Raw genomic sequence first — 46,306 nt, forward strand, 5'->3', positions numbered from 1 at the left:
GGGCGAACACCGCCGTCACGGGACTGGTCCTGGTCGCACTTAGCTATCTCATGCCCGGCTGGGCCGCATACACGATCGCGTTCGCACTGGGCATCATTTTCTCGACGGTCTTCGCGTCGCGATGGGTGTTCACGCGCGAGGGTTCCTTCCGCGCAAGTATCGCTTACGCCATCTGCTACGGCGTCATCTACCTTGTGGGACTGCTCTGCGTGCAGACCATCCGCTCGTGGGGCTGGCCGGAGTTCCTCAACGTGCTCAGCATCATCGTCACCGCGCCGCTCGGCTTCCTTGCGGGACGCGTGATCTTCCGCCAACGACAGAGAGAAGACAAAACCACATGACTGGCAGCGGCGATTACTTCGTCCACCCACAGGGAATCTGCGAGAGCACGAACATCGGAAGTCGAACGCGAGTTTGGGCGTTCTCTCATGTTCTGCCCGGAGCTGTCCTCGGTGCCGACGTGAACGTCAACGATCATGTCTTCATCGAGAACGACGTCGTCATCGGTGACCGCGTAACGCTCAAGTCCGGCGTTCAGGTGTGGGACGGGATCCAACTCGGAGACGATGTGTTCATCGGCCCCAACGCGACCTTCACCAACGACCCCTTCCCACGCAGCAAGCAGTACCCTGAGTCGTTCGCGCGCACAGTGATCGAAGACGGCGCGTCGGTCGGTGGCGGCGCCGTGATACTCCCCGGGATCCGCATCGGTCGGCGCGCGATGATCGGTGCCGGCGCGGTCGTGACGAAGGATGTGCCCCCCTATGCCATCGTCGTCGGCAACCCTGCTCGCATCGTGGGATACGCCGACACCCCCGAACCCACGTCCACGAACGACGCCGTCCCCTACCGAAACGCAGGGCCTGCAGAAGGCATCACTCAGCTTCGCACCGTCAGCGACATTCGCGGCGCACTGCTGCCAATCGACATCCCCGGAGATCTGCCCTTCACACCTCAGCGTGTGTTCTTCGTGCATGGTGTGCCCTCGAAGGAGGTGCGTGGTGAACACGCTCACCGACGCTGCGAGCAGTTCCTTGTCTGCCTCACCGGGTCAGTCTCGTGCATCGTCGACGATGGCACCAGCCGCCGGGAGTTCGTACTCAGCGACCCCTCCATGGGACTTCACATGCCGCCGATGACGTGGGGCACGCAGTACCGCTACAGCGCAGACGCCGTTCTGTGTGTCTTCGCATCGCAACCGTACGACGATTCCGACTATATCCGGGACTATGAGGAATTCCTCGCGACTGTTCGTTCGGAATGAGTAGGGCCAGGCGCGACGCGCACCTCGGTACCAAGCACCGGCCGCGCGCCTCTATGCTGGCGGCCGGTTCCGTGGTCTTTCTCCTTCAGTTCATCCACGGCACCGCTACGCGGTTCGTCTATGACGCCGCCCAGTACTGGGACGGTGCCCTCCAGCTCGTCTCGGGTGGAGACGTTGCTACAGCTGGCGTCCTCAACATCCGAGGGACGCTGACGCCGCTCGTCTACCTCCCACCCGCGGCAGTCGCAGGCCTCCTCGGTGAGGGCTCGTGGACGTGGCTCGTCCTCATTTGGAACGCGCTGCTCGCCGCCGTTCTCTGTGCCATGATCCTGCCGCAGCTCGCTGAGTTGATCGTCCCTGGACATCTCGTGTCACACGTGTGGACGTGCGCTCTCCTCGGGGGGTTGCTTTTCGCCCTATTCGCCCGCTTCGCATTGTTGGATGTATGGGCCTTCGCCTGCGCCGCGACCGCCATGCTTCTGATCAGCGGGCGCCGCAGCTGGTGGGTGTATGCCGTCGGCGGGCTGTTTGCCGCCATCGCGGTTGACCTGCGTCCGTCCTACTTGCTTCCGTTGATTCTCGGAATGGTGGTAGTACTCATCGCCGCCGCACGGCGCATCCCCCTCGTCGCGGCGGGCGCGCTCATCGGCGCACTGCCACAGTCGATCTACAACGTCTTCCACGGGGGGTCGTGGCTGCCCGTGCCGACCGCAACGAGCGGGCTGATCGGCGTTCAATCCGCACAGGCGGTGTATTCGATCCGATACGACACCGTGCTGGATCCCGGACGCAATCCCCAGCAGTGGTACTGCGACCCATCACTCGCTTCCGCGGTGTCCCCCGAGCCGGCCCCCACAACTCCTCTGTCTGTCGCAGGATCGCTGCTCACACACGTCCCCGAGTCGCTCTGGTTTGGGCTCAAGAAGATCGCCACAGCGCTCCAGTGGTCGTGGAGCACCCCATACGAACCATCGCCCGGAGACGGCACCGGTGCGATTGCGGTGGTGGTCGCACTCACGACGGCGATCGGCGCGTTCGGCCTCCTCCGAGCGATATGGTTCGGAACCTCGACCAGCAATCGACTGATCGCGGGCGGGCTTCTCGCATTCTGGTTGGGAGCGGCGGCCACCCTCGTCCTCACCACACCGGAGACTCGATTCGCACTCCCCCTCGTCTCTGTCGGCGTCGTGGGTGTGACGTGTGGTTTGACGACGCCGATGACACGCTCGCAGAGGTGGACATCAGCACTCTGGCTGCTCGCCGCACTCTCCGTGTGCCTTCTTTTGCTGTGGGCCGGCGCGCGAGGTCTGGGCTACCCCGTATCACCTGGGCCCCTGACCGCGCCCGCCGATTGCGTTCGTCTGGCCCGCTAGCGCGTCACACTCCTGGCGATGTGAGGCCCTGTTGACGACGCACCTGCTGGAGCGAAGGATGTCGACGATCCTTGTCCGAGAGCTCAGCATCCTTCAACGAGATCGGCCACGCGATTGCGAGATCCTCGTCAGCGAGGTTGACGAACGTGTACTCGCTCTGCACCTCAGAACTCCAGTGCGCGTTGACGAGATAGGTATATGCAGTGTTCGGCTCAAGCGTCTGGTAAGAGTTGCCCACACCGCGAGGTACGAAGATCGCCGTGCTCGGATCAAGCTCGGCCGTGAACACGGCGCCGAAGGACTCCCCCGGGCGCAGATCCACCCACGCACCGAAGACACGCCCGAACGCGATCGAGATGAACTTGTCCCAGGGTTCGGCGTGAATGCCGCGTGTCGTGCCCACCGCATCGTTGAAAGAGATGTTGTTCTGCACAGGCCCAAAATCCGGGACCCCGACGGAGATCATCTTCTCGCGCTGCCAATTCTCCTTGAACCAGCCTCGGTTGTCGCCATGCACGGGGAGGTCGATCAGGAGCAGTCCCGGAATAGGCGTGGGGTGAGCGGCAAGCGGCTTCCCGTACGACAGCGATGAACTCACAAGCATCTTCCTTCGGTTCGACGGGAGGTACACAAAACGGTCAATGCGCTCACTGCGACCGAGAAGCCATCACACCGCGGATCCGCGTCGCGTCGCCCCAAACGCCGGGGGAGTCGTAGGGACGCTCTGGGAACACGCCGTACTCGAGCCGGATGGGAAGCCGGTGCTCTGCGATAAACGCTTCAACCTGATCCGCCAAGCTCACCGGCTCGCCACTGCAGCAGTTGATCACCCCGGTGATCCCCGGGCTGAGGGCCACGGCGGTGATCTGGTCGGCGAGGACGTCGACATCGATGAAGTCGTGAAGACTCTTGCCGGTAACGAACGGCATGGTCGTCTGGCCATCGTCGACAGCCTTGAGGATCTTCCCGAAAATTGAGTTGCTTCGACGATCGTCACCATAGATGTAGTAGCAACGCAACCAGGCAAGTTCGGTCGTCGCGGGGATCATAATCGGAAGCGCGCGACGCAAAGCGTCCTTTGCGATGCCGTAGAGCGAGCGCGGATCAGTCGGGGTGTCCGCGTCGATCGCGCCTTCCCAGTACCCGACCTCGTGCATCGTGCCAAGGGCTGCGAGCCGTGGGACACCCGCATCGGCAACAGCCTTGAGCAGGGCGACGTGCGCGGAGAGGTAGGTCATATGAGCCGGAGAATTATGAACGAAGCCGTCCTGCCAGGCGAGATGGATGAAAGCGGCCGTGCTTTCGTCCACCACGGCGGCCACATCAAAATCGGGCGCGAGGATGTCGGCCTCGATGACACGGGCACGGGGATCCAGATCGTCCCCTCGTCCGGATCGAACGACCGCGACGGGCACGAGACCTGCATCGGCGACAGCACGCACGACATGTCTTCCGATGTAGCCAGCCGCGCCGGTGACGACGACGGATCTGCGCGTTGAGGCTTCTCTCATGACAGACCCAAGTATATTCGTAGAGTGACTCCGAGCCGTATCTCCCGAAGCATCGTCGATGTCGGCTGACGCTCGTTTCGAACGCCTCGCCAACGTGCCGCTGAGATCGTTCGAGCCCGAAAAGCGTGGGATCGGGGCACTCTGGCTGCAGGTACGCGACATTGCACGGCATCGCCAGCTCTTGTGGCTGCTGACCCGCCGCGATCTTCAGGTGCGCTACCGCGGAAGCGTTCTCGGCTTCCTTTGGACGCTGATCAAACCTCTGATTCTTCTGGCGACCTACTACGTCATCCTCGGTCAGGTACTGGGTGCCGCGAAAGGCATCACGAACTTCGGCATCTACGTGTTCTCCGGCCTCACGATCTACATGCTGTTCTCGGAGAGTCTCGGCGCAGCGGCGGGGTCGATCGTCGGCAACGGCGGGCTGGTGAAGAAGATCTATGTCCCCCGCGAGATCTTTCCGCTTGCCGCTGTCGGGGGCGCGATCTTCATGTTCGCCATGCAGCTGGTCGTCCTCGTGGGGGCGGTCGTGCTGTTCCAGCAATGGCCGGACCCGGCCGGGCTCCTGTACCTCATTCCCGCCATCGCCCTGATTCTCATCTATGTGATCGGCATCGGTCTGCTTCTCTCAGCGATGAACGTCTACCTGCGCGACGTGCAGTACATCACCGAGATCCTCCTGACACTGATGATGTGGGGCTCGCCGATTGTGTACTCGTGGCAGATGGTAAAGGGTGTGCTGGCGAGATTCAACCTGCCTGATTGGCTGCTTGAGGTTTACACCAACAACCCGCTGACGTTGGCGGTCCTGGGCTTCCACCGAGCACTCTGGTCGGGGGGAACCCCCGCTGACTACCCTCCTGACCTCGCCGGCCGCATGGCTGTCGCCGGAGCGATCGGATTGGTCTTCCTGTGGGCAGCGCATTGGGCGTTCCAGCGGATGCAGGGCAACTTGGCGCAGGAGCTGTGATGGGTACCACGACCGTCGCCCCGGACGTTGTGCGGGTGCAGGGAGTACGAAAAGCGTTCGTCGTCCGGCAGGACAACTCTCTCAAGGACCGCATCGTCAGTTTCGCGCGGCACCGCCAGCATCGACGGGAGTATGTCGCTCTCAGCGACGTGTCGTTGTCGATCAAGGCGGGCTCGACGGTGGGGCTCCTCGGCGTCAACGGCTCCGGCAAGAGCACGTTGCTCAAGCTGATCGGTGGCATTCTCACGCCTGACTCCGGTTCGGTCCAGACACGCGGACGGCTCGCGGCGCTCCTCGAGCTGGGCGCCGGCTTCCACCCCGAGTTGAGCGGGCGGGAGAATGTTTTTCTCAACGCCGCCATCCTCGGGCTCTCGCGTGCCGAGACGGAAGCACGCTACGACGAGATCGTACGGTTCTCCGGCATCGGCGATTTCATAGACAACGAAGTGAAGTTCTACTCGTCCGGCATGTATATGCGACTCGCGTTCGCCGTGGCAGTTCACACCGATCCCGACATCCTGCTCGTCGATGAGGTCCTCGCCGTCGGCGACGAGGCATTCCAACGCAAGTGCATGGACAAGATCCGCAGCTTCCAGCGCGAAGGCCGAACGATCATCCTGGTAAGCCACTCGGCGGGTCAGATCTCCGAGCTGTGCGACACGACGTTCGTACTGCAGGACGGAGTGATCGCCTACGAAGGCGAGGTGCGCGGCGGCCTCAACGCGCTACGGGACATCATGGAGGGGCGGCGCGTAGGGGAATCGCTTGCCGAGGAAGCCGCAAAGGCCGCGGTGGAGGAGGCAGCTGCGGACACCAAGAACCCGCCGATCACCGTCACGGCGGTCGAGATCCTCGACGTGTCGGGGCGGAGCTCCGATACGTTCCTCCCGGGGAGTCCGGCCGTGCTGCGCATACACGTGAACGCGACCGAGGCTGTGGACGAGTGGATGACCGGCTTCAGCATCGACAACTCCTCCGGCCAGATGGTCATCGCTTCGAACACCGACCTTCTGAACGCAACCCTCGAGCCGATACGCGTCGGAGACCATCACATGGACTTCGCGCTGGCGGCTCTTCATCTCGGCCCCGGCGAGTTCTTCGTCAATGCGAACACGTCTCCGAAGACCGAGGCGAACACACACGTCCTCTGGCAGGGGGCGAGGTTCCAGGTGGGCGGGCCCGAGGGGAACCTCGGCGTCGCTCAAGCGGACATCACCGTCATCAGCTCCTGATGATCCTGTGGGCTGGCGACGCCAGCACGTCACTGTCTGCTGAAGGCCACCGCGCCGCTGCTGTCTGAGCGCGCGACACCGTTCTGGAACTGCTGGGTGCAACTGCCAGCGGTGCAGTTCTGTGCCCCGGTCGGCCATCCCAGCCAGGTGTTCTCGGCGCCATAGTAGTACCAGACGTCCAGGATTCTTCCGTAGGGCGTGAAGACCGGGTACGCGTTCGGCTGCTGCGTAAGGACGCCGTTGCCGTAGTGCTGCACCCAGCCGCCTCCGTTCGCCGCAGAGTATCGGATGTCGTTGAGTGCTGCGCCGTAGGCGCTCATCCCGCCACCGCTGGTCCAGGCACGAGCGAGACCGCCGAAGATCGTGTGCAAACCCCAGGTCGTCGACTCCGTGATTGCGCCGTTCTGGAAGGACTGTCCGCATCCCGAGGCGGCACACGCCCGTTCCGAGACTGGCCAGCCCCACGATCCGCTCTGCCCGCCGGCGCTACTCCACAGCGCCTGCGCAGGTCCATAGGGAACGAGGAAGTATCCGACGCCGCTCTGAGCCAGCACTCCGGCAGAGAAGTTCTGCGTCCATCCGGCTCCGTTGGCACCCGCAGATACCGTGTTCATGTCGGTCAAAGCGGGGCCCGCGACGTCGAAGCCGCCGCGACGGTTCCACTCGGCGACGAAGCCACCAGAGATCAGATGCACGCCGTAACTCGACGTTGAGGTGAGAGTCGCGCCGGAGAACGGCTGCACGCAACCCGCCGATGAGCATCGATAGGCGGCTGTGGGCCACCCGAGCCAGCTTTGACCGCCCCCGGCTCGGGACCAGGCGTCCTGCTGGGCGCCGTAAGGAACGAGGAAGGTGCCGTACTGGCTCTGTACGAGAATGCCGCGCTCAAAGTTCTGAACCCAGGCCGGAGACGAGCCTGCTGTGAGGTAAGCATTGTCGTTCAGCGCGGCGCCGAGAGCACCATCTGTACCGCCACTGCTCTTCCAGTACTCATTGAGTCCGCCCCAGATGGTGTGTGCACCGTACGAGGCGGTCGTCGATATCGTCGCGGACAAGAATGACTGCGAACATCGAAGGCCAGATCCGCAGATCTGCTCACCATTGGGCCATCCCATCCCGCTGGCAGGCCCGCCCTGCCGGTTGTACTCCGCGAGTATGACGTTGTTGTAGACGAATGCCGTTCCACCCCAGTTGCTTCCATAGACGACACCGTTTTGGAACGGCTGGTACCAGCCTTGCCCGTTCGCGTCGAGATAGACCGGGTAGCCGGTCGGCGAACCCATGGATCCGCTTGCCCCGCCGTGTGCATTCCAATAACTCACGAAACCCGGATGGACGGTGTATGTTCGGGGATTTCCGAACCAATCCGTGAACAGGCGCCAGAAGTTGCGATTGCCGTAGGAGGAGCAGCCGTCGCCGGACCCGTAGAGGTTGTTCAACGCCGCATCGTTGGGGGTGTAGGGCGTGTAGATATACAGGCCCGCCGTCGCTTGGTTGTAGATGTACACACTGCGTGTGCCGCACGCTGTCGACGGGTTGTAGAGGATGCTGTTCCAGCGTTGCGCGCGGTACCCAAAGCTATCGGGATTGAGGCGGTACACCTGGAACTGGCGAGCGGCGTAATAGACCTGATAGAAGAAGCCGGCCGTCGAAGGATCGCACGGCGCCGTGTCCGGACATCCCTGGCCCATGGCTGCCGAATATTGGCGAGGCGTGGGCCAATCGTCGGTGACGAGACTCTGCTCCTTTTCGAGCATCACGAGAAGCACTCGCTGATTAATCCCGCAGGAACGCGCGACGTTGTCGATGATCTGAGCGGCCGTCTGCCACGCGGATGCCGTGTACCCGGCGCAGTAGCGGTCGGCAGGCCGATTGTCCGTGGACTGCCCATAGTCCTTGAGACACGTGTAGCCGCTGCGACAGGAACTGAGCTTGCTGTTCAAGAAAGACTGGACGTCCGCAGCGGTCATCCCATCAGACGAGTAGAAGATGGAATCGTCGATGATGTAGCCGGGGTCCCAATCAGACGCGGAGGCGGCCGAGGCGGGCGCCACTGCCACCGGAGCGACGGCGACGAAGAACGACAGTACGACGGCCACGATCAGGCCCCCCGCGATGACCAGTCGGCTGCGCAGCGCGGCGACGGGAACAGTCACGAGACGTTGACCGTCTTCTCTGCAGAGACACCAGAGTGGCTCGCGGAGACGTAGCTCAGCACGGCGGTCCACTGCCCGGGGCCCAAGTCGGTCACGGGAATGGTGACCAGCCCGCAATAGGTGGCCTCTCGCGCAGCCGTCGCCTCGACCTCGGCGGTGCGCACGAGCTCACCCCGCTTGAGCGTGAGGGTGCACCGGCCGCCGTCTTCGGACAGGGTCGGAATCATTCCAGATGCCTCGACGCGTCCCGAGACGGCATCCAGCGTGACGACGACGACAGTGACGTCTCCGCCGCTCACCGGCGCCACAGCCTCGGTGTTGGCCGGCGTCGGAGTCGGAGCCGGAGTCTCGGGGGCCGTGGACTCCTGCGGATCAGCGGACGGGGAAGCGGATGCCGTGGGAGACGGCGATACCGCTGCACCAGGGTTTCGCAGGGTGGCGCAAGAAACCAAGCCGACGAGGCTGACGGTGAGAACGACAGCGATAGCCATCGTCCGTACGCTGGTGCGAGCCGGGGGGATCATATCTCCAAGGCTAATATCCCATCCCCTGAGGCGGGGCATTGAGGAGATAGCGCTCGGCGAGTTGCAAGATAACCACATCGGGCTTGTGCTCATCGACCAGTTGGGCGAAGTTCGACGGCTTGATCGTTCCCGTGATGTAAGGCTCGTCGACCTGCCACGTGGGAGAGTATGCCTGCTGCCACATCGGGGACAGTCCGCCGCCCATCGAATCACGGAAGATCAGAGCGGACTTGCCCGTCCACGGCTCTGGTACCGTCGTCGTCGCCGGGAGTACCGACAAGTCGGTGCCGGTCGCGCCAGGGACAACCTCGGTGACACCCGACTTATCCGTCCTCGTCACCGGCATCATCGGATCGACGAAGTTCGGCACTGCCCAATCGGCCCCTGGGCTTGCGATACCGAAGGGCGCCCATTCGTTGAAATCGCCGATCACCGTCGTTCCATCGATGGCGGGAACCTTCAGCGGCTTCGCCACCGGATCCATCGCGTTCGTACACGCGGCGATCTGCTTCCAGGCGACGTAAGCACCGTAGTCGGTCCAATGACTGTTGCTCCAGCTGAACAGGTGCGCAGGTCCGTCCTTCTGCTCGATGAGGTCGTGACGCAGATCCATCACGGGCAGGTCTCCTGAAGCAGCGATGAACTGGTCCATGATCGTCGAGCCTCGAAGCCGCTGCATCCACGTCGGCAACTCCTCCGGATAGATGCTCGACGTCGATGGTGTCACGATCACGTACAGCGGGATGTCCCGCTGCGCGAGTTGGTCGCGGACCTCCGTCAGGTGATTGACCCACTGTTCCACCTGCAAGTCGGTCAGCAGCGTGCGGCCGACGGCCTGTGAGGCATAGTGATCAACGTAGTCGCTCCAGAAGATCCAGCCGTGAGGTCCGACGACCTGCCTCTCGGAAGCGCCAGGGGCGTTTCGGTTCCACTCCGCTTCCGCACTCGAGCGATCATCGATCCACGGCTGCTGACTCGGGGGGGCGACCGCGGGGCGGCACACGCGTGAGACGGCATCGGCCGAAGGCCGGTCCGTGCTCACGGGCGCGACCGCCGCCCCCTGTTGCGACAGGCCGGCCGCGGTCATGCGGCCGGTGATCAGCGCAATGACGCACAGGAGGGCGAGGATAACCAATGGAAGAAAGCGCAACTGGCGCCACCACCGCCGGCGCACCGGCAGCTCCTGGCCTTCGGGAACCTGAATCGTGCCCGACGTCATCGAACGGCCTTCGGAGTGAAGACGGCGACCCGCGAGATACGTTCACGAAGCTGTCCCCTGCGGTCGGACGTACGCTCCAGGAGCCGAGAGAACCACGCCGGTGTCCAGTTCTTCAGCGCCAGCGCGGGTCTTTCGACCAAGTGCCAGCTCAGGAAGGCGTAGATGTGGACGCCCACCACCACGACCGCGTGATAGACGAACCAACCACGATCTTCGAGATGGAAGTAGGTCGCCAGCACCATCAAGGGCCATCCGATGATGTAGATGCCGTAGGAAAGGTCGCCGTAGCGATCCCAACGTGTCAGCGGCACGCGCACGGCGAACCAGATCAGGAAGTAGCAGAAGGCGTACTGACCGAAAACGAGCCACCCGCCCTTCGCATAGGTGTAAGCGGCGATCAACGCGCACGCTGCAGCGAGCCGGTCGTCAATCGGGATCTTGTCCTTGTAGAGGTTGAACAGCACACCCCACGCGAAGGGCGCCAGCAGCAACAGCGCACGGAAATCTCCGAAAAGAGGGAAAAGAGCTGCGAGGTTGCCGAGCGACAACCACTGCATCATCGCCAAAGCGATGATGCACGCGGACACGACCCCGCCCACGAGGCGATTGCTCAGCGCTCCCGCAAGTCCGAGCACCGCGACCAGGATGTAGGCCCCGAACTCGAAGGCCAGCGTCCAGGCGGACCCGTTCCAGTCGAGAATCCCGTGATCGACGTAGAGCGGCAGGTTCGTCCCCATGCCCGCGATATTGATCTGCTTGAGGACCAGAGTGACATTGCTGGAGAAATAGGTGAAGGGGGACTCGCTCGTGGCGTCCCAGAACCCCGCCCACGTGCCCTTCTCGTGGAACCAGGCCAACGGCGCGAAGATATACGCCGTCACCAGAAGCGCGAGGAACCATCCCGGATAGATCCTCAGGAAGCGATGCCAGAAGTAGCGGATGGTCGTCGTCCGGCCCATTTTGCTTCGTGAGATCAAGAATCCACTCAGGAAGAAGAAGCCGCAGACCGCCACTCCCCCCAGCGACTGCTCGTTGCTCCACTGGGTCCCGAGATCCTTGCCTCCGTAGAAGCCGGCAATGGGACCGGCGTGGGAGAAGATGACCAGAAATGCGAGGAACCAACGCAGGAAGCCGATCGCATTGCGCCGCGGATCGAAGGCGGCGCCGAGTGCGGTCACAGAAGTTCCATGTCGTCGACCGTCGGCTCGGCACTCTCCGGCTGTGGACGACGACGACGCCACGCTCGTGGGTTCACCGCCGTGCGCAGGAGCCGGTAGCCGCCACGGACCGGCACATAGAACGAACGCAGCAGGGGAACGGCATCCGGTCGACGCAGGCGCACGTAGGCCTTGAGGTAACCGAACACCCCGCCGCCGAGGAAGTCCCCCGCACCGTCGAGCAGTCCGACCTGATCGATCGGATACCCCTGGATGTTCTTGCTCATGCGGTCGAGCTTGTACTCCAGCGATGTATGACTGATAGCGGCGTACCTCGTCGTCGCCACCGTCTTGGTGTGGTAACCGAGTTCATTCACGGCGTAGGTGAACATGCGCTCCTGGACGTGCGCGATACTCCCGTCGAAGTGCTTCTTCGGCGAGGGATAGTCCTCGTACGTCAAGTCCATGTCACTCAGAAGCCGCAATGCGGCCGGGCGGAACGCGAACATACAACCGTAGGGCGCCAGCGGCGATGGATCGTCGAAAGGTACGCGAATGCGAAGCTCCTCGGCGAGCTTCTTGGCTTCAGGTTTGTTCGCGAACCAGCCGCGGCCAAGCGTCGGGTATCCGATGTGGATGGTCGGCGCGTAGACCATTCCTAGACCGCTCTCCCTCTGGAACAGTGCAACCACGTTGGCGGCGTAACCCGGGGTGTTGAGCAGATTCATGAGCTGATGGCGTCGGAAGAAGTTCCCCGCGTTCAGATTCTCCTGCACCGTCTTCTTCGAGTGGATCTTGAAGATGAGGTCGTAATCGTCGCCACGCAGGATGTCGCGACATCCCACAAAGAACGCCCCCATGTCGCGGCCACGGTTCGACGGGAGCACGCGGATGTCCACGTTGTTGAGGTGCGGGTCGTCCCTCTCCGCGAGAATCTCGCGGATCACGCGAGCCTTCGCATCGTTGTCCGTGGTGACGATGGCGTCGTAGCCGGAAGGGAGATTCGCCGCGTAGTCGAACAGTTCGCGAGTGAGCTCCGTGTAGTAGATATGCATGATCACAGCGATCCGCAGAGGCCGCTGCGGATCGTAGGAGATGTCGGTGTCCGGCATGATCTCGAGCATCGCGGCGTTCGTGTTGAGCACCTTCGGTTGGGAACCGCGGGAGATGTTCTGCCAGATCAGCTCCAGTGGATAGCCGAGCTGCTCCGCCTTCTCGACATAGCGTCGCCCGACGATCGCCTGACGATCGAGCAGGAGCGGGTCGTGGAAGAACGGACGTCGCTTCAGCACAGGGCAACCGTCGTCGAGAAGAGCCTCGGCATCGAAGAAGGCGGGATGCCACGTCGAGTAGTTCCGGTGAGGGAATGCGACCTCGTACTCGTACCCGCGCGAGTGGAAGTGATGAGTGAACTTCGACTCGTGGCTAAGGATCGAGTCCTCGTAGGAGACGATCGGAGGCATCTTGGCCCAGTACTGACGCCAGTCCTCGGAGAGGAAGAGGCTGGGGCGGACGGCGATCCAGTGGGACTGAATGTGAGCGTGCAATACCCCGTCGCCGGTGAACGGATTCGGCTTCAGCTGCGCATGGTCGGTCATGCCCCAGTAGTCCACCTCAAGCGCGTTCATCCGCTCGAAGACCGGCTCGAACGGATTTACCGGACCGAACCACGTGTAGTTCATGAGGATGAGCTCGTCGTAGGCGGCGAGGTCGTCGCCGAGCGTATCCAGCGCGGTCTTGTAGCCCCAGACGTCGAAACCGACGTTCTCCCGCTCCAGAACCGTGTCAGCCAAATCGTCCAGGCGTTCCCGCCCCCGGTCGGAGAGCGCTCCGTTGACCACGACAAAGATGTGATCGGCGAAGGGACGCAGGCGGCGCAGCTTGTAGTCGACGTAGTCGTCGACGTCCCCGCGCGGATCCCACAGGAGGTAGACGATGATGCGCTTGCCGTCCTCAGGGAACGCAGCCCTTCCCACCACTTCAGTCACAGAAACACCTTCTCTTGCGAGGTCCGGATCTCGTGCGTCGCCGAGAGGACGACAGCTCGTAGGCACGATCGAATCCGACGCCGGCGGCGCGACCGTGCAAGTCTACCTGGCGACGTCGTGTCGCTTGCTCGACCGCCGCCGCTCTCTCACGGTGGCGAGGATCTGCTCGGCTCGGGCGTCGAAAGAGTGGTCGCGGCGGATGCGTTCGGATGCGGCGGACAGCGTCGCGAAGTCCGGAAAGAGCTCGTCGGGGTCGCGATGCAGCAGCGCGACAAGCTCCTGCTCCGTGCGGAACGTGACGACCGCGTCCCCGAAGACGCGGTCGATACCGTCGACGTCCTCGCTGATCACCCGCCCTCCGGCGGCCACCGCGTCGAACGGACGCATGGCGATGAATCCCTCCTCTCGCATGGCCGGCCACTGATCGTTGAGCACGATGGAGGCCGTCTCGTATCGCTCGCTGAGCCGATCGTTGGGAATCGTCTCTGCCGCGATGGCCGATGCGGGAATGTAGGTTCGCCAATCCGGCCCGTAGACACGCACGGGAATGCCCGCGGCGAGCGGCACGACGACGCTCGGGCGGGCGATTCCGCGCGCGGTGCCGACGAAGACGATCTCGTCGGTGCGTTGCAAGCCGCGGGGGTAGAACTGATCGGTGTCTGTGCACTCCAGCAGCGGCGAGATGACGGTGTTCCAGCGTTCGGATGCGGTCGCGCTCCACCGATCGGATGCCGCGTAGACGATGTCGAAGTCGTTCACCTCCGCGCGCGTGATCTGATCGGGATGGCTGATGATCCACTCGACGCGGGTCCCGGTCGCGGGAGGCGTGATGCGATAGGGCCCCCGCACCACCAGCGTCACGTCGTCGAGCGATGACGTCCATCGCTCTCGCGCGTCGAAGCTGTCCACCGCGACGAACTGGCCGCGCCTGCGGAGTGCTTTCGCCAGCCCGTGGGCGAAGTGCGTATCACCCCAGACGGCGCCGAGAGGGCCCGGCGGCGCGCAGATCTTGATGGCCCACCTCAGCGCCGTTGGGTCGGGTCGTCGCCACGTAAGGTCGGGCAGCATGGGAGTAGACGGTCTCCGCGGAGGGCACCAGCCCCTCACGTGGAAGCCCGCCGCGCGCAGGATGTCTTCGGCGGCGCGGCGCTCGTCGGCGAAGACCGTCCCGGCGGCGCCATCACCACGGAAGACGGTGGGGCGCGCAAAGGCAGTGCTGTGGACAGCGGGATCGATCTGGCAGACGAATCCCGGGATGCGAGCGCGCAGGGTCGCGCTGAGAGCCGCCACCGCCGGCCCGGGAGGGACACCGTCGAACCCGCCGATGAGCGCCCAGTCCTCACGGGCGACGACGAACGTCGGGCCCGCCAGAAGCGGAACCTCGCGGCGGGCCTCGCCCAGCGCCTCCACATCTTCGCGGGGGTGGCCGTTGAGGATCGGGTACGGCACCCTCGCCCCGGCACCGGCGGCGCCGAATGCCGCTACCGTCCCGTCGGAGGCGATCTCGACCGGAGCCACGGCGCGCCCCGATACGACATCGCGCCTCAGCGACCGAATCTCCACGGCTGAAAGATCAGATCGAGGCCCGATGACAGTCATGGTTCCGGATCGGGAATGCTGGCTCGCGGCAGCCCGATTCACAGCAGCGCGATACGACTCCTCGCGCGGGAGGATCGCTCGCCGCAACGAAGGGAACAGCCGCGCGGCGACATCCAGGCTCACCCACTGACTGGCATCGCAGCCGACAACGGCGACGACTACGTCGTCCGCCTCGACAAGGGGGACCACGGCAAGAACGCGACGAGGGTAATCACGGTCACCCCGCTGGAGCAGCCGGATCACGACATCGTTTCTGGCGGCGCCCGGGCCGGGATCGATGGTCCCCCCACGCCACTGGCGTGCCGCTTCCATCGCCCACGACCGCAGCTGCGCAACGGGCACTGTCTGTGAACGTTCTCCGATGCGAACCGTGACGACCGAACTCCCGCGGCGTTTCCAGACGAGATCGAGCGGCGCGGCATCGTCGTCGTCCCGGGCCGAGGCCGGAGCGTCCCACCATGGGTGCACCGAGACCGTGCGGCGGTCGCTGACAAGATAGGCGTACAGCGCGGGAACCCGGTCCGGCTCGGGTAGCGACCGCCCGGCAACGAGCTCGTCGAAGAGCGGGTTGAGACTCAGCCCCTGTCGGAACCCTCGAGTGACGTAGTCAGCGATCGCGCGGGCGGCGCCGCCGCCGCGCCAGCCGCGCTGCGCGGCGTAGTACTCGGCATCGACGAGCCCACTCCCCCGAATAGCCCGCCACCACACCAGTCGATCGGCTGCTCTGATCACGGCACCGGCCACGGGAACTCCCCGGACACGACGCCAAGCGGCGCGCAGGCGCGCGCGAACGGACGGCATCACGAATCGCTCCGGCGCAGCAGCCGTCGTCGCAGACGACGCAAGCGCGAGGCGACCGGCTGATGGGCGTCGATGTCCTCACGAACCTGCTGCCGGAGGCGGTCCATCGACGCGTCGATACGTCGGGCCAGGCGGTTCTCGATTCCCGCAAGGAACAGGGGAAGACCCGTTCCGTTGACAGCGACCCACGACGCGAGTTCGCGGTCACGAACAAGGGCGTCGTCCTCGACGTGTCGGCTCTCGAGCGCGAACATGCTGTTGGAGGCCATCCCCGTCGCCGAGGGTCGCTGTGTCCACACGGCGAGCGGCTCGCCGGGGATGAACCCGATCGAGTGACGCGACAGAACGCGCAGCAGGAACTCCCAGTCCTCCACTGTTCCGAGGCGCTCATCGTAGCCGCCGACCTCATCGTGCACGCGACGCCGGTAGAGCAGCGAGATCGGGACGACGCGATTCATCTCGAGCATGTCCGTCAGGGACACTCGTGTCATGTCCTCCCAGAACGGCACACGCGAGGTCTCGACCCAGACGCCGTTGATGCGCTGCTCGTACGCGATAGCGGTGGCCACGGCGACACCGACGTCGTCGGGGCGAGAATCGAGCCAGGCGACCGTGCGTTCCAGGAATCGCGGATCCCACAAGTCGTCGTCATCGTGAAGGGCAACGAACTCGCTCCCGTCGGCTGCTGCGACGCCGGTGTTCGCGGCGGCGCACCGCCCACCCGGTGCGGCAGAGTCGATCATTCGAGCATCGATGCCGGAGGCGGACACGATCTGCGCGGCGACGGCACGGTCGCCGCCGTCATTGACGACCACGACGTCGACGTCACGGAACGTCTGCCTCGCGATATCGGCGAGCGCTCTCGTCAAGAACTCGGGCCGGTTCTTCGTCCGCACGATGACGGTGACACGGGAAGGCATGACTTACACCCTAGAACCGCGCGCGCCTGCGCCGCGCCCTCACAGGTCCGCGTGCAGCTGCCACACCCGCTCGGCGGCGCTCAGCCACGAGAACGCGCGACCGCGGTCGCCTGCCAGGACGGCCTGCCGCTCGACGGCTGCCGACGAGCTCAACAGGCCCGCCAGCGCCTCCGTGAACGCGCCATCATCCGACGCCGACGCCAGCACTCCCCCGTCCCAGACGATTTCGCGGTGCGTCTCGGAGTCCGCGGCGATGACGGGAACACCGACAGCCAGCGCCTCCACGACGCGCCACGGAAAGGCGGCAAGCATCGCGGGCGCCAGCAGCGCGACCGCCCCACCCAGCACGGCCGCTCGATCCGCGTCCTCCAGGGCGCCCCGCACATGCACGCGCCCTTCTGCAAGTCCGGATGCCGCCGCCAGCTCAGCAACAGCCGGCTCGTCTCCCTCGGGCGCGCCGATCACCACGACCGGCAGGTCCGCGCCCGCCGCGGCGATGGCCGCGAAAGCGGTGGACAGGCCCGCGGATGCCGCCGACGATCCCGGTACGACCAGACACCCATCCGGGATGCCGAGTGCGCGTCGACGCCCGACCTCGTCGGTCGGGACGGCGAAACCGGCCGGCGCGGCTCCCGCGATCACGCGGATCCGGTCACCGAGGGGCGCGATCTCCGCGAGATGGTGCGCCATCGCATGGGTGGGCACCACAACGGCATCCGCGTGCTTCACGGCGCGCTTGAGCATCGCCCGGTGCCACGTGACAGCCGTCCGCGGCATCTCTCCCGCCCGCTCCCAGGCTGAGAGATCCCACATCGTCACGACGGTCTGGTCGTTGTCGTGGACGCGGTCGTGCTTGACCAGCGGCGCGAGCGAGGTCGGCGAGTGGATCATCCCCCCGCCGATCCCCGGCGCCAGCCCGAGCTGCCACGAGGCGGCGAGCTCGCGCCGCGCGAGCGATGCGCGGGTCACGTCCGCGAGTCCGGGCACCGCACCCTCGAGATCGCCCGCGGCGTCCGGCACGGACGGCACGATCGCCGCGACCTCGCAACCGCCGGGCATCGTCGCGATCAGCGCCCGCGCCAGTTCACGAGACGCGGTCTCGAGGTCGGCGTCCGTCGGCGCCACGACCTGGTCGAGCACCACGCGCAGCGTCGCAACCATCCCTCAGCCTCCACTCGTCGGAGACGGAGACGGCGGATAGAGCGCCTGCTGGATGAGATCACGCACGTGCGCGTACTGCTCGGGCGTGGGGTCATCGGTGAGAATGCCGGCGCCTTCCGGCGTCAGCTCGAGGGTCTGCACCGGCTGCTCCTTGGCCTTCACGCCCAGCTGCACGAGGAAGCCGAGCATCGAGTCCGGGATGTCCGTCTTCACGAGATCCGATCCCGCCGCGGCGACCGCCTGGAAACGGCTCAACACGTTCGCCGGGTTCGCCTGCGCGAGGATCGCCTGCTGCAACTCACGCTGCCGCCGCATCCGGTCCCAGTCGCTCGTCGTATACCGCGACCGGGCGTACCACTGCGCCGTGTCGCCGTCCATGTGCTGCGGCCCCGCCTCGATCCACCCGATCGCCCAGTCCTCGGCGGGCTCCCCCTCGTAGGTGGGTCCGCCCCCCTTCGGCAGCCGCTCCTGCACGGTGATGTCCACGCCGCCGAGCGCGTCGACGATGTCGGCGAAGCCCTTCATGTCGACGAAGACGTAGTACGGGATCTGGATGCCGAGAATGCCCTCCGCGGCATCCTTCGTGGCCTCGACGGCCGGCGTGGAGCTGTTCGCCGCGGCATCCGGGTAGATGTCCTTGCCGTCATCGGGCTGGCAGATCTCGACGGCGTTCATGAGCTGGTTGATTCCCGGACCCCACCCGCAGGTCTCTGAGGGATGCCCCTCGAAGCCGTCCGGATAACGGTCATGCATGGGTCCGTCGGCGAACGGCGCGTACGCCAGGTCGCGCGGGATGCCGGTGATGTGGACGGCGCCGGTCTCGGCGTTCACCGACACCACCGAGATGCTGTCGAACCGCATCGAATCACGCCCCAGGCCGCTGTCGGCGCCGAGGAGCAGGAAGTTGTAGTAGCCGTTGGAGGGGGGAACCGGCGGCGCATTGTTCGTGAAGATCGCGGCGATCGCCTCGCGCGCGGGCGCCAGCAGCTGCTGGGCCGCGTAGACCGCGCCGCCGCTGCCGACGATGAGTCCGACGATCGCCAGGGTCGCCGCAAGCGGACGCGCGCCCGGCCGCAGGTTCACGAGACGGATCAGACGCAGGGTGTCGATCGTCAGCACGACCCACAGCACGGCGTACGCCAGGAGCACCAGCTGCACGGCGAGCAGGGCGGCGGCGTTCGTGCCGAGCGTGAACAGCAGCGTCGGCCACACCAGCGCGGCCACGGCGGCGACGACCACGCCCACCCACATGATCAGCGTCGCCGTCAGCCCCACCCGGCCGAGGCGCCGGCTTCCGGCCAGCACCTGCGCCGACCCGGGAACGAGGAAGTTCAGAGCCAGAAGCCACCACGCGCGGCGGGTCATCACGCGCGGAGAACGCGTATCGGGGCGGCGCATCGGCTGCTCGCCGACGATCACCGGCTCCGCCGCGGGCCGCGGTGAGCGCGGTGGGGCAGCCGTGCTCACAGAGACTCCTTCAAGCGCAGGTTCTTCTCCTCGACCTGCGCCTCCAGCGTGCGCGCGTACTGCTCGACACGGTCGGCGATCCGGGCATCGGACGCACCGAGAATGCGTGCCGCGAGCAGTCCGGCGTTCTTCGCCCCGTTGATCGAGACGGTGGCCACGGGGATCCCGGCCGGCATCTGCACGATGCTCAGCAGCGAGTCGAGACCGTCGAGGGTCGCCAGCTGCACGGGCACACCGATGACCGGCAGCGCGGTGACCGACGCGAGCATGCCCGGAAGGTGGGCCGCGCCTCCGGCGCCGGCGATGATCACCCGCAGACCGCGCTCCCGGGCCTCACGCCCGTAGCGCAGTAGCTTGTCGGGCGTGCGGTGCGCGGAGACGACCTCCACCTCGTGCTCGATCGTGAACTCGCTGAGGATCTGCGAGGCGTCGCTCATGACGCGCCAATCGGAGTCCGATCCCATCACGACGCCGACGAGAGGGGATGCCGAGGAATGCAGAGCGCGAGTCACCCGACCAGGCTAGGACGGCACGCTGGAAGAAGCCCGCAACGCCACGCATCCCGCCCACCGTGCACGGCGTTCCGGCTCATTGCTGCGCGCCTCGGCCCGGTCGTTGAGCGAGCGCAGCGAGTCGAAACGCTGCCACTCGCAGAAACCCCGTTTCGGCTCGGCGCTACGCACCTGGCTCAACGACCGGGAGGAAAAACTCGCCGCAACTGCAAGGTGGCGCGAGCGACTCGCCGCGGCATCCACCACAACACCGGCGTGTCACCCGCCAACCCTTGCAGTTCGGAACGACGGCGGCGGGCCAGGCGGTCAGTCGCCGAAGAACGCCGCGGCGGCGCGGGCCTCGTAGACGACGGCATCCACCTCGTCGCCGAAGGCGTTGACGTGGCCCACCTTCCGTCCGGGGCGCGGCGCCTTGCCGTACGTGTGCACCTTCACCGCGGGGTGTGCGGCCAGCGCCGCCGGAAAGCGGCTCTCCAGCGAATCGGTCGCGGGGCCGCCGAGGATGTTCACCATGACCGCCCACGGCTGGCGCGGCACAGGGTCGCCCAGCGGGAGGTCCAGCACCGCCCGCACGTGCTGCTCGAACTGGCCGGTGACGGCACCGTCCTGACTCCAATGCCCGCTGTTGTGCGGCCGCATGGCGAGCTCGTTGACCAGCAGACGCTCGTCCGTCGTCTCGAACAGCTCCACCGCCAGCATCCCGGTCACGCCTAGCCCTTCTGCGATGCTCGCGCCGATCGACGCCGCGACCTCCGTCAGCCGCGCACCGCCGCGTGGGGCCGGCGCAACCACCTCGGCGCACACGCCGTCACGCTGCACCGTCTCGACGACGGGATACGCCCGCAGCTCACCGGAGGGACGGCGCGCGACCTGCTGGGCCAGTTCGCGTGAGAAGTCGACGAGCTCTTCGGCCAGCAGTGCGCCGCCGTCGAACCAGTCGGCGACCTCGGCGGGGTCGCTGACGACCCGCACCCCCTTGCCGTCGTAGCCGCCTCGCGGCGTCTTGACGACCACGCGGCCGCCGTTGGCGTCGAGGAAGCTCTGCAGCTCGGCGGCATCGGTCACCGCAGCCCATTCCGGCTGAGGCATGCCGAGTTCAGCCAAGCGCGCGCGCATCGCGAGCTTGTCCTGGGCGAACTGGAGCGCATCGGGACCGGGGTGCACGCGGATGCCGTCGGCCACCAGCGCCCGCAGCACGTCCTGCGGAACGTGCTCGTGATCGAACGTGACGACGTCGACGTCGCGGGCGAACGCGCGCACCGTGTCGAGGTCGCGGTAGTCGCCGGTGGCGGTGGCGGCGAGCTGCGCCGACATCCCCTCCTCTTCGGCGAGGACGCGCACCTGGACGCCGAGCTCCACCGCCGGCGCGATCATCATGCGGGCGAGCTGTCCACCGCCCACGATGCCCAGGGTGAGTGCCATGATGCTCCCTTTCGTCGCCACCATCTTCTCAGTTCGCACCGAGCGCCGTCGCACGCAGCCGACCGCCCACGGACGAAGGCCGCCGGGACGCGAGATCAGCGCGGCAAGGGCGGCGGGTCGCCGATGAGCGGCGCCGTCGCCCCGTCCCAGTGTCCGTCGCGATGCGCGAGGATCTGGCTGACTTCCACCTGATCGGACAGGGCTTCGTGCAGCAGGCGCACCGCGGGGACGTTCACCATGCGCAGAGGCTCATCGACACCGTTCGACAGCACCAGCGTGCCGGCCCCCCACAGGCGCTGAACCGGTCCGCGTCGCTCCGCGATGGTGTACCCGCGAGCGTGCAGCACCTCGCGTCGTCGGCGGCCGAAGACGCCCGCCTGTTCGACGACGCGGCGCGTCGTGACGGTGTACGTGTGCGTCCACCACCGGACGTAGGGAACCACGACGAGCATCACGACGACGATCCCCGCAGCCGCCCACAGCATCCAGTCCTGCAGCGGCTCGGGAAGGTTGCCCGTGAAGTACCCCGTCGCCCCGGCCACGGCGATCAGCACCAGTGCCGACCAGAACAGACGTCGCGCGTGTGCCCGCAGACGTGCGACACGACGTTCCGGTGCCGGCGCGCCCGGCGCGGGCGCGGCAGGACGCCCGGGGTAGGCGGTCGGCGAGGTCACGAGATCATTGTGCCCGGCGGCGGCGCGAAACCACGTATTACCGGGCCGTCGTCACGCGATCGCGACGCACCTCAGCCCTCGATCCCGCCGCTCAGCGCACGTGCACGACGTCACCGGCACCCACGATGCTCTCCACACCGTCGCCGGTCGCGACGACGAGCCGGCCGTCGGGGTCGAGCCGCACGGCACCGCCGATCAAGGTTGTGTCATCCGGCAAGCTCACGCTCACCTGGGCGCCGAGCGTGCCACACCGCTCGGCGACCGTCGCCGCGACGGCGTCCCCTCCGCCGACCGCCAGTGCCGCGATCAGATCCCGCAGCCCGCCGACGTAGTCGGAGAGCAGACGATCCTCGTCGACGTCGACCCCCGCCACCGCGAAGGACGTCGCGGTCGGCACCGGCAGGTCCGCCTCCGCCATGGCCGTGTTCACCCCGGCGCCCAGGATGACGGTGTGCGGGTCGGCGGGGAGGACCTCGGCGAGGATGCCGCAGATCTTCCGACCATCGACGAGCACGTCGTTCGGCCACTTCAGCGCCACCGCATGCCCGGGCAGCTGCGCGGCCACGGCGTCGACCATCGCCGCACCGGCGACGAGCGGAATCCAGCCGCGATCGTGCACGGCGACAGCGCCGACGCGCAGCACCGTCGAGACCGCGACGGCGGAGCCCGGCGGTGTCACCCACGTGCGATCGAGGCGTCCGCGACCGGCGCGCTGATCGCGCGTCACCAGCAGCGACAGGTGCGGGTGGGCGTCAGGGTCGCCTTCCACGTCATGGAGGAGTTTCGCGTTCGTCGAGTCGACGCTCTCGATGACGTGCACCCGCGGTGAGACGGCGGCGGTCAGGGCGTAGCCCTCGGTGGGAATCGACATAGCGCCACCCTACGCGCGGGCCGCGCGCGGCGGCAGTGAGCGATGGCGCGGCATCCCACAACCGAATCGCCGTCCCGTTGTGAGCGTCCCCCAACAGAGTCACCGACCCGGTCGCTAGGGTGGAAGGCGTGCCTCAGCAGTCAGAGCCTTCCGTGCCGCCAGTGACGTCCGCGCAGCCCGACCTGTCCACCACCGCCGGCAAGATCGCCGACCTGCGTGCCCGCTACCAGGAGGCAGTGGTCGACGCGGAGGTGCGCGCCCAGGAGAAGCAGCACGCGAAGGGCAAGATGACCGCCCGCGAGCGCATCGAGCTGCTCGTGGACCCCGGCACGTTCGTGGAGTTCGACGAGTATGTGCGCCACCGCACGACCGCGTTTGGGATGGACCGGTCGCGCCCCTACGGCGACTCGGTCGTCACGGGCGTGGGGACCATTCACGGTCGCACCGTCGCCGTCTACGCGCAGGACTTCACCACCTTCGGCGGGTCGCTGGGCGAGGTCGCGGGCGACAAGATCATCAAGATCATGGAGTACGCCCTGCGCGGCGGCATGCCGATCATCGGCATTCTCGACTCCGGCGGCGCCCGCATCCAGGAGGGTGTGGTCGCCCTCGGCAAGTACGGCGAGATCTTCCGCCTCAACACCGCTGCGTCGGGTGTGATCCCGCAGATCTCGATCATCATGGGACCGGCCGCCGGCGGCGCCGTGTACTCCCCCGCCCTCACCGACTTCGTGGTCATGGTCGACAAGACCAGCCAGATGTTCGTCACCGGCCCCGACGTCATCAAGACCGTCACCGGCGAGGACGTCGGCATGGAGGAGCTCGGCGGCGCCTACACGCACAACACCCGCTCCGGGGTCGCGCACTACCTGGCCGAGGACGAGGACGATGCGATCGACTACGTCCGCTCGATGGTGGGCTACCTGCCCGACAACAACATGGCGGAGATCCCGGTGTACGAGAACGGCTTCGAGTGGGAGACCACCGACGCCGACCGCACCCTCAACACGGTCGTGCCCGACTCCCCCAACCAGCCGTACGACATCCACCAGGTGATCTCGCACATCGTCGACGGCGGCGACTTCCTCGAGGTGCAGCCGCTGTTCGCCCCGAACATCGTCATCGGCCTCGGCCGCGTCGAGGGCCGCACGGTCGGCATCATCGCCAACCAGCCGTCGCAGATGGCGGGCACGCTCAACATCGAGGCGGGCGAGAAGGCGAGCCGGTTCGTCCGCTTCTGCGACGCGTTCTCGATCCCGATCCTCACCCTCGTCGACGTTCCCGGCTACCTGCCCGGCACCGACCAGGAGTGGACGGGCGTCATCCGCCGCGGCGCGAAGCTGCTGTACGCGTACGCCGAGGCGACCGTGCCGCTGGTGACCGTGATCCTGCGCAAGGCTTACGGCGGCGCGTACATCGTCATGGGCTCCAAGCAGCTGGGCGCCGACGTCAACCTCGCCTGGCCCACGGCAGAGATCGCCGTCATGGGTGGACAGGGCGCCGTCAACATCCTCTACCGCGGCGAGATCCGCAAGGCCGAGGAGGCCGGCGAAGACGTCGCCGCCGTCCGCCAGCGCCTCGCGAACGAGTACACCTACAACGTCGCCTCGCCCTTCCTGGCGGCCGAGCGCGGTGAGCTCGATGGCATCATCGAGCCCGCGCAGACCCGCGTCGCGGTCGCGAAGGCGCTGCGCTCCCTGCGCGGGAAGCGGGCCAGCCTGCCCGCGAAGAAGCACGGTAACATCCCGCTATGAGCACGTCCGCGATGCCCGCGCCGGAGGCGGATCTGCCCGGCGCGGATGCCGTGCACCTCGACATCCGTCGCGGAAACCCCACCGCGGAAGAGCTCGCCGCCGTCATCGCCGTCGTCACGGAGGCCTACGAGCGCGAGGCCGCGGATGCCGTCGTCGAAGACGCACCGCTGCGGTCGGCGTGGGAGGTCTCCGCGCGCGGCCTCCGGGCACCCCTGCGGCGCGATGTCGCCTGGGGACGATTCGCGGGCTGAGCCGCGGTCGGTCGTTTGTCCCCCAAAATACCTACAGACACAGCTTCTTCCACCGGGAAGAATCGATATCGCTGGAACGCTTCTGCGTTCGGCCGATCTGCTTCATGAGTGGGTCGGCCCTTGGCGAGTCGGTTTTCGGGTAACCGCTCGCATGGCGAGGGGCGGGCGGCTTCGCCGCCCCTCGCCTCCTCTTCTTCCGACGGCTTGGTCCGACGGCTTGGTGCGACGGCTTCGTGCGACGGTCGCGGCGGATCGTCCGGCCGCACGCATTCATGGCCGTCGCGGAATCTCGCTCCACAGATCGACCTCGTCCTCGCCGTCGTCGTCGGCGGCGGAGCGACCGACCACGGTGACGGCCACGTCGTCGTGGGTGGCGGCTCGCACGTAGACACGGTCGGAGTCGGCCTCGGCCAGGACCGCCGCCAGACGCGATCGCACGGCCGCCCGCTCTGCCGGCGAGAGACCGTCGAGGCCCCCTTCGTCGAGCACGGACACCGTCGTCCCACGTTCCCGCGCCGCCGCGAGCGCCGCACGCACATCCGCGTCGAGCAGAGCTGAGCCGCGCAGTTCGTCGCGCAGCGCCTCCTCGGCGATGCGCGCCGCGCGCCGCTCGCCCTCGCTCAGCCTCCCCGACGCCTCGATCGTGCGGGTGAGAACCGGCCCGGCCAGGGCGAGGGCACGCTGCACCTGCGTACGACGTTCGCGCCGTATGCCCTCTTGGCTTGCGAGCCACTCCGAGGCGGCTCGCTGGAGCGCGGTGAGCTCCGCGGTGTCGCGCGCGGCCCGATCGACGAGCCACGTCAGCAGCTGCGCCACCCCCACCCAGAGCACCGCACCGACCACACCGAGCGCCAGCGCGGCGGCCGGGCCGATCCAGAACGCCGCTTCAGCGGCGAGGATGACGATCCCGGTCCACGCGATCCACGGGCGGCGGCGCACCATCACGATCGTCAGCAGCGCGCCGATGGCACCCAGGCTCCAGGTGCCGGCATCCGCGCCACGCGCTTCGGGCTCGACGGCGAGCCACGTCGCGTTGGGCACCAGCACCGCCGCGGCGAGCGCGAGCGCCGCGGCTCCGGCGGGCAGTACCGGACTGCGCCCGAGGTCGCCGGTGATGGGATCGCGACGGGTCGGCAGGGCGCCGGCGCTCCAGAAGACGCAGATCCACGTCGTCGCCAGATACAACGCCCCCGCGCACACCACGACGAGCGGCATCTGCGCCGTGACCGTCCAGACGAGACCGCCGATCGCGAGATAGGTCGTGAACGCGATCGCCAACGCCGACAGGGTGGCATGCACGCGGAAGTTCATCGGGGGAACTCCCAGTCGAGCACCACGAGCGTCCCGTCGGTCCCGGTCCGTACGCGCGCACGTCCGCCCACAGCCGCGACGCGCGCGACGATCGAACCGCGGATGCCCAGACGATCATCGAGGATGTGCGCCGGATCGAAGCCGGGGCCCCGATCGATCACCTGCACTCGGAGACGCTGCGTGTCTGCGCGCAGCCCCACGCGCAGGCCTTCGCCGTGCGCGTGGACGATGGCGTTGGACACCGCCTGAGTGGCGGCGAGGACGACGGCGCGCGCAACGCGCCCCGGGACGGTCGGGGTGGCTGCATCGATATCGGCAGCGATGGCCGCGTTCGCATCCAGATCGGCCACGACTCTCTCGAGGGCTGCGGCGATCGCCGTCACGGCGACCGGCTCGTCGGGTCCCTCCCCGGCGTCCTGATCGGTGTTGGCCAGCCGGGTCAGCGCCTCGCGCGCCATCGCCGTCGCCAGTGCCTCCTCCCGCGGGGTGCGCGCCCGCTCGGCCGCGATCAACGCCGCCAGCACGCTGTCGTGCATGAGCGCGGCGACAGCGACCCGCTCGGTCTCGGCAGCGTTGTTCGCGGCGGCGACGGCGTAGGAGGCGACAGCGTCGCTGCGCGCCTGATCGATACCCACCGCCACGCCACGCAGCAGACGTCCCAGGGTGATCACCACGGCCGCCAGGATCGCGGCGAACACCGCGTCGCGCACGACGCCGAGGTCCTGGGAGGACGGCACGCCGAGCTGGGTCAGCCGGGCGATCGCGTACAGGATCGGGATCAGCGCCGCCCACGCGATCTGCAGCGGAAGGCCGAAGGCGAGCACCGCCGCGGAGGTGCCCACGTTCAGCAGATACCAGATCCAGGGCGCGCCGTCCGCGGCATCCGCGCGAGCGTAGGTGGCGAGGGGCCAGCAGAGCAGGACGATCGGGAAGACGACCGCGAAGATCCCGGCGACCGTGCGCACCCCCACACCGGCGACGGATGCCGCGACCATCATCGCGAGCGGGATGAAGACGACAAGCAGCAGCGGCAGGTGCGCGGGCGGCGCCTCCTGCCGAGAGCCCAGCGCGTTGAGGAAGGCCTGCGTGCCCAGCACCGCGCAGCCGAGGGCCACGACGATGCGGATGATCCGCTCCACCCTCGCTTGCGTGAACCGCTCCGCACCCGCGGCGATGTCACCGAGGGGACGGCGAACCGCCGGGTCGACGGCGATCGGCAGGGGCTCAGTCGTCACCGCTGGTCGCTCCGGCGTGGCCGGGCATGAGACCGTCCTCCATCGCCCGGCGGAGCAGATCGACCTTCGTGGGGGCGGGGCGGCCGACCTCGACGTACTTCGTGCGCACGCGTGTGATGTTCTCCTTCGCCGTGGAGTAGGCGATGCCGAGCCGCTCGGCGACGGCCTTCAACGGCAGACCCGCGGCATACAGTCGGAGGACATCGCGTTCACGGTTCGACAGCTGCGCGTCGGCGAAAGCGCGGTCGCCGTCGACGGCACTGGCCCACTCGACGTTGTCCAGGGCCTCTCCGCGGGCCACGGTGCGGATGGCGGCGATGACGTCGTCGATGCGAGACGCCTTGCTGATGACACCGGCGGCTCCGGCGGCCAGAGCCTCGCGGACCGCAGCAGGACGGTCGGCGACGCTGTGGATCAGCACCGGCGACCCGTCGGCGATGATGCCGGTGACGTTCTCGGTGACCGTGGTGCCGTCGCCGAGCGTGAGGTCGAGCACGACGATGTCGACCGGCGCCGCTCCCGACCGCTGACGCCACTCGAGATAGGCACGCACGCTGCTGCCGGAGAAGACGACCTCTTTGGTCACGGCACGCTTGCACGCCGCCTCGAGCCCGAGGCGCACGGACTCGTGGTCATCGATGAGGGCGACGCGGGTCATGTCTTCAGCCTAACGAGGCCACTCGAACGCCCACATCCGACGAAGGAGTGAGGTTCGGGCGGCCCCCGGCGTCACGGCTCGCGCTGCAGGAGCGCCACGGCTTCCACGTGGTGCGAGTGCGGAAACAGGTCGAAAGCCTCGATGCGGCGGACGCCATACCCGCGTTCCCGGAACGCTCCGACATCCCGGGCCAGCGCCACCGGATCGCACGCCACATAGACGACGGATGCCGGTGCGAGCGCCGCGACCGCGTCGACGACCTCCCGCCCCGCGCCGGCCCGTGGCGGGTCGAGCAGCGTGACGCCGCGACCGAGCCGCCCGCGCTCGACGGCGCCGGCCTGGGCGTGCAGGCGCGCGAGGAACCGGTCGGCACGAGCGGTCTCGGCGCGCGCTCCCACCCACGCGGCGAGGTTCTCCCCCGCATGCTCGGTCGCCCGCGGATCGGACTCGACCGTCGTGATGCGGGTGGCGGAGCCTCCGAGGGTGCCGAGGGTCGCGGCGAACAGCCCCACACCGCCGTACAGATCGAGGTGCTGCGCCTCGGGATCGACGCCGTCGGCGTCGGCGAGCAGATCGGCCACGGCGCGGGTCAGGGTGTGCGCGGCGAGGCGGTGCACCTGCCAGAATCCACCGGCGTCCAGCTGGAAGGAGCGCCCATCGACCTCTTCGGTGATGATCTCTCGCGCCGCGGCATCCCCTCCCGCACGTTGCGGCGTGCCGCGCCGTGGACCGCCGCCACGACGGCCCGATCCGGCCCGCACGGCGGTCGAAGCCTCGGGGCGGGGCACGATGCGCACTCGGCCGTCGGCGGGCTGGACGAGATCGACCCGGCCCGAGGGAGCCGACAGCGCACGTGCCGCGCGCTGGATCTCGGCCGTGGCGAGCGGCAGATCCTCCACCTCGATCACGCGGTGGCTCCGCGCCGCGTACGGACCGACCCGACCGTCGCCGTCGACGTGGAGGCTCACGCGTGTCCGCCACCCGGTCGCGTCGGCGGACTCCTCGGCGACGACCTTCCCCTGCCCCGAGAGGAGGGGGCGCGCTCCGCGGATGGCCACCGACGGGTGCTCGAGACCGCCGAAGCGCTCGAGGGCGTCACGCAGCACCTGGAGCTTCAGCTCACGCTGGTGCGCCAGCGCGATGTGGCCGAAGTCCGCCCCTCCGGGGCGCCGGTCGGGATCGATCTGGACATCGGCGGCCGCCCAGATGTGCGAGCGTCGATGCGGCGAGGCATCGAGCACCTCGACGACGGCGCCGCGCCAGAACGACGACTTCGCGGTCTCGGTCAGCCGCACGCGGACGCGTTCGCCGGGAATCGCATCGGAGACGAACACGACCCGCCCCTCATGACGGGCGATGAACACGCCCCCATGGGCCACGTCGGTGATGTCGAGGTCGAGGAGGTCTCCGGGGTTCATCCTTCGATGCTGTCACGGATCCCCGACCCCGCACGCGACGGACCGTACGCTGGACGGCATGCGCGTGTGCCTCGCCTCCACCTCGCCCGCCCGACTCATGCTCATGCGCCAGGCCGGCATCGAGCCGCTGCTGCGTGCGCCTGAGGTCGATGAGGAGGCGGTCATCGACGACATCCAGGCGCGGGAGGCTCGTGTCCTGCCTCCTGACGAGCACGTTCTGCTGCTCGCGCGACGCAAAGCGGCCGACGTCGCGGTCTCCCTCGTGCGCGAACTGCCCGACTTCGACGGAGTCGTCGTCGGCGGCGACTCCATGTTCGAGATCGACGGTCAGGTGCTCGGCAAGCCGCTGCGGCCCGAGGTCGCCGTGGCGCGGTGGGAGCAGATGCGAGGCAAGACGGGCGTGCTGCATTCGGGCCACAGCGTCATCCGCGTTCGCCCCGGGCAGCCGGCGCGCGAGGAGTACGCCGTGGCCGCCGCCGCCGTCACCTTCGTCTCCGATATCTCGGATGCCGAGATCGCCGCGTACGTCGCCACCGGCGAACCGTTGCAGGTGGCCGGAGCATTCACGGTGGACAGCCTGGGCGGGCCGTTCATCGAGCGCGTGGACGGCGATCCCTCCACGGTGGTGGGGATGTCGCTGTCGACCGTACGCCGCCTGTGCAACGCGCTCGGCATCGCCTGGACCGATCTCTGGAGGTCGGCCCACTCCCGATCGGGCAGCGCGCCGGACAGCGGCGCGTCTTCGTAGGCTCTCACACACGAATCGCCGACGATCTTGTGCGGGTGATCCAAAGGAGCATGCTCTCCCGTGGGTAGGCTGGCATCCATGCCACGCTCACTGGACCTGACGTCCCCGCGCCCGCAGATCACAAAAGTGCTCGTCGCGAACCGCGGAGAGATCGCCGTCCGAGTGATCCGCGCCGCCCGCGACTCGGGGAAGGCGTCGGTGGCGGTCTACGCCGACCAGGACCGCGACGCCATGCACGCCAAGCTCGCCGACGAGGCGTACGCGCTCGAGGGCGCCACGAGCGCCGACACCTACCTGTCGATCGAGAAGATCCTCTCGGTCGCCCGCCGCTCCGGCGCCGACGCGGTGCACCCCGGCTACGGCTTTCTCGCGGAGAATGCGGAGTTCGCTCGCGCCGTCACCGCCGCCGGCATGATCTGGATCGGCCCGTCGCCCGAGGCGATCGAGGCTCTGGGCGACAAGGTCACGGCCCGCCACGTCGCCGAGAAGGTGGGCGCTCCGCTGGCCCCGGGCACCCCGGGTCCGGTCGCCGGGGCCGATGAGGTCGTCGCCTTCGCCGAGCAGGTGGGCCTTCCCATCGCGATCAAGGCTGCCTACGGCGGCGGCGGACGCGGTCTCAAGGTCGCCCGCGAGCTCGACGAGGTCGCCGAGCTGTTCGAGTCGGCCACCCGCGAGGCGGTCGCGGCCTTCGGTCGCGGCGAGTGCTTCGTGGAGAAGTACCTCGACAAGCCGCGCCACGTCGAGACGCAGTGCCTCGCGGATGCCGAGGGCAACGTCGTCGTCGTGTCGACGCGCGACTGCTCGCTGCAGCGACGCCATCAGAAGCTCGTCGAGGAGGCGCCCGCGCCGTTTTTGACCGATGCGCAGAAGGAGACGCTCTACGCATCTTCGAAGGCGATCCTCCGCGAGGTCGGGTACGTCGGGGCGGGCACGTGCGAGTTCCTCATCGGCGCCGACGGCACGATCTCGTTCCTCGAGGTGAACACCCGCCTGCAGGTCGAGCATCCCGTCTCCGAGGAGGTCACCGGCATCGACCTGGTGCGCGAGCAGTTCCGTCTCGCCGAGGGCGGCACCCTCGACTACGACGACCCCGAGCCGCTCGGCCACTCGATCGAGTTCCGCATCAACGGCGAAGACCCGGGCCGCGGGTTCCTTCCCCAACCCGGACGCATCCACCAGTTCAAGACGTTCGGCGGCCCCGGCATCCGCCTGGACTCCGGTGTCACCGCGGGCGACAGCGTCTCCGGCGCGTTCGACTCGCTGCTGGGCAAGCTCATCGTCACCGGCCGCGATCGCGCCGAGGCGCTGGAGCGCTCGCGTCGCGCCCTCGACGAGTTCGAGGTCGCGGGCATGCCGACCGTGCTGCCCTTCCACCGCAAGGTCGTTCGCGACCCTGCGTTCACCGCGGAAGACGGTCACTTCGGCGTGTTCACGCGCTGGATCGAGACCGAGTTCGTCAACGACATCGCGCCGTGGGACGGCGAAGCCGAAGCCCCGGCCGGCGCCGAACCGCGCCACACCGTTGTCGTCGAGGTGTCGGGCAAGCGCCTCGAGGTGAGCCTGCCGGACCGCATCGCCCTCGCCCCGGCCAAGATCGGTCGCCCCGTGGCTGCGCCACCCTCGCGCCGCTCGCACGCCCCCTCGGCGGTCGCCGGTGCGTCCGGCGACGCGGTCAAGTCGCCGATGCAGGCCACCGTGGTCAAGGTCGCCGTCGAAGAAGGCCAGTCGGTGGTCAAGGGCGACCTGGTCGTCGTCCTGGAGGCCATGAAGATGGAGCAGCCCATCCCCGCGCACAAGGACGGTGTCGTGGGCGCCATCAACGCCGACCCGGGCACCACCGTGTCGGCCGGCCACCAGCTGCTCACGATCTCCTGATCATGCGTCCGGCCCGCTCACGTCCGATCCTGGCGACGGGCGCGGCCTGCCTCCTGGCTCTCACCCTGGCCGGATGCAGCACCGGCCCGTCGGATGCCGACCGCGCGGCGTGGACCGCATGGTCGACCGCGATCGTGGGCACGACCCCGAACACGGCCGCGAGCGCCCCGATCACAGCCTCCGCCGCGCGCGGCGTCACTCTCGAGTTCTCCCCCGCGACGGCGTTTCGCGCCGTGGAGCTGCGCTGCATCGGCGCCGCGCGCGCCGAGTTCGCGCTCACCTACGTCGCGGGAAGCTCGACCGTGGGGACACAGCAGGACATCGTCTGTCAGAACGGCGCCCTGCGCACCCCCATCGCCATTCCCACCGCGATGCAGAACCTCACCTCGTTCACCGTCTCGGCAACCTCGTCGGACGGCGAAGGCGTCTGGACCGCGCAGCTGCAGCGGTAAGCGGCGCGCGCACGCGCGAGCCGGCGGCGAGAGCGCTCAGCCGAAGAAGTCGTCGTCGCGGTTGACGAGGTGCATCGCGCGGGTCGCGTCCGTGATCGACGCGCTGAGCGAGGGGAAGACGGCGAACACGCGCGAGACCTGATCCACGGTCAGCCGACGCTCGACGGCGATCGCGATCGGGTAGATGAGCTCGGAGGCACGCGGGGCGACGATGACGCCGCCGATGACGGTGCCGCTGCCCTCGCGCGCGATGATCTTGACGAAGCCGTCGGTGATGCCCATCATCTTCGCGCGGGCGTTCGCCGCGAGGGGCAGCTTGTAGACATAGCCGTTGATGGCGCCCGTCTCCAGGTCCTTCTCCTGACGGCCGACGGTGGCGATCTCGGGCGCCGTGAAGATGTTCGCGGTGATGCGGCGACGCTCCAGCGGGATGACGGTGTCGCCGAGCGCGTGGAAGATCGCGGTGCGTCCTTGCATGGAGGCCACCGAGGCCAGCGGAACGAAGGTCGTGCAGTCGCCGGCGGCGTAGATGTTCGGCACTGAGGTGCGGGCGACGCGATTGACGCGGATGTGACCCGACGCGGTCAGCTGCACGCCGGCATCCTCGAGTCCGATACCCGAGGTGTTCGGGATCGAGCCGACCGCGAGCAGGCAGTGGCTGCCCTCGACCGTACGGCCGTCCGAGAGCGAGACGACGACACCGTCGGCGGTGCGCTCGACCCCGTCGGCGCGCGACTTCGACATCACCGTCATGCCGCCCCGGGTGAAGACCTTCTCCAGGACCGCGGCGGCGTCGGCGTCCTCGCCCGGGAGCACCTGATCGCGGCTGGAGATGAGCGTCACCTTGGCGCCCAGGTTCATGTAGGCGGAGGCGAACTCGGCACCGGTGACACCGGAGCCGACGACGATGAGGTGCTCGGGAAGCGCCTTCATGTCGTAGAGCTGCGTCCACGTGAGGATCCGCTCGCCGTCGGGGCGGGCGGTGGGCAGCTCGCGGGGCGAGGCGCCGACCGCGACGACCAGGGTGTCGGCTTCGACGCGATCGAAATCGGTTCCGCCGGGGCCGGTGGCGACGACGATCGCGTGATGGCCGTCGAGTCGTCCGTGTCCGGAGATGATGCGCACACCGGCATCGACCAGCTGCGCGCGCATGTCATCGGACTGCTGGCGAGCGAGCGAGAGCAGGCGCTTGTTGACCGCGGCGAGGTTGATCGCGACCTCGGGCTTGAGCGCGACACCGCTCTCCCCCTTCGCGAAGAACTGCACGCCGAGGTCGGAGGCCTCCGAGATGGCGACCGCGGCATCCGCCGTCGCAATGAGGCTCTTGGAGGGGACGACATCGGTGATGACGGCCGCGCCGCCCACGCCCGCACGCTCCACGAGGGTGACGTCCGCGCCGAGCTGTGCCGCTGCGAGCGCCGCTTCATAGCCTCCGGGACCGCCCCCGAGGACGGCGACCGACTGGGTGTTCACGAAGCTCGAGGACATTGCTCCATTGTCTCAGGCCCCCGCCGCCACTCGTGCCGCCGTCCACGCGCACGGACTCACGCGCCGCGGGTGGCCCGCCGGGGCCGCGGTTCCTAGAGTGGGAGCATGTCCGACATGAACACCAATCCGCTCGACGACCCCTCCGCCGACCCGTTCGAGGTGGCCGCGCGCGCCGCCGCCGATATCGCACGCCTGACCGGCGTCGAACGGCACGACATCGCCCTCACGCTCGGCAGCGGCTGGGGCAAGGCCGCCGACCTCGTCGGCGAGACGACCGCGACCATTCCCGCGACCGAGGTCACCGGCTTCAGCGCGCCCGCGCTGGCCGGCCATGTCGGATCGATCCGCAGCATCGTCACCCCCGAGGCGAAGCGCGTGCTCGTGATCGGCGCCCGCACGCACTACTACGAGGGACACGGTGTGCGCCGGGTCGTCCACAGCGTGCGCACGGCCGCCGCCACGGGGGCCTCGACGATGGTGCTCACCAACGGCGCCGGCGGCATCAAGGAGACGTGGACGCCGGGAACCCCCGTGCTCATCAGCGACCACATCAACCTGACGGCCGATTCGCCGCTGGAGGGCGCGACGTTCATCGACCTCACCGACCTGTACTCCTCGCGTCTGCGCGAGCTCGCCCGCACGGTCGATCCGACGCTCGACGAAGGGGTGTACTGCCAGTTCCGCGGCCCCCACTACGAGACTCCGGCGGAGGTGCAGATGGCCAAGGCGATCGGCGGACACATCGTCGGCATGTCGACGGCACTCGAGGCGATTGCCGCCCGCCAGGCCGGGATGGAGGTGCTCGGTTTCTCCCTCATCACCAACCTCGCCGCCGGCATCCAGAAGAGCCCGCTCAGTCACGCCGAGGTGATCGAGGCCGGCCAGGCCGCCGAGCCCGTGATCTCCGCGCTGCTGGCCCGCGTGATCGGACAGCTGTGAGTGGCGCGGATGCCGCGGGGACGGTGCTCGATGCGGCGCGCGCCTGGCTCGCGCAGGACCCCGATGAGCTGACACGCGCGGAGCTGACCGCCATCGTGGATGCCGCAGCGGATGGCGATGAGGCGGCATCCGCCGAACTCGCCGACCGTTTCGGCACCCGCCTGCAGTTCGGCACCGCGGGTCTGCGCGGACGCCTCGGAGCAGGCAGCAACCGCATGAACCGGGTGCTGGTTTCTCAGGCCGCGGCGGGCTTCGCCGCCTACCTGCGTGAAAAGGCGGCGCCGGGAACGACGCCGCTCGTGGTCATCGGCTACGACGGCCGCCGCAACTCGGACGTGTTCGCCCGCGACTCGGCGGAGCTGTTCGCCGGCGCGGGCCTGCGCGCGGTGCTGCTTCCGCGGATGCTTCCCACCCCGGTGCTGGCCTTCGCGGTGCGCCATCTCGACGCCGCCGCCGGCGTCATGGTGACGGCGTCGCACAACCCGCCGGACGACAACGGCTACAAGGTGTACCTCGGCGGCGCCGATGCCGGGTCGCAGATCGTCTCCCCCGCCGACGCCGAGATCGCGGCGCACATCGATCGCATCGCGGCGTCCTCGCTCGTTCCGGATCTCGCTCGCGCCGCGTACGAGATCGCCGACGAGTCCGTGATCTCCGCCTACGTCGCCGCCACCGCGGCCGTCGCCCCCGCCACCGCGGGCGCGGCCGGCATGAACTGGGTGTACACGGCCATGCACGGCGTGGGCTCAGAGACCCTGCACGCGATCCTCGACCTCGCCGGCTATCCCCGCCCCCGTGTCGTGGAGGCGCAGATCGCGCCCGACGGGCGCTTCCCGACCGTGGCCTTCCCCAATCCGGAGGAGCCGGGGGCGATGGATCTCGCGTTCGAGACGGCGCGCGCCGTCGGTGCCGACTTCGTGATCGCCAACGACCCGGACGCCGATCGACTGGCCGTCGCCCTCCCCGATGAGAAGGCCCCCGGCGGCTGGCGGCGGCTGACCGGCAACGAGATCGGGCTGCTGCTGGGCTGGCGCGCCGCGGCGCGCGCCGGCGAACGCGGTGAGACGGGGTCGCTGGCCTGCTCGTTGGTGTCCTCTCCGGGCCTGCAGACCGTCGCCGAGCACTACGGTCTCGACTTCCACGCGACGCTGACGGGCTTCAAGTGGATCTCGCGCGCGCCCGGCATCCTGTACGGCTTCGAGGAGGCGCTCGGGTACCTGGTCAACCCGGAGACGGTGCGCGACAAGGACGGCATCTCCGCCGCCGTGGCGATTCTCGGCATGATCGCCGAGGCACGTGAGCGCGGTGAGAGCCTCACCGATCTGCTGCGAGAGTTCCAGGAGACGTTCGGCTTCTTCGCGTCGGGCCAGGTCTCGCTGCGCGTCGAGGACCTGTCGGTGATCGGGCGCATCATGTCGGCGCTTCGTCAGGCTCCGCCCGCTCAGGTGGGCGCGGTGGCGGTGACCGGCGTCGACGACCTTCTGACGGGGGCCGGCGGCGTGCCGGCCAGCGACGTGCTGCGGCTCTGGCTGGAGGACGGGTCGCGCCTGATCGTGCGCCCGAGCGGCACCGAGCCCAAGCTCAAGGCGTACCTGGACGTGCGCGGCACCTCGGCCGCAGACGCGCAGGAACGGCTCGCCGCCCTGGATGCCGCCACCCGCACCCTCCTCCTCTGACCCCCGCCTCACACCCCGCCTCTCACCCCGCCGAGTCGCCACGTTTCGACCGAGCCGCGACGACGTTGCGCGACGAATCGTGGCGGCTCGGTCGCATGATGGCGGCTCGGGGGAAGGGGGAAGGGCACGCGGATAGGGTGGGGGCGTGCTGCTGACCGATCCTGTCGTCCTCGAGAACGAGCATGTGCGGCTGGAGCCGCTGCGGGCGGACCACGCCGGCGACCTGCAACGTGCCCGCGAGGGGCTGCAGTACGCCTGGTACACCTCGGTTCCCTCAGACGCGAGCGCAGACATCATCCACCGACTCGCCGAACGCGACGCCGGGCGCATGAACCCGTTCGCCGTCGTGGTCGGCGGCGTGGCCGTGGGGATGACGACGTTCTGCGCCATCGACCTGGACAGTCCGCGGGTGGAGATCGGCTACACGTGGTTGTCGCCGACGGTGCAGCGCACCGGTGTGAACACCGCCGCCAAGCTCCTGCTGCTGGAGCACGCGTTCGAGCAGTGCCACGTGATCGCCGTGCAGTTCTGCACACACTGGCACAACCGTCAGTCGCGGGCCGCGATCGAGCGCCTCGGCGCGAAGCAGGACGGGGTACTCCGCAACCATCGGGTGGGCCCCGACGGCACCCTGCGCGACACCGTCGTGTACTCGATCCTCCCGCACGAGTGGCCGACGGTGAAGCAGGGCCTGCGGGCCCGGCTGCGCTGAGCGTCGACGATGGGCGACGTGGCTCGGGGTGCCTCAGCCGTCGACGACGGCCACGAGCTCATCGAGGAAGGGTCCGAAAGACGTCCCGCGGCGGACGATCCGCTGCACGCTGTCGCGCTCGCTGAACACTTCGACCAGCTGCTCGAACACCGTCTGGAATGCTTCGCGATCGCTCTCGGAGAAGGCCACCATCGCGATCACCTGCACGCGCCCTTCGCCCCAGGCCATCGACGGATCGGCGATGCCCACGGCGATCGCCGTGCGCGTGGCGGTCATCCCGATCGCGTGGGGCACCGCGAGCGCGTCGGTGAACGCGGTCGATGACAACCGTTCGCGCTCGAGCGTGCGCGCGACGTACCCCTCGTCGATGACGCCCTGCGCGACGAGTCGGGCTCCGAGGTCGCGGATGACGCTCTCCTCGTCGGCATCCGCGGCAACGCGTCCGATGAAGGCGTCGGCCGAGAAGTAGCGCCCGAGCTCATCGCGCAGTCGTGCCAAGCGACGCGCGCGGCGCACGCGTCCGGCCGCCGCCTGCACCCGCTCGATGTCGCTCTCCGTGAGGAAGGGCTGGATGCGCACGATGCCGTCACCGGTGAAGGGCGGGTCGATCGTCGTGAGGATCAGATCGGTCTCGATCGCCCGCCAGTCGGGGTCGGCCCGCGTGTCCACGCCGACGACGTCGACCGCCTGTCCGAGCGAGCGGTCCACGCTCGAGCGCAGCAGTTCATGCAGTTCGTAGTACCCGGGGCACACGATCGTGGCGGTCAACACGGTGCCCGCGTGGCGGCTTCGTTCCAGCTGGCCGCCGACGTGCATCGCGATGTAGGCGATCTCGTCGTCCAGGAGCGGGATGCCGAGAAGCCCCCGAAGCCCGTCCGCGATGAACACCGCGACCTCGAAGATCATCGGGTAGGTCGCCTTCAGCGAGCGGGTGAGCGGGTTGCGCGACCACGCCTGCTCCTGTGCGCGCAGCCGCAGGTTCTGCACGTGGAGGGCGAGACGCAGCACGAAATCCTCGTGCTCGATGTCGACGAGGAACTCGGATGCCGCGCGGTGCACGACGTCGCGGACCGCCGCTTCGACCTCGGGCTGTAGACCCGCTCGGGTCACCGATGCCGCCTCACCGGGGCCGGGCGCGACGACGCGGCCGAGGACGAGTGCGGCGAGGTGGCGACGGTCGCCCGCCCCCAGGCGCACCCCCAGATGCCGCTCGCAGAGCGTGTCCAGCAGCGCCCCCACCTGCTCCTGAGCGGGCGTCGTGCCGTCCAGCGCCGTCGTCTCCAGCGCACGGTCGTGGGCGACGCGGTCGGCGGTGATGGCGACGTGCATCATCACGTCGCCGATGCCGAACTCGTTGACGAAATACCCGAGTTCCCGCAGACCTGAAACGAGATCGGCTTTGAACGGACCGAAGACCGCTTCGCCGATCGATCCCGCACCGAGGCTGCGCCGCAGGGCATCGAGGTCGAACGCGCCGTCGTCGGTCTCGTCGTGGGCGAGCCGGCTCAGCAGGCGCCGTTGGGCCATCTCCGTGCCCTTCAGCCGCGCGCGCGATCCGCTGCGCTCCAGCGTGAGCTCGGTGTCGCCCAGCAGCGCACGGACCCGGCCCAGGTCTCCCTCGAGGGTCGCCGGACTGACGTGGAAGTCCTCGGCGGTCTCGAAGACGTCGATGCCCTCCCGACCCGACAGCAGTCGACGCACGAGCCGGTGCACGCGCTCCCGAGGAGTCGCGGCATCCGCTCCGGCGCGCAGCGCTGCGGGCGCATCCGCACCGGCGCGGTAGCCGAGCGGACCAGACTCGACGACGACGCCCCGCGGCACGCGGGCGTTGAGCGCGGTGACGTAGCTGCGGATGCTGCGCGGGGTCACTCCGACGATGTCGGCGAGCTCGGCGGCGGTGAGCCAGTCATCCTCTCGCGTGAGCAGTGCGATGACCCGGTCCTGGCGCGCTCTGCTCATATCCACCAGTCAACCACGCGGACCGTGCGCTGTTTCCGCCCCCGCGGAAACAGGTGTGGTTGTCGCCTCCCAGCGCGTTCACAAGAATGGCGGAGAAGGAGGCGGATCGATGAGGATCCTCGTTGTGTGCGGCGCGGGAGCGTCGAGCACGTTCGTCGCGCAGCGTGTTCGTCACGCAGCGCAGGCGGCCGGGCGTGAGCTCAGTGCCGTCGCCGGCACCGAGCAGTCGCTCCCGATCGACATCGATGCCGCAGACGTGGTGCTCGTGGGTCCCCACCTGCAGAGCAGCCTGGACCGCATCCGTCGCGAAGCGGCGGCGCGCCCCGCGCGCGTCATCCTCCTTCCACCCGACATCTACAGCGACCTCCACGGCACGCGCACCCTCGCGCTGGTCGACGAGGCCCTGGCCGCTTCCACAGAACTGCCCGCTTCGACGGAGAGGAACCCCGCATGAGCTCTGTGTCACGCACGATCCGCATCGGATCGTCCAATGGCCTGCACGCCCGCCCCGCGAAGCTGTTCGCGCAGGCGGTGAAGGACTCCGGTCTGCCCGTGACGATCTCGAAGGGATCGGGCGCCGCCGTCAATGCCGCCAGCATCCTCGGCGTGATCTCGCTCGGCGCGGAGAAGGGCGACTACGTCACCCTCATCGCCGAGGGCGAGAACGCCACCGCCGTGCTCGACGTGCTCGCCGAGCTGCTGACGACCGACCACGACGAGAACTGAACCGAAAGAGAGACCCGAAGATGAGTGAACTCCGTGGAGTGGGTATCGGACTGGGAGTCGCCCAGGGACCCGTGGCCCGTATGGCCGACCCGCTGCCCGCCCCCTCGGACGTGCCCAGCACGCTGACGCCCGACGAGGAGCTGGCCCGCGTGCGCGCGGCGGTCTCCGCCGTCGCCCGTGAGCTCGAGGAGCGCGGCTCGAAGGCCGGCGGTCTCGCCCGCGACGTCCTGGAGGCCCAGGCGATGATGGCGGAGGACCCCACGCTCGACACCGAGGTCTCCGCCCGCGTGAACACGGGCAAGACGGGCGAGTTCGCCGTCCACGAGGCCTTCGCCAGCTTCCGCGACACCCTCGCCGCGATGGGCGGCTACCTGGGCGAGCGCGCCGCGGACCTCGACGACGTCGCCCAGCGCGTCATCGCACGCCTGCGCGGCCTGCCCGCCCCGGGCGTGCCGGACCCCGGTCACCCGTTCGTGCTCGTCGCGAAGGATCTCGCCCCCGCCGACACCGCCCTGCTCGACCTCGACCAGGTGCTCGCGCTCATCACGACCGACGGCGGTCCGACCTCCCACACCGCGATCCTCGCCCGCGAGAAGTCCATCGTCGCCATCGTCGGCGCCGCCGCCGCCAAGGACCTCACCGACGGGCAGACGGTCATCGTGGATGCCGCGAAGGGTGTCGTGACCGTCGACCCCACCGAGGACGAGCTCGCCCAGGCCCACAACCGCGCCGCCGACCGCGCCGCCGCGGCATCCGCCCCGCTCACCCCGGGTGCGCTGAAGGACGGCTCCGCGGTTCCGCTGCTGGCCAACCTCGGCAAGCCCGGTGGCGCGGCCGAGGCGGTCGAGCTGGGCGCCGAGGGCGTCGGCCTGTTCCGCACCGAGTTCCTCTTCCTCTCGGCCACTCAGGCCCCGACCGTCGAGGAGCAGACCGCGTCCTACACCGAGCTGCTGAAGGCGTTCCCCGGCAAGAAGGTCGTCGTCCGCGCTCTCGACGCCGGGGCGGACAAGCCCCTCGCCTTCCTCAACGACGCGCACGAAGACAACCCCGCCCTGGGCCTTCGGGGCCTTCGAGCCCTGCGCGCCAGCGAGGACATCCTGCGCGAGCAGCTCACCGCGCTCGCGAACGCGGACGCCGCGACCGAGGCCGACCTCTGGGTCATGGCGCCGATGGTCGCCACCGTCGAGGAAGCGGACTACTTCGTGACGCTCGCGAAGGAGTACGGCATCAAGACCGCCGGCGTCATGGTCGAAGTCCCCTCGTCCGCGATCCAGGCGAAGCGCATCCTCCAGATCGCGGACTTCGCCTCCATCGGCACGAACGACCTCACGCAGTACACGCTCGCCGCCGATCGGCTGCTCGGCTCGGTGGCGTCGTACCAGGACCCCTGGCACCCCGCGGTCCTGGAGCTGATCAGCATGACAGCCGCCGGCGGCAAGACCAACGGCAAGCCGGTCGGCATCTGCGGCGAGGCCGCCGCCGACCCGCTGCTGGCCGTCGTGCTCGTGGGCCTCGGCGCGACCACGCTGTCGATGGCCCCCACGGCCCTCGCGGACGTGCGCGCCTCGCTTCTGCAGTACACCCGCGAGGATGCCGAGCGCATCGCCGCGGCCGCTCTTGCCGCCGATGACGCGGCATCCGCACGATCGGCGGCTCAGGCCGCCGCTGAGAACCTCGCCGGCTGACGGTGCGGCACATTCGAAGGGAACGAAGACAATGACAACGGCGTCCACGACATCCACGGGGGTGAACCGCGCACGCGTCGGCGTGCAGAGGTTCGGCACCTTCCTCTCCGGCATGATCATGCCGAACATCGCGGCCTTCATCGCGTGGGGCTTCATCACGATGCTCTTCATCTCCGCGGGCTGGTTGGGCGGCTGGTTCCCCGTCGCCAACCTGCTCGGCGGGTTCGGCGATGCGGCGACGATCAACTGGCAGGGCGCGATGACCGCGCTCGCACAGAGCAAGGATGGAGCGACCTTCACGACGTTCGTCGGCCTCGTCGGCCCGATGGTGACGTATCTGCTGCCGCTGCTGATCGCCAACACGGGCGGTCGCATGGTGTACGGCGAGCGCGGCGGCGTGGTGGCGAGCATCGCGACGATGGGCGTCATCGTCGGCACGAACATCCCCATGTTCCTCGGCGCGATGATCATGGGCCCGCTGGCGGCGTGGATCACCAAGCAGATGGACAAGCTGTGGGAAGGAAAGATCCGTCCCGGCTTCGAGATGCTGGTGAACAACTTCTCCGCCGGCATCCTGGGCATGCTGCTCGCGATCTTCGGATTCTTCGCCTTCGGTCCGGTCATGCTGGGAGTCAGCACGTTACTCGGCGGCATCGTGGGCTGGCTGGTCGATCTGCGCCTGCTGCCCGTGCTGTCGGTCATCGTCGAGCCGGCGAAGGTGCTGTTCCTCAACAACGCCATCAACCACGGCGTGTTCACCCCCCTCGGCATCCAGCAGGCGACCGAGGCGGGCAAGTCGATCCTCTTCCTCATCGAGGCCAACCCCGGCCCCGGCGTCGGACTTCTGCTCGCCTTCACCTTCTTCGGCGTCGGTGCGGCTCGCGCTTCGGCTCCGGGCGCGATCATCATCCAGTTCTTCGGCGGCATCCACGAGATCTACTTCCCGTACGCGCTGAGCAAGCCGATGACGATCCTCGCCCTCATCGCGGGAGGCGCGACCGGCGTCACGACCAACATGATCTTCAATGGCGGACTCGCGTTCCCGGCCGCGCCGGGCAGCATCATCGCGGTCACAGCCGCGGCTCTGACGCCCGAAGCGGGCGGCGTGGGCAACCTGCTGGTCGTGTACCTCTCCGTGATCCTCGCTGCAACGGTGACCTTCCTCGTCACCGCGGTGATCCTGCGGGCGTCCCGCAAGCGCGACCTGGCGGCGGAGGCGGACTCCAGCGCATCGTTCGAGGCGGCGATCGCCCAGACCGAGGCGAACAAGGGCAAGAGCTCCGAGGCCCTCGCCGGCCTCCGCGCCGGGGCCGCCGCGAACGCCGGGCTCGAGGGTGGCCAGTCGTCGCTGTCGGCCGACCGGGCCGCCGACGCCGTCGCCACGGGAACGGTGGCACCCGCCGGACGCGTGACGAACATCGTGTTCGCCTGCGACGCCGGTATGGGCTCGTCCGCGATGGGCGCGAGCGTGCTGCGCAACAAGATCAAGAAGGCCGGCGTCGACGACGTCTCGGTCACCAACAAGGCGATCGCCAACCTCGACGGCAGCGAAGACCTCGTGATCACCCAGCAGCAGCTCACCGACCGCGCACGCGGGCGCACGCCGAACGCCACGCACGTGTCGGTGGACAACTTCATGAACTCGCCGAAGTACGACGAGGTCGTGGATCTGGTGGTCCAGCAGCACAAGAACCAGGCCTGATCGCTCAGGCCCCCCGACGCCGCGGGGACAGGATGCGCGATGCCCCGCCCCCGCGGCTCTCACCCGATACAGCGTCGCCCAGACGTACGATGACCGGGACGACGCTGCGCACAGAAGACGAGGACGACATGTCACGCGATGTACTGAAGATCGATCAGGTCCGGATCCACTCCGGGTCGGTCACGAAAGAGCACGCCATGCGTGAGGCCGCAGACATCCTCGAAGCCGCCGGAGCCGTCACCTCCGCCTACTACGACGCGATGCTCCAGCGCGAGCAGACGGTGTCCACCTACATGGGCAACGAGCTCGCGATCCCCCACGGCACCAACGAGACGAAGGATGCCATCCTCGACTCGGCACTCTCGTTCGTCCGCTATGACGACGGCGTCGACTGGGACGGCGAGAAGGTCAGCTTCGTCGTCGGCATCGCCGGCAAGGGCGACGAGCACCTGGACATCCTGTCGCAGATCGCCCTGCTGTTCTCCGAAGACGAGGAGGTCGCACGTCTGAAGGCGGCGACCACCGCAGAGGAGCTGTTCGCACTGCTGTCGACGGTCAACCGCTGATGAAGGCCGTCCACTTCGGCGCCGGCAACATCGGTCGCGGCTTCGTCGGGCTGCTGCTGCACGAAGGCGGCTACGAGCTGGTGTTCTCGGATGTCGCGGCATCCTTGGTCGACGCCATCAACGCGGGTTCGGAGTACACCGTCCACGAGGTCGGCGATGGCGGCACCGACACGGTCGTGACGGGCTTCCGCGCGATCAACAGCGCCACCGATCCGCAGGCGCTGATCGACGAGATCGCCACCGCCGAGGTCGTGACCACCGCGGTCGGCCCGACGATCCTGCGCTTCGTCGCGCCGCACATCCTGGCCGGTCTGGCCCTGCGTGACCCGTCCCGACCTCCGCTGCAGGTCATGGCGTGCGAGAACGCGATCGGGGCGACCGACACCCTCCGCGACGAGATCCGTGCGCAGGCCGGAGACGCCTGGGACGCGATCAGCAACCGGGCGGTGTTCGCCAACACCGCTGTCGACCGGATCGTGCCCGCACAGCCGGAAGGCGCGGGGATCGACGTCACCGTGGAACCGTTCTTCGAATGGGCCATCGAACGGCCCCCCTTCGCCGACGCCCCGCCCCACATCCCCGGCGCCCACTTCGTCGACGACCTCGCCCCCTATATCGAGCGCAAGCTCTTCACGGTGAACACCGGCCACGCCGCGACCGCCTATTTCGGTGCCCGCGCCGGCGTCGAGAAGATCTCCGACGCGCTCGCGGATCCGTCCATCGCCTCCCGCGTGGCCGCCGCGCTCGAAGAGACCTCCGCACTGCTGGTCGCGGTGCACGGATGGGATGCCGCCGAGCTCGCGGAGTACCGGGCGACGATCCTGCGCCGCTTCGCCAACCCGGCTCTGCCCGACACCGTCGGCCGCGTCGGACGCCAGCCGCTGCGCAAACTCTCGCGACACGAGCGCTTCATCGGGCCCGCCGCGGCCGCCGCCGAGCGCGGGCTGTCGACCGGCGCACTCGTGGACGCCATCGGCGCCGCCCTCGAGTTCGACGAGCCCGACGACGAGCAGTCGGTCGAGTTGCAGCGACGCCTTCGCGAAGAGGATGCCGCCACCTTCACCGCCGCGGTCACCGGACTCGAGCCGTCCCACCCGCTGTTCGCCGCGGTCGAAGCCGTCGTCGCACAGCGTCAGTCCGAGCTCTGACCCGCTCCCGCGCCCCCGGGACGGCGGACCGCGCTGGCTTCCGGCCGCGGAGCCCGGGGGCCCCTTCCACCGTTCACTACTCCGGAGATCCCTCGGTACACCGCACCCAGCCGGGGCTGTGGCCGACGGTCGCGAGCGCATCTCCGGAGTTGTGAACGGCGACGACTCCTCCCCCGCGCCCCGCTGAACCCGGTCGTCCACCGGCGCGGCAGACAAGGCCCTGCCCGACGGGCGTCGCGGTCAGAGTTCTGGACATGATCCGATCGTCTGCCGACCGTCTCGTTCTGCCCAGCGCCGTCCCGACCGCTGTTCTGCGGCGTGCTCACCTGCTCGCCGCGGGAGCCACCGGCCGACAGATCACCGATGCGGTGCGCGACGGACGGCTCCTGCGCCTGCGGCGCGATCACTATCTGCCCCGGGACACCGATCCGCAGGTGTGCGCGGCGGTGCAGTGGGGCGGGCGCCTGGACTGCGTCTCACTGTTGCGACTTCTCGGCGTGTTCGTACGGGAGCGTGCGGGGTTGCACATCCAGCTCGCTCCGGACGCCTCCCGCACGCCGCGACCGGGGGCGTCGACGGAGATCGTGCGACATTGGCGTCCCACCTCCAGCGCCGCCGATGATGTGCTCGTACCTGTCCGCGAAGCACTATGTGCAGCGGTGCGCTGCCAGCGGCCGCGGGATGCGATCGCGACTCTCGACAGCGCGTGGCATCTCGGGGCAGTGGATGAAGACGGTCTCGCTGACGTCTTCGCGCACCTTCCCGGGCGCTACCGATCCCTGCGGCCGCTTCTCGACCAACGTGCGGAGGCGGGTACCGAGACCCTCGTCCGCCTCATGCTGCGCAGTCTGGGATGCCACGTGGAACTGCAGGTGCGAATCGACGGCGTCGGCCGAGTGGATCTCCTCGTCGACGGCTGGCTTGTCATCGAGTGCGACAGCCTCTCGCACCACGGGTCGTGGGGGGATCACAAGCGAGACCGCCGCAGGGATGCCGCCGCAATCGGACTCGGCTTCACGACCCTGCGGCTGCTCGCCGAGGACATCCTCTTCCGTCCGGAATGGGTGATCGAGGTTCTCCGGCGGGCGCTAGCTGTGCTGCCCAGGGACGTTGGTTGAGGTGTGACGCGATAGACGGGTGAGGACCTCCCGGTCGAGAGTGGAGCTGTCTAGTTCCCGCACT

The 46,306-nt window shown here is 68.3% G+C and carries 41 protein-coding genes and 1 pseudogene (1 of these 42 running past the window's edge); 21 read left to right on the forward strand and 21 right to left on the reverse strand.

Annotated elements, in window-relative coordinates:
* The 3 genes from DEU37_RS10895 to DEU37_RS10905 all read left to right on the forward strand — a co-directional run.
* Window positions 1-341 carry the 3' portion of a GtrA family protein gene (locus tag DEU37_RS10895; RefSeq protein WP_039412664.1) on the forward strand. Its footprint begins 67 nt before the window's first position, so 341 of the gene's 408 nt are visible here — the last part of the coding sequence; its start codon lies off the left edge, out of view; its stop codon occupies window positions 339-341.
* A 119-nt stretch (window positions 342-460) separates the two neighbouring features.
* A complete protein-coding gene (locus DEU37_RS15155; protein WP_310790702.1) occupies window positions 461-1,264 on the forward strand; it encodes a WxcM-like domain-containing protein in 804 nt (267 codons plus the stop codon).
* A 71-nt stretch (window positions 1,265-1,335) separates the two neighbouring features.
* Window positions 1,336-2,637 (forward strand): hypothetical protein, encoded by a 1,302-nt coding sequence (locus tag DEU37_RS10905; protein ID WP_147424870.1) that lies wholly within the window; start codon window positions 1,336-1,338, stop codon window positions 2,635-2,637.
* Between the two features lie 40 nt (window positions 2,638-2,677).
* On the opposite strand, the pseudogene DEU37_RS10910 reads toward DEU37_RS10905, so the two are convergent.
* Both DEU37_RS10910 and DEU37_RS10915 read right to left on the reverse strand, forming a co-directional pair.
* A pseudogene (locus tag DEU37_RS10910) lies at window positions 2,678-3,241 on the reverse strand (dTDP-4-dehydrorhamnose 3,5-epimerase family protein); the annotation flags it as partial.
* A 43-nt stretch (window positions 3,242-3,284) separates the two neighbouring features.
* Window positions 3,285-4,148, reverse strand: a complete 864-nt coding sequence (locus tag DEU37_RS10915) for an NAD(P)-dependent oxidoreductase (protein WP_121190694.1) — start codon at window positions 4,146-4,148, stop codon at window positions 3,285-3,287.
* Between the two features lie 58 nt (window positions 4,149-4,206).
* Between DEU37_RS10915 and DEU37_RS10920 the strand changes: the two genes are divergently transcribed.
* Window positions 4,207-5,118 (forward strand): ABC transporter permease, encoded by a 912-nt coding sequence (locus DEU37_RS10920; RefSeq protein ID WP_121190695.1) that lies wholly within the window; start codon window positions 4,207-4,209, stop codon window positions 5,116-5,118.
* Window positions 5,061-6,350 (forward strand): ABC transporter ATP-binding protein, encoded by a 1,290-nt coding sequence (locus tag DEU37_RS10925; RefSeq protein WP_310790703.1) that lies wholly within the window; start codon window positions 5,061-5,063, stop codon window positions 6,348-6,350. The genes DEU37_RS10920 and DEU37_RS10925 overlap by 58 nt, the downstream gene beginning before the upstream one ends.
* Before the next feature lie 29 nt (window positions 6,351-6,379).
* Here DEU37_RS10925 and DEU37_RS10930 read toward each other — a convergent pair whose 3' ends face one another.
* The 6 genes from DEU37_RS10930 to DEU37_RS14875 form a co-directional block, all read right to left on the reverse strand.
* Complete coding sequence (locus DEU37_RS10930; RefSeq protein ID WP_121190697.1) at window positions 6,380-8,506, reverse strand: LGFP repeat-containing protein; 2,127 nt, start codon at window positions 8,504-8,506, stop codon at window positions 6,380-6,382.
* Complete coding sequence (locus DEU37_RS14755; RefSeq protein WP_147424871.1) at window positions 8,503-8,997, reverse strand: hypothetical protein; 495 nt, start codon at window positions 8,995-8,997, stop codon at window positions 8,503-8,505. Before DEU37_RS14755 ends, DEU37_RS10930 begins: the two co-directional genes overlap by 4 nt.
* A gap of 43 nt (window positions 8,998-9,040) precedes the next feature.
* Window positions 9,041-10,249 (reverse strand): alginate O-acetyltransferase AlgX-related protein, encoded by a 1,209-nt coding sequence (locus DEU37_RS10940; RefSeq protein WP_121190699.1) that lies wholly within the window; start codon window positions 10,247-10,249, stop codon window positions 9,041-9,043.
* Window positions 10,246-11,427 (reverse strand): acyltransferase, encoded by a 1,182-nt coding sequence (locus DEU37_RS10945; RefSeq protein WP_039412689.1) that lies wholly within the window; start codon window positions 11,425-11,427, stop codon window positions 10,246-10,248. Before DEU37_RS10945 ends, DEU37_RS10940 begins: the two co-directional genes overlap by 4 nt.
* A complete protein-coding gene (locus DEU37_RS10950; protein ID WP_183043657.1) occupies window positions 11,424-13,394 on the reverse strand; it encodes a rhamnan synthesis F family protein in 1,971 nt (656 codons plus the stop codon). The genes DEU37_RS10945 and DEU37_RS10950 overlap by 4 nt, the downstream gene beginning before the upstream one ends.
* A gap of 102 nt (window positions 13,395-13,496) precedes the next feature.
* A complete protein-coding gene (locus tag DEU37_RS14875) occupies window positions 13,497-14,957 on the reverse strand; it encodes a glycosyltransferase (protein ID WP_220699838.1) in 1,461 nt (486 codons plus the stop codon).
* 51 nt (window positions 14,958-15,008) lie between these two features.
* On the opposite strand from DEU37_RS14875, the gene DEU37_RS14880 reads away from it, so the two are divergent.
* On the forward strand, window positions 15,009-15,344 hold the full coding sequence (locus tag DEU37_RS14880; protein ID WP_183043659.1) for a hypothetical protein: 336 nt from the start codon (window positions 15,009-15,011) through the stop codon (window positions 15,342-15,344).
* 449 nt (window positions 15,345-15,793) lie between these two features.
* On the opposite strand, the gene DEU37_RS10960 is transcribed toward DEU37_RS14880, so the two are convergent.
* From DEU37_RS10960 to DEU37_RS10990, 7 genes are all read right to left on the reverse strand, one after another.
* On the reverse strand, window positions 15,794-16,714 hold the full coding sequence (locus DEU37_RS10960; protein ID WP_121190702.1) for a glycosyltransferase: 921 nt from the start codon (window positions 16,712-16,714) through the stop codon (window positions 15,794-15,796).
* 39 nt (window positions 16,715-16,753) lie between these two features.
* On the reverse strand, window positions 16,754-17,875 hold the full coding sequence (locus DEU37_RS10965) for a glycosyltransferase (protein ID WP_121190703.1): 1,122 nt from the start codon (window positions 17,873-17,875) through the stop codon (window positions 16,754-16,756).
* Between the two features lie 3 nt (window positions 17,876-17,878).
* Window positions 17,879-19,342 carry an LCP family protein gene (locus tag DEU37_RS10970; RefSeq protein WP_121190704.1) on the reverse strand — a complete coding sequence of 488 codons (1,464 nt, stop codon included), beginning with the start codon at window positions 19,340-19,342 and terminating at the stop codon, window positions 17,879-17,881.
* Window positions 19,339-19,806 carry a 5-(carboxyamino)imidazole ribonucleotide mutase gene (gene purE / locus DEU37_RS10975; protein WP_016463393.1) on the reverse strand — a complete coding sequence of 156 codons (468 nt, stop codon included), beginning with the start codon at window positions 19,804-19,806 and terminating at the stop codon, window positions 19,339-19,341. The genes DEU37_RS10970 and purE overlap by 4 nt, the downstream gene beginning before the upstream one ends.
* A 354-nt stretch (window positions 19,807-20,160) precedes the next feature.
* Entirely contained in the window at window positions 20,161-21,300 is a 1,140-nt protein-coding gene (locus tag DEU37_RS10980) for a 5-(carboxyamino)imidazole ribonucleotide synthase (RefSeq protein WP_121190705.1), read from the reverse strand.
* Window positions 21,301-21,371: 71 nt separating this feature from the next.
* Window positions 21,372-21,950: a PH domain-containing protein gene (locus DEU37_RS10985; protein WP_396652199.1), complete on the reverse strand. Its 579-nt coding sequence runs from the start codon at window positions 21,948-21,950 to the stop codon at window positions 21,372-21,374.
* Between the two features lie 91 nt (window positions 21,951-22,041).
* Complete coding sequence (locus DEU37_RS10990) at window positions 22,042-22,821, reverse strand: biotin--[acetyl-CoA-carboxylase] ligase (RefSeq protein ID WP_121190706.1); 780 nt, start codon at window positions 22,819-22,821, stop codon at window positions 22,042-22,044.
* 152 nt (window positions 22,822-22,973) lie between these two features.
* Here DEU37_RS10990 and DEU37_RS10995 point away from each other — a divergent pair, with 152 nt between their 5' ends.
* Both DEU37_RS10995 and DEU37_RS11000 read left to right on the forward strand, forming a co-directional pair.
* On the forward strand, window positions 22,974-24,575 hold the full coding sequence (locus tag DEU37_RS10995; protein WP_183043664.1) for an acyl-CoA carboxylase subunit beta: 1,602 nt from the start codon (window positions 22,974-22,976) through the stop codon (window positions 24,573-24,575).
* Between the two features lie 11 nt (window positions 24,576-24,586).
* On the forward strand, window positions 24,587-24,826 hold the full coding sequence (locus tag DEU37_RS11000; protein WP_121190745.1) for an acyl-CoA carboxylase subunit epsilon: 240 nt from the start codon (window positions 24,587-24,589) through the stop codon (window positions 24,824-24,826).
* Between the two features lie 270 nt (window positions 24,827-25,096).
* On the opposite strand, the gene DEU37_RS11005 is transcribed toward DEU37_RS11000, so the two are convergent.
* The 4 genes from DEU37_RS11005 to DEU37_RS11020 form a co-directional block, all read right to left on the reverse strand.
* Window positions 25,097-26,125: a hypothetical protein gene (locus tag DEU37_RS11005; protein WP_259457254.1), complete on the reverse strand. Its 1,029-nt coding sequence runs from the start codon at window positions 26,123-26,125 to the stop codon at window positions 25,097-25,099.
* A gap of 8 nt (window positions 26,126-26,133) precedes the next feature.
* Window positions 26,134-27,372: an ATP-binding protein gene (locus DEU37_RS11010; RefSeq protein WP_121190709.1), complete on the reverse strand. Its 1,239-nt coding sequence runs from the start codon at window positions 27,370-27,372 to the stop codon at window positions 26,134-26,136.
* Window positions 27,362-28,030: a response regulator transcription factor gene (locus DEU37_RS11015; RefSeq protein ID WP_121190710.1), complete on the reverse strand. Its 669-nt coding sequence runs from the start codon at window positions 28,028-28,030 to the stop codon at window positions 27,362-27,364. Before DEU37_RS11015 ends, DEU37_RS11010 begins: the two co-directional genes overlap by 11 nt.
* A 71-nt stretch (window positions 28,031-28,101) precedes the next feature.
* A complete protein-coding gene (locus DEU37_RS11020; RefSeq protein WP_121190711.1) occupies window positions 28,102-29,448 on the reverse strand; it encodes a class I SAM-dependent RNA methyltransferase in 1,347 nt (448 codons plus the stop codon).
* Between the two features lie 58 nt (window positions 29,449-29,506).
* Between DEU37_RS11020 and DEU37_RS11025 the strand changes: the two genes are divergently transcribed.
* The 3 genes from DEU37_RS11025 (at window position 29,507) to DEU37_RS11035 (ending at window position 32,523) form a co-directional block, all read left to right on the forward strand.
* Window positions 29,507-30,196, forward strand: coding sequence for a nucleoside triphosphate pyrophosphatase (locus tag DEU37_RS11025; protein WP_121190712.1), 690 nt, complete (start codon window positions 29,507-29,509; stop codon window positions 30,194-30,196).
* 78 nt (window positions 30,197-30,274) lie between these two features.
* Window positions 30,275-32,071, forward strand: coding sequence for a biotin carboxylase N-terminal domain-containing protein (locus tag DEU37_RS11030; protein ID WP_121190713.1), 1,797 nt, complete (start codon window positions 30,275-30,277; stop codon window positions 32,069-32,071).
* 2 nt (window positions 32,072-32,073) lie between these two features.
* A complete protein-coding gene (locus tag DEU37_RS11035) occupies window positions 32,074-32,523 on the forward strand; it encodes a hypothetical protein (RefSeq protein ID WP_259457255.1) in 450 nt (149 codons plus the stop codon).
* Between the two features lie 36 nt (window positions 32,524-32,559).
* Here the strand turns inward: DEU37_RS11035 and DEU37_RS11040 are convergent, their stop codons facing one another.
* Entirely contained in the window at window positions 32,560-34,011 is a 1,452-nt protein-coding gene (locus DEU37_RS11040) for an NAD(P)H-quinone dehydrogenase (RefSeq protein ID WP_121190714.1), read from the reverse strand.
* A 105-nt stretch (window positions 34,012-34,116) separates the two neighbouring features.
* On the opposite strand from DEU37_RS11040, the gene DEU37_RS11045 reads away from it, so the two are divergent.
* From DEU37_RS11045 to DEU37_RS11055, 3 genes are all read left to right on the forward strand, one after another.
* Window positions 34,117-34,950: a purine-nucleoside phosphorylase gene (locus tag DEU37_RS11045; protein ID WP_121190715.1), complete on the forward strand. Its 834-nt coding sequence runs from the start codon at window positions 34,117-34,119 to the stop codon at window positions 34,948-34,950.
* Entirely contained in the window at window positions 34,947-36,626 is a 1,680-nt protein-coding gene (locus tag DEU37_RS11050; RefSeq protein ID WP_121190716.1) for a phospho-sugar mutase, read from the forward strand. Before DEU37_RS11045 ends, DEU37_RS11050 begins: the two co-directional genes overlap by 4 nt.
* Window positions 36,627-36,771: 145 nt before the next feature.
* Window positions 36,772-37,338: a GNAT family N-acetyltransferase gene (locus tag DEU37_RS11055; protein WP_121190717.1), complete on the forward strand. Its 567-nt coding sequence runs from the start codon at window positions 36,772-36,774 to the stop codon at window positions 37,336-37,338.
* Window positions 37,339-37,371: 33 nt separating this feature from the next.
* Here DEU37_RS11055 and DEU37_RS11060 read toward each other — a convergent pair whose 3' ends face one another.
* Complete coding sequence (locus DEU37_RS11060) at window positions 37,372-39,297, reverse strand: transcription antiterminator (protein WP_121190718.1); 1,926 nt, start codon at window positions 39,295-39,297, stop codon at window positions 37,372-37,374.
* A gap of 109 nt (window positions 39,298-39,406) precedes the next feature.
* On the opposite strand from DEU37_RS11060, the gene DEU37_RS11065 reads away from it, so the two are divergent.
* The 7 genes from DEU37_RS11065 (at window position 39,407) to DEU37_RS11095 (ending at window position 46,242) form a co-directional block, all read left to right on the forward strand.
* Window positions 39,407-39,751, forward strand: a complete 345-nt coding sequence (locus tag DEU37_RS11065) for a PTS sugar transporter subunit IIB (RefSeq protein ID WP_121190719.1) — start codon at window positions 39,407-39,409, stop codon at window positions 39,749-39,751.
* Window positions 39,748-40,023 carry an HPr family phosphocarrier protein gene (locus DEU37_RS11070; protein ID WP_121190720.1) on the forward strand — a complete coding sequence of 92 codons (276 nt, stop codon included), beginning with the start codon at window positions 39,748-39,750 and terminating at the stop codon, window positions 40,021-40,023. The genes DEU37_RS11065 and DEU37_RS11070 overlap by 4 nt, the downstream gene beginning before the upstream one ends.
* Before the next feature lie 20 nt (window positions 40,024-40,043).
* A complete protein-coding gene (gene ptsP / locus DEU37_RS11075; protein ID WP_121190721.1) occupies window positions 40,044-41,708 on the forward strand; it encodes a phosphoenolpyruvate--protein phosphotransferase in 1,665 nt (554 codons plus the stop codon).
* A gap of 31 nt (window positions 41,709-41,739) precedes the next feature.
* Window positions 41,740-43,410, forward strand: coding sequence for a PTS mannitol transporter subunit IICB (locus DEU37_RS11080; RefSeq protein WP_121190722.1), 1,671 nt, complete (start codon window positions 41,740-41,742; stop codon window positions 43,408-43,410).
* Window positions 43,411-43,538: 128 nt separating this feature from the next.
* On the forward strand, window positions 43,539-43,976 hold the full coding sequence (locus tag DEU37_RS11085) for a PTS sugar transporter subunit IIA (RefSeq protein ID WP_121190747.1): 438 nt from the start codon (window positions 43,539-43,541) through the stop codon (window positions 43,974-43,976).
* On the forward strand, window positions 43,976-45,124 hold the full coding sequence (locus DEU37_RS11090) for a mannitol-1-phosphate 5-dehydrogenase (RefSeq protein ID WP_121190723.1): 1,149 nt from the start codon (window positions 43,976-43,978) through the stop codon (window positions 45,122-45,124). Before DEU37_RS11085 ends, DEU37_RS11090 begins: the two co-directional genes overlap by 1 nt.
* Window positions 45,125-45,378: 254 nt before the next feature.
* Window positions 45,379-46,242: an endonuclease domain-containing protein gene (locus tag DEU37_RS11095; protein WP_121190724.1), complete on the forward strand. Its 864-nt coding sequence runs from the start codon at window positions 45,379-45,381 to the stop codon at window positions 46,240-46,242.
* The last annotated feature ends 64 nt before the right edge of the window (window positions 46,243-46,306 follow it).

The organism is Microbacterium sp. AG790, from assembly GCF_003634765.1.
Classification (GTDB): Bacteria; Actinomycetota; Actinomycetes; order Actinomycetales; family Microbacteriaceae; genus Microbacterium.

Excerpts from the sequence above, each read along its gene's own strand:
- DEU37_RS10915 (WP_121190694.1), bottom strand. The coding sequence starts at position 4,148 with ATGAGAGAAGCCTCAACGCGCAGATCCGTCGTCGTCACCGGCGCGGCT.
- DEU37_RS10920 (WP_121190695.1), top strand. The coding sequence starts at position 4,207 with ATGTCGGCTGACGCTCGTTTCGAACGCCTCGCCAACGTGCCGCTGAGA.
- DEU37_RS14755 (WP_147424871.1), bottom strand. The coding sequence starts at position 8,997 with ATGGCTATCGCTGTCGTTCTCACCGTCAGCCTCGTCGGCTTGGTTTCT.
- DEU37_RS10940 (WP_121190699.1), bottom strand. The coding sequence starts at position 10,249 with ATGACGTCGGGCACGATTCAGGTTCCCGAAGGCCAGGAGCTGCCGGTG.
- DEU37_RS14880 (WP_183043659.1), top strand. The coding sequence starts at position 15,009 with ATGCTGGCTCGCGGCAGCCCGATTCACAGCAGCGCGATACGACTCCTC.
- DEU37_RS10960 (WP_121190702.1), bottom strand. The coding sequence starts at position 16,714 with ATGCCTTCCCGTGTCACCGTCATCGTGCGGACGAAGAACCGGCCCGAG.
- DEU37_RS10965 (WP_121190703.1), bottom strand. The coding sequence starts at position 17,875 with ATGGTTGCGACGCTGCGCGTGGTGCTCGACCAGGTCGTGGCGCCGACG.
- purE (WP_016463393.1), bottom strand. The coding sequence starts at position 19,806 with ATGGGATCGGACTCCGATTGGCGCGTCATGAGCGACGCCTCGCAGATC.
- DEU37_RS10980 (WP_121190705.1), bottom strand. The coding sequence starts at position 21,300 with ATGGTGGCGACGAAAGGGAGCATCATGGCACTCACCCTGGGCATCGTG.
- DEU37_RS10990 (WP_121190706.1), bottom strand. The coding sequence starts at position 22,821 with ATGTCGATTCCCACCGAGGGCTACGCCCTGACCGCCGCCGTCTCACCG.
- DEU37_RS11000 (WP_121190745.1), top strand. The coding sequence starts at position 24,587 with ATGCCCGCGCCGGAGGCGGATCTGCCCGGCGCGGATGCCGTGCACCTC.
- DEU37_RS11015 (WP_121190710.1), bottom strand. The coding sequence starts at position 28,030 with ATGACCCGCGTCGCCCTCATCGATGACCACGAGTCCGTGCGCCTCGGG.
- DEU37_RS11020 (WP_121190711.1), bottom strand. The coding sequence starts at position 29,448 with ATGAACCCCGGAGACCTCCTCGACCTCGACATCACCGACGTGGCCCAT.
- DEU37_RS11025 (WP_121190712.1), top strand. The coding sequence starts at position 29,507 with ATGCGCGTGTGCCTCGCCTCCACCTCGCCCGCCCGACTCATGCTCATG.
- DEU37_RS11030 (WP_121190713.1), top strand. The coding sequence starts at position 30,275 with ATGCCACGCTCACTGGACCTGACGTCCCCGCGCCCGCAGATCACAAAA.
- DEU37_RS11035 (WP_259457255.1), top strand. The coding sequence starts at position 32,074 with ATGCGTCCGGCCCGCTCACGTCCGATCCTGGCGACGGGCGCGGCCTGC.
- DEU37_RS11040 (WP_121190714.1), bottom strand. The coding sequence starts at position 34,011 with ATGTCCTCGAGCTTCGTGAACACCCAGTCGGTCGCCGTCCTCGGGGGC.
- DEU37_RS11045 (WP_121190715.1), top strand. The coding sequence starts at position 34,117 with ATGTCCGACATGAACACCAATCCGCTCGACGACCCCTCCGCCGACCCG.
- DEU37_RS11060 (WP_121190718.1), bottom strand. The coding sequence starts at position 39,297 with ATGAGCAGAGCGCGCCAGGACCGGGTCATCGCACTGCTCACGCGAGAG.
- DEU37_RS11065 (WP_121190719.1), top strand. The coding sequence starts at position 39,407 with ATGAGGATCCTCGTTGTGTGCGGCGCGGGAGCGTCGAGCACGTTCGTC.
- DEU37_RS11070 (WP_121190720.1), top strand. The coding sequence starts at position 39,748 with ATGAGCTCTGTGTCACGCACGATCCGCATCGGATCGTCCAATGGCCTG.
- ptsP (WP_121190721.1), top strand. The coding sequence starts at position 40,044 with ATGAGTGAACTCCGTGGAGTGGGTATCGGACTGGGAGTCGCCCAGGGA.
- DEU37_RS11080 (WP_121190722.1), top strand. The coding sequence starts at position 41,740 with ATGACAACGGCGTCCACGACATCCACGGGGGTGAACCGCGCACGCGTC.
- DEU37_RS11085 (WP_121190747.1), top strand. The coding sequence starts at position 43,539 with ATGTCACGCGATGTACTGAAGATCGATCAGGTCCGGATCCACTCCGGG.
- DEU37_RS11090 (WP_121190723.1), top strand. The coding sequence starts at position 43,976 with ATGAAGGCCGTCCACTTCGGCGCCGGCAACATCGGTCGCGGCTTCGTC.
- DEU37_RS11095 (WP_121190724.1), top strand. The coding sequence starts at position 45,379 with ATGATCCGATCGTCTGCCGACCGTCTCGTTCTGCCCAGCGCCGTCCCG.